The sequence below is a fragment of the Novosphingobium flavum genome (genome assembly GCF_014230315.1).
GTDB classification, from domain to species: Bacteria; Pseudomonadota; Alphaproteobacteria; order Sphingomonadales; family Sphingomonadaceae; genus Novosphingobium; species Novosphingobium flavum.
This window is the reverse complement of sequence record NZ_JACLAW010000004.1, coordinates 1-53,959: the sequence shown is the minus strand read 5'-3', so window position 1 is coordinate 53,959 and position 53,959 is coordinate 1. Positions and strand designations below refer to the sequence as shown.

The following is a 53,959-nucleotide window of genomic DNA, read 5'->3' as shown; positions in this document are numbered from 1 at the left end:
CAATCGCCCGCGATCATCATCCCGTCGATCCTCAGCGTCGGCACGTTGACCGCGCGGTGCCACTCCAGGTCGTTGGCCGCGCTCAGCGCCCGGAACATGTCGATCAGGTTGCCCGCCACGGTGAATTCGGCCACCGGCCCGGCGATCTTGCCGTTCACGATCCGGTAGCCCGAGGCGCCCCTGCTGTAATCGCCGGTCACCCCGTTCACCCCCTGCCCGATCAGCTCGGTCACATAGACCCCGTCGGCAATGTCGGCCATCAGCTGGGCCGGGCTCACGCTGCCCGGGGCGATGTGCGTATTGCTCGCCGAGATCCCCGGCGCCCCGCCGCCGCCGCGCGCGGCATGGCCGGTCGGTCGCCCACCCAGCTGGCGCGCCGCGGCGCTGTTCATCAGCCAGCCGGTCAGCCGCCCCTGCTCGACCAGTGCGCGCGGCGCCGTCGCCAGCCCTTCGCCGTCGAACGGCTTGGAGCGCAACCCGCGCCGCCGATGCGGATCGTCCAGAATGGTGATCGCGCTGTCGAACAATTGCTCCCCGTCGCGCCCCACCAGGAAGCTCGCCTTGCGCGCGATCGCAGAGCCCGCCATCGCGCCCAGCAGGTGGCCGACCAGCGAGCCGCCAACGCGCGGATCGAACACCACCGGCATCTGCCCGCTGGCCAGCTTGCCCGGGTTCAGCCGCCGCACCGCCCGCTCGGCCGCGCTCAGCCCGATCTCTTCCGCGCTGGCGAGGTCGGCAAGGTGCCGGGCCGAGCGCCCGTCCCAGTCCCGCTGCATCCCCGCGCCCTCGCCCGCCACCACGCTGACCGAGAGCGAATGGCTGCTGGTCTCGTAGCCGCCGACGAAACCGTGGCTGGTGGCGAGGGCAAAGACCCCGCGCCCGGCCGCGGCCCCGCCGCCCTCGCTGTTGGTCACCCCGGCCACGGCGCGCGCCGCGTCTTCTACGGCGGCGGCCCGTTCGCGCAGGGCCGCGGGGCCCGGCTCGGCCGGATCGATCAGGTCAAGCGCGGGCAGGGGCCCTCGCGCCAGCAGGTCCTCGGGCGCGAGGCCCGCATAGTCGTCGTCCGGCGCCAGCCGCGCCATGGCCACGGCCCGCGCCGCCAGTTCGTCGAGCGCCTCGTCCGACAGGTCGCTCGAACCTATGCTCGCGCTCGCCTTGCCGACGAACACGCGCAGCGAGACATTCTCGCTTTCCGATCGTTCCACGTCTTCCAGCTGCCCCAGGCGCACCTGGATGCTTTCCGATGCCTCGCCGTGATAGGCGGCATCGGCGGCATCGGCCCCGGCGCGGCGGGCTCTGTCGACAAGGGCGGCGGCGCGTTCCTGCGCGCGGGTGGGATCGAGCATGGCGCCGATCTAGCGGCGGCGGGCGCCCAGTTAAAGCCCGCAGTTAGAGGCCGGTCAGGCGGAAGGCCCCGGCAATCGCGAAAGGCAGTCCCAGCGCGGCCGCCCAGACGGCCAACCGCTCGCGCCGGAACCGCGCCTCCAGCCCGTCGCCCTCCATCCGCGCCCAGCGTATTTCCATTGCACGGCAGGCCGGGATCACCCCGATCACCAGCAGGGCCAGCGCGGCATAGGGCAGGGCCGAGCGGGTGCGGCCGGGCATCAGCGCCACGGCCAGCACGATCTGCAGGGCGGCATAGGTCACCAGCGCGAACGACACCGCCCCGCTCATCCGCCGGGCAAAGTCCGGCCTGCCTGTTGATCGATCCGTATCTTGCACCTTTCCCATAAACACCGGGCACCGTGGCATTTCAAGAACAGCCATGCATGAAACCTGCCAATTTCCCCGTCTTGAACGCATCCCGGCTTGAAGTGGTCCCGTCGCCACCCTAAACCGGAACCAATGACCGACAGCGCCACTCAAGCCGCCCCCAACACCAGCGCCATGCAGCCGATCCCCCAGGGCGGGCTCGAAGTCATTTCCATCGCCAAGAGCTATGACAAGCGCGCCGTGCTGACCGACATCTCGCTGTCGGTCGGCAAGGGAGAGGTACTGGGCCTGCTCGGCCCCAACGGCGCGGGCAAGACCACCTGCTTCTATTCGATCATGGGCCTCGTCCGCCCCGATTCGGGCCGCATCCTGATGGATGGGGTCGATGTCACCCGCCTGCCGATGTACCGCCGCGCCATCCTCGGCCTCGGCTATCTCCCGCAGGAAACCTCGATCTTCCGGGGCATGACGGTCGAACAAAACATTTCCTGCGTGCTCGAACTCAACGAGCCGGACCGGGATGTGCGGGCCGAGGAACTGGAACGCCTGCTCGAGGAATTCGGCCTGACCCGGCTGCGCTCCAGCGCGGCCATGGCCCTCTCGGGCGGTGAACGGCGCCGCTGCGAAATCGCCCGCGCGCTGGCCGCCAAGCCCTCGATCATGCTGCTCGACGAACCCTTCGCCGGGATCGACCCGCTCTCGATCAGCGACATCCGCCACCTCGTGAAGGACCTCAAGCAGCGCGGCATCGGCGTGCTGATCACCGATCACAACGTCCGCGAAACGCTCGACATCGTCGACCGCGCCTGCATCATCTACGGCGGGCAGGTCCTCTTCGCCGGCAGCCCGGAAGCCTTGGTGGCCGACGAAAACGTCCGCCGCCTCTACCTCGGCGAAGGCTTCACCTTGTGATCAAGGTGCGGCCGCACTCTTCCCCGGCAGCAATACAACATCCGCTCAGGCTGAGCTTGTCGAAGCCCGCGCACCGCCGGTCGAACTAGATACCCATGGCGCTAGGCCCGAGGCTCGATCTCCGCCAGTCCCAGTCGCTGGTAATGACCCCGCAGCTCCAGCAGGCGATCAAGCTGCTGGCGCTGTCGAACCTCGAGATCGAGGCCTTCATCGGCGAGGCGCTCGAAGCCAATCCCCTGCTCGAAATCGGCACCGCCGCCGCCGACACCCCGGCCGAAAGCGCCGATGACCTGCGCCGCACCACGCTCGAATCTTCCCCGGTCGACCAGCTGATCGGCGAAGGCCGGGCCTCTGACGACCGCCCGCTCGACATCGACCCCACCGCGCTCGACACCGACCGCGACACCGGCGACGCCGCCTTCCAGGCCGAAGCGCAAACCCCCATGGCGGGGACCGGCGGCGGAGAGGGCCCCGGGATCGACGAACGCGGCGCGGGCGAACCGAGCCTGGCCGAACATCTCCACGCCCAGGTCGGCCCGGCATCGCCCGATCCTGCCACGGCTTTCGCCGCCCATGCCCTGGTCGACCAGCTCGACGAGGCCGGCTACCTGCCCATCCCGCTGGGCGAAGCCGCCGCCGACCTCGGCATCACCCTGGCCGAGGCCCAGGCCGCGCTCGACGTGATCCACACGCTCGATCCCACCGGGGTCGGCGCGCGCGACCTCTCGGAATGCCTCGTCCTCCAGGCGCGCGAGGCGGATCGCTACGATCCCTGCATGGCCCGCCTGCTCGACAATCTCGATCTCCTCGCCCGCGGCGAACTGGCCCGGCTCAAGCGCCTGTGCGGGGTGGACGACGAGGACTTCGCCGACATGCTGGCTGAATTGCGCGGCTACGATCCCAAGCCCGGCCTGCGCTTTTCCAGCGGCGGCGGCGATCCGGTCACCCCCGACATCCTGATCCGCGCCCGCGCCGACGCAAAAGGCAACCATCTCGGCTGGGACATCGCGCTCAACCAGGCCACCCTGCCGCGCCTGATCATCAACCGCACCTACTATGTCGAACTGCGCGGCGCCTGCGATGATCGTTCCTCGAAATCGTGGCTCTCGGAAAAGCTGGCCGACGCCAACTGGCTGGTGAAAGCGCTCGACCAGCGCCAGAAAACCATCCTCAAGGTGGCGACCGAACTGGTCCGCCAGCAGGACGGCTTCTTCCGCCACGGCGTCTCGCAGCTCAAACCGCTGACCCTGCGCATGGTGGCCGAAGCGATCGGCATGCACGAATCGACCGTCAGCCGCGTCACCGCCAACAAGTATCTCAACTGCGAGCGCGGCACTTTCGAGCTGAAATACTTCTTCACCTCCGGCGTCGCCTCGTCGGACGGCGAAGGCGCCGTCTCGGCCGAGGCGGTCAAGGCCGCGATCCGCCAGCTGATCGAGGCAGAGGACCCCAAGGCGATCCTGTCCGACGATGCCCTGGTCGACCTGCTCAACGCCAAGGGCTTCGACCTCGCCCGCCGCACCGTCGCCAAGTACCGCGAGGCAATCGGCCTCGGCTCCTCGGTCCAGCGCCGCCGTCAGAAGGCCTTGGCCGGAATCCGCTAAGTAGGGTCTCACCGGTCCGCCCCTGCCCGCTATCGGCGCGTGGGTTCCCAATGTTCAATGGCGCGAAGGTTCGGGGGAGCGGACGCGAAGGGCACCTCTCTATCTCGTCCAGATCGCATTCCACATCTGTCTGGTACCATATGCAGAAATTGCCGCGAACCAGATCGTGGAGAGCCAAAAGTAGCCTTCCGTCCAGTTCGAAGCCCTTGGATATAGGTCGAGCAGAAGCAGCGGGACGTATGGCGCGAGAGCGATCAACATAACTCGATTGCTGTAGCCGAGAGGGCCGGTCTCGTTCGATCTGTATCGAAGGACGGACAGTACGCGCATGGATGACTCCGGATTTACGCCATAATATCGGCACAATGGACGTCCGCAATGTCGGCGCGCCCGGAATAGCCGCATTCAGACCGAAAATCCCCAAAGACGCCCCCAACCCGGCGCAATCCATTTTCCTACATCGCCTATCCCTGTCATCCTCCGCCCGTTCTTTGAAAACCGGCCGCGCGGACGATCCCCGTAGGACAAGTGTCACCCATGCACTCTTCCGCTGCGCCCTTGAATAACAGCGGCTTAGCCCATGAAACATGACCGGACAGGGTGACACTCGTGTCACCCTCCCGCCCTCAGTTCCCGTCGATCAGGTTGCCGATCCCGCCGAGGATCGAGCCCTCGCCCCGGTTCTGCCCGCCCACCGGCATGGCGGTCGCCACGACCCGCCCGGCCAGCCGCGCAAAGGGCATCGACTGGATCCAGACCTTGCCCGGCCCGCGCAGCCGCGCGAAAAACACACCTTCCCCGCCGAAGATCATCGACTTGACCGATCCGGCGCTGATCAGGTCGAACTCCACCCCGGCGGTGAAGGCCGCGATGCAGCCGGTATCGACATGCAGTTCCTCGCCCGGCGACAGCGTCCGCTCGACCACGGTGCCGCCCATCTGGGTGAAGACCCAGCCGTCGCCGTCGAGCCGCTGCATGATGAAGCCCTCGCCGCCGAACAGCCCGGTCATGATCCGCTTCTGGAAATAGATCCCCATCTGCACGCCGCGCGCGGCGCAGAGGAAGGCGTCCTTCTGGCAGATCAGCGTGCCGCCCACGCTGTCGAGCTTGAGCGGCACGATCGCGCCCGGCACCGGCGCGGAAAAGGCCACCCGCGCCTTGCCGTGGGGGCCGTTGTGGGTGAACACTGTGGTGAACAGGCTCTCCCCCGTCACCAGCCGCTTGCCCGCGCCCAGCAGCTTGCCCATGAAGCCGCCCTCGGCCCCGCGCCCGTCACCGAACACGGTGGTCATGCCGATCACGGCGTCCTTCCACACCATGGCCCCCGCCTCGGCCACGGCGCTCTCGCCCGGATCAAGCTCGATCTCGACGAATTGCAGTTCCTGCCCCTTGATCTCGAAATCGATGTCGTCGGCAAGGCTCGGGTTGCGCGCGTGCGACCACGGGGTTTGGGCCATGTCGGGTATCCTCCGCAAAGACTGGAAATCTGGAACGGCCCTAAATAGCGCGCACCAAGGTTGTGTCGATATTCAGCTCAGGGCGAGCCGAAAATTGTGTTTTCTCATGAACTGGAGCGCAGCGTACTCAAAGTACGTGAGCACCGGAAGCGTGAGAAAGCGCGATTTGCAGGCCGCCATGGGCTGAATAGCGGCACAACCTAGGCTTCGAGTTCCACATCCCAGTAGAGCCAGTCGCGCCAGGTTTCGTGCAGGTAATTGGGCGGGAAACCACGCCCGCGCTCCTGCAATTGCCAGTTGGTCGGCCGGATCGGCTCGATCAGGAGCGGCATGTGCGCCTGCTTCGGCGTGCGCCCGCCCTTCCTGAGGTTGCACGGCGCACAGGCCGTGGCGACGTTTTCCCACGAGGTCCTGCCGCCCAGCCGCCGCGGCACCACGTGGTCGAAGGTCAGGTTGTGCGGGCTGCCGCAATACTGGCAGGCAAACCGGTCGCGCAGGAACAGGTTGAAGCGGGTGAAGGCCGGAAACTCGCTCGGCTTCACGAACTGGCGCAGCGCGATCACCGAGGGGATCTTCATCGCCCAGGTCGGCGAATGGACCTCGCGCTCGTAGCTCGCCACGATATCGACCCGCTCGAGGAACACCGCCTTGATCGCGGTCTGCCACGGCCAGAGGCTCAGCGGGTAGTAGGAAAGCGGGGTATAGTCCGCATTGAGGACCAGTGCCGGACAATTCGCCAGGTGCCGGGAGGGGTCTTCCTCCACGCTGCGGAACCGGGCCGCGCGTTCGATCAGCTCGCTCTTGAGCATGACCTCCAGTCGCAGGCTGGCATGACGATTTCGCGACAGCACATGAGGAGAAATCAGCATGAGCCGGGCGATCGGTCAAGCCATCCCGCGATGCACTATCCACAAGTGGCGACGAATGACGCTATGGCGGCTGCGTGATCCGCACCCGCTTCGCCCCCAGCCCGAATGGCCCGCTTCACCTCGGCCACGCCTATGCGGCGATTGTCGCCCACGGCTTGGCGCGGGCAAGGGGCGGTGAATTCCTCCTGCGGATCGAAGACATCGACGGCGAGCGCAGCCGCGCCGACCTCGCGCGGGAATTCCTCGAAGACCTCGCCTGGCTCGGCCTTGCGTGGAACGGCCCGGTCGTCGCCCAGTCCGCCCGCCTCGCCGCCTATGCCGATGCAGGCGAGCACCTGAAGGCCATGGGCCTGCTTTACCCCTGCACCTGCACCCGCGCCGAAATCGCCAAGGCCGCCACGACGATCGGCCCAGACGGCCCGGTCTATCCCGGCACCTGCCGGCACGGCCATGCCTCACCGGAAGGCGCGGCATGGCGGCTCGACGTCGCCGCCGCCCTCGCCCTTGCCGGGCCGCTCGAATGGGTGGACGAACTGGCCGGGCCGCAGCAGGCCCGCCCCGACCTCTTCGGCGACGTCGTCCTGCTGCGCAAGGACGCCCCGGCGAGCTACCACCTCGCCGCCACGCTGGATGATGCGGCAGACGGGATCACCCTCGTCACCCGCGGCGCCGACCTCTTCGCCGCCAGCCACGTCCACCGCCTGCTCCAGGCCCTGCTCGACCTGCCGGTCCCGGTCTGGCACCACCACGGCCTGCTGGTCGAAGCCGGCGGCCGCAAGCTCGCCAAGCGCCGGGGCGCCCCCTCGCTGGCCGACCGCCGCCGCGCCGGAGAGGATGGCCGGGCGCTGGCCGAAGCCCTGCGCGCACAGCACTTCCCCGCTGGCATTTCGCTGTCGGCGATCCTACATGAGGAACCATGAGCTACATCCTCGTCCCCGTGATCGTCGTGCTGATGGGCATGGTCGTCTACAGCCTGGTGAGAGGCATCATCGCCTTCCTGAAAAGCACCCGGGACGACCTCGATCGCGGCGACGCGCCGGGCGCGAGCGAGATGCAGCTCCTCCAGAACAAGATGATGTTCAACCGCATCAAGTATCAGGCCGCGGCCGTGCTGGTCGTGGTCCTGCTGCTGGCCATCGCCAAGTCCTGATTTGGTCAAGCTCAACCACATCTACACCCGTACCGGCGACAACGGCACGACCGGCCTCGTCGACGGCTCGCGCGCGGCCAAGCACGCCCTGCGGATCGAGGCGATCGGCGCGGTGGACGAGGCCAATTCCGCCCTCGGCCTTGCCGCCTGCGCCCTGCCCGAAGGCGAACGCCGCGCAGCGCTGACCCGCTTGCAGAACGACCTGTTCGACCTCGGCGCCGATCTCGCCACCCCGGGCGAGGACTTCACCCCCGGCCCGATGACCCTGCGCCTCACCCCGGCGCAGACCGCGCGGCTCGAAGGGCAGATCGACGCGCTCAACGAGCATCTCGCCCCGCTCACCAGCTTCATCCTCCCCGGCGGCAGCGAACAGGCCGCCCGCGTCCACGTCGCCCGCGCCGCCGCGCGCCTTGCCGAGCGGCGGATGACCGCGCTGGCCGCGGCCGAGCCGGTCAACCCTGCCGCGCTCAGCTACATCAACCGCCTGTCGGACTATCTCTTCGTCCTCGCCCGCACGCTCAACGCCAATGGCGCAGGCGACGTGCTCTGGGTCCCCGGCGCAAACCGCTAGCCAGCCGCCCCCCGCCGCGCTAGTCAGCCCATGCTGCAAACGCGAAGGACGAGGGAAATCATGGCAACCATCGGCATCATCGGCGCGGGCCAGATGGGCTCCGGAATAGCGCAGACCGCCGCTGCCTTCGGCCACCAGGTCCTCCTCACCGACGTCAGCCTCGACCTTGCCGCCAAGGCGAAGGACAAGATCGCCAAGGGCCTCGCCCGCCTCGTCGACAAGGACAAGATCACCGCCGCCGATGCCGAAGGCACCCTTGCCCGCATCACCCCCGCCGCCGACTATGCACCCATGGCCGAGGCCGCCTTCATCATCGAGGCCGCGACCGAGCGCGAAGACATCAAGCTGCGTATCTTCGAGAGCGCCGCGAAAGTCCTCGCCCCGGCAGCCATCCTGGCCTCCAACACCAGTTCGATCCCGATCACCCGGATGGGCGCCAGTGTGCCCGATCCGGCGCGCTTCATCGGCCTGCACTTCTTCAACCCCGTGCCGCTGATGAAACTGATCGAGATCATCCCCGGTCTCGCCACCTCGGCCGAAACCCTCGCCGCCACCCGCGAGTTCGCCACCAGCCTCGGCAAGGAGATCGTCGAGAGCCAGGACGAGCCCGGCTTCGTCGTCAACCGCATCCTCCTGCCGATGATCAACGAGGCGATTATCGTCCTCGGCGCGGGCACGGCCTCGGTCGCCGATATCGACAAGGGCATCCAGCTCGGTCTCAACCACCCGATGGGGCCCCTCACGCTGGCCGATTTCATCGGGCTCGACACCTGCCTCGAGATCGTCCGCGTCCTCTTCACCAGCACGGGTGACCCGCGCTACCGCCCCGCCCCGCTGCTCATGAAATATGTCGAGGCCGGCTGGCTCGGCCGCAAGACCGGCAAGGGCTTCTACGACTATTCGGGCGAAACCCCCGTCCCGACGCGTTAGAGCGGATCGGGACGGGAACCACAGGCGCGCGCATCCGCTTTTCCGGCAAGACCGGAAAGGAACCGCCATGCCCGACAGCGCCAACGAACCCGACATTGAGCCCGACAATCCCGAACAGGACGACGAGCCCAGCCAGGCCCAGACGCTCGCCAGCGAGGCGCTGCGCCGCGCCTCCAGCGGCATCGGCGATCTCGAAAGCGAAAAGGTCCGCACCGGACCTGATGACGACGGCACCCAGGACCTCGTCGACCGGATGAAACAGATGGAATCGAGCGGCCGGATCGACATGAGCGCCTATGCCGGCGAGCGCAACGACGACGACGAGGATGAGACCTACGGCTCGGCCACCGAAGACGAATAGCGCGGTGCGCCCGGCCTTGGCGGCCCCAGTCCCGCCGGAAAGTCCGCCCCCCTCGGCTCGGGCCGGTGCACCGCATCGGCCGCGGCCGCGCCCTGCGGGGCCGGCGGCCCGGCGCGGCTGACCGGGGCGGCCTCGGGCTCGGCGCTCTGCGGCGCGGTATACCACGATGCGCCGGTGCCGGCCCTTCCCCCCGCCGGTTCCGCCGCGCGGGCCCCGGCTTCCTTGTCCACCGCCTTGCCCCCCATCCCGCTGGGGTCGGCGAACAGCACCGCGAGGACCAGCATCCCCCCCGCGGCCAGCGCCGTATTGCGCATGTCGGCCAGGAGCCAGGCCATCAGCGCTCACCTGCCGGAGTGGGAGCGGGCGTCGCCAGTGCCCAGGGATTGCCCGCCGCGACGGGCTGTGCCTGCGCGCTGGCCGCGCCGCGCAGCGGATCGCCGCCGGCGTCGTCCTCGTCCGGCACCAGTTGCCAGGCGAGCAGCAGAATCGAGGCCGCCCACCACAGGGCGGACCACCGACTGGCAAAGACACGGGTAAGGCGTGGCCCGAACATGACCCCCGGGCCATAGCCCCCGCCGGGTTAAGGAAGCGCCAAAACCGCGCCTCCCGTCGCGGCGCTCAGGAAGAGGCCTCGCGCTTCAGCTCATAGAGCAGGTCGAGCGCGGCGCGCGGGGTCAGGGCATCGAGATCGAGCCCGGCCAGCCTCTCGCGCAGGGCATCGCCCTCGGCTTCCTCGGCCTGCAGCGCGGCGGCGAACAGCGGCAGCTCGCCCAGCCCGGCAGCCAGCCCACCCGTTTCCGCCCGGCCCTTCTCCAGCTTGCCCAGCACCGCCTTGGCCCGCGCCAGCACCGGCGCCGGCACCCCGGCCAGCCGCGCCACGGCAAGGCCGTAGGAGCGGTCGGCCGGCCCCTCGGCCAGTTCGTGCAGCAGGACGAGGTCGCCCTTCCACTCCCGCGCGCGGACATGGTGCAGCGACAGCGCCTCGCAGGTCTCGGCCAGCCGCGACAGCTCGTGATAGTGCGTCGCGAACAGGCAGCGGCAGCGGTTGAGCGAATGGACCGCCTCGGCCACGGCCCAGGCCAGAGCCAAGCCGTCATAGGTCGAGGTCCCGCGCCCCACCTCGTCGAGGATCACGAACGAACGGTCGGTCGCCTGGCTGAGGATCGCCGCCGTCTCGACCATCTCGACCATGAAGGTCGAGCGCCCGCGCGCCAGGTTGTCCGAGGCGCCGACCCGGCTGAACAGCCGGTCGACCAGCCCGACCGTGGCCCGCTCGGCCGGCACGAAACTGCCCGCCTGGGCCAGCAGCACGATCAGCGCGTTCTGCCGCAGGAAGGTCGACTTGCCGCCCATGTTCGGCCCGCCGATCAGCCACAGCCGGTCCTCCGGCGCCAGCGCGCAGTCATTGGCCACGAAGCGCTCGCCCTTGGCGGAAAGCGCCGCCTCGACCACCGGATGCCGCCCGCCGGTCACGGCGATGCGGGCCTCGTCCACCACCTCGGGGCGGCACCACAGCCCTTCGGCCGCCCGCTCGGCCAGCCCCGCCGCCACGTCGATCCGCGCTAGCGCCGCCGCCGTCCCGGCGATTGCCCCGGCCGAGGCCACGGCCTCTGCCACCAGCTGCTCGAAATGAGCCTCCTCGGCGGCAAGGGCATGGCCGCCCGCCTCGCCGATCCGGCTCGCCTCCTCGTGCAGGGCAAGGGCATTGAACCGCACCGCCCCGGCCATGGTCTGGCGGTGCGTAAAGCCGCTGTCGGGCGCCATCAGCCGGTCGCCATGTTTCGCCGGCACCTCGATGAAATAGCCCAGCACGCCGTTGTGGCGGATCTTGAGCGCGGCGACCCCGGTCTCGTCACGATACTTCGCCTCGAGCGCGGCGATCGCCCGGCGCGCATTGCCCGCCGTCTCGCGCAGCGCGTCGAGCCCGTGGTCGTAGCCTGCCGCGATGTACCCGCCCTGCGCCCGCTCGGTCGGCGGGCTCGGCACCAGCGCGCGCGAGAAATGGTCGACCAGCGCCCCATGCCCGCCCAGATGCGGCAGGAGCGCGTCGAGCAGGCCCGGCCGGTCTTCACGCCGCAGCAAATAGTCGCGCATCCGCCGAGCTTCGCTCAGGCCGTCGCGCAGCTGGCCCAGGTCGCGCGGGCTCCCGCGCCCGGCCACGATCCGCCCCAGCGCCCGGCCCACGTCGGGCAGCGCGCGCAGCACGGCGCGCAGGTCGCCGCGCAGCATCACCTCGTCGTGCAGCCACTGCACGAGGTCGAGCCGGGCCGAGATCATCGCAACATCGGTCAGCGGCGCGGAAAGGTCCTCGGCCAGCTGCCGCGCCCCCGCCCCGGTGACGCAGCGGTCGACCGCCTCGCACAGGCTGCCGCGCCGCCCGCCGCCGCTCGCTTCCAGGATCTCGAGGCTGGTCCGCGTCGCCTCATCCATGGCTAGGTGCGCGCCCGTGCTGCGCGCGACCGGCGGCAGCAACAGCGGCAGCCGCCCGCGCCCGACATGGTCGAGATAGGCGATCAGGCCCGAGGCCGCCGCCAGCATGGCGCGCGAAAAGGCGCCGAACCCGTCGAGCGTCGCCACCCCGTGAATCAGGCAGAGGCGTTCCTGCCCGCCGTCGCTCTGGAACTCGCGCAAGGGCCGCGCGATGCCGTCGAGCGGCGCCGCCTCCCACCCGTCGGGGCAGACCAGCTCGCTCGCTCCCAGCCGCGCCAGAGCCGCGCCCATCCGCTCGGGCGTACATTCCTCCAGCTCCATCCGCCCGGTCGAAATGTCGCAGGCCGCGATGCCCACCTGGCCGCGCACCTCGCAGACCGCCGCCAGCACATTGGCCCGGCGCGGCTCGAGCAGAGCCTCCTCGGTGAGGGTGCCCGCCGTGACGAATCGCACGATGTCGCGCGCCACCAGCGCCTTCGATCCACCGCGTTTCTTCGCTTCCTCGGGCGTCTCGACCTGCTCGGCGATGGCCACGCGGCAGCCCGCCTTAATCAGCCGGGCCAGATAGGACTCGGCCGAATGAACCGGCACCCCGCACATCGGGATCGGCGCCCCGGCATGTTCGCCGCGGCTGGTCAGCGCAATATCGAGCACCTGCGCGGCAGTGCGGGCATCGTCGAAAAACAGCTCGAAGAAATCGCCCATCCGGTAGAACAGCAGGCAGTCTTCGGCCTCGGCCTTGAGCGCAAGATATTGCGCCATCATCGGGGTGGTTCCGGGCGGGGTCGGGGCGTGCATGGCCCCGCTTAACCCGACCTTTCGATTCGACAAACGGCTAGCGGCGCTGTTTCCCCTATCGTATCGCGCGCAACCGCGTTATCGGCCGGTTTGAGAGCAAACAGGGAGCCCCGCGAGTGTCAGAGGAAAGCAACGTCCGTTTCACCGAGCGCGAGGCGCTGTTTTACCACAACACGATTCGCCCCGGTAAGATCGAGATCATCGCATCCAAGCCGATGGCGACCCAGCGCGACCTCAGCCTGGCCTATTCCCCCGGCGTCGCCGTTCCCGTGCTCGCCATCGCCGAAGATCCCGGCACGGCCTACGATTACACGACCAAGGGCAACCTCGTCGCGGTGATCTCCAACGGCACGGCGATTCTCGGCCTCGGCAATCTCGGCGCGCTCGCCTCCAAGCCGGTGATGGAAGGCAAGGCCGTTCTGTTCAAGCGCTTCGCCGACGTCGACTCGATCGACATCGAGGTCGATACCGAGGATGCCGACGCCTTCATCCAGGCCGTCGCCCTGCTCGAACCCAGCTTCGGCGGCATCAACCTTGAAGACATCAAGGCCCCCGAATGCTTCATCATCGAACAGGCGCTGCGCGACCGGATGAAGATCCCGGTCATGCACGATGACCAGCACGGCACCGCGATCATCTCCGCCGCCGGCCTGCTCAACGCCTGCTACCTCACCGGCCGCAAGCTCGAGGACGTCAAGGTCGTCGTCAACGGCGCCGGCGCCGCGGCCATTGCCTGCACCGCGCTGATCAAGGCGATGGGCGTGCGCCATGAGAACGTCCTGATGTGCGACCGTTCGGGCGTAATCTTCCGCGGCCGCGAAGTCTCGATGGACCAGTGGAAAAGCGCGCACGCGGTCGATACCGAGGCGCGCAGCCTGGAAGAGGCGCTGGTCGGCGCCGACATCTTCCTCGGCCTCTCCGCCGCCGGTGCGCTCAAGCCCGATTGGGTGAAGACCATGGCGGCCCAGCCGATCATCTTCGCCATGGCCAATCCCGATCCCGAGATCACGCCGCCCGCGGCCAAGGCCGTGCGGCCGGACTGCATCGTCGCCACCGGCCGGTCGGACTATCCGAACCAGGTCAACAACGTCCTCGGCTTCCCCTTCATCTTCCGCGGCGCGCTCGACGTGCGGGCGACCACGATCAACGAAGAGATGAAGATCGCCGCGGCCGAGGCCATCGCCAAGCTGGCGCGCGAACAGGTGCCCGAGGAAGTGGCGGCCGCCTACGGCAAGAACCACCAGTTCGGGCTGGACTACATCATCCCCGCCCCGTTCGATCCGCGCCTGATGGAGGTCGTCTCCTCGGCCGTGGCCAAGGCGGCAATGGATACCGGCGTGGCGCAGAAGCCGATCGAGGATTTCGACGCCTACCGCACCAGCCTCAAGGCGCGCCTCAACCCGACCACCTCGGTCCTCACCAACGTCTACCAGCAGGTGAAGCAGGACCCCAAGCGCGTCATCTTCGCCGAGGCGGAGAACGAGGTCGTGCTGCGCGCCGCGATCCAGTTCCGCGATTTCGGCTATGGCACCCCGGTCCTCGTCGGCCGCACCCAGCCGGTGCTCGACAAGCTGGCCGAGCTCGGCGTCGGCGATCCGACGAGCTACGAGATCCACAACTCGGCCAGTTCTCCGCTGGTCGGCGAGATGGTGGACTATCTCTACAACCGCCTGCAGCGCCGCGGCTTCCTCGAGCGCGACGTGAAGCGGATGGTCAACCAGGATCGCAACACCTTCTCCTCGCTGCTGCTCGCGCTCGGTCACGGCGATGCGATGATCACCGGCATGACCCGCACTTTCGCGCAGTCGATCAAGGAAGTGCGCCGGGTCCTCGATCCCAAGCCCGGCCACACCCCGTTCGGCGTGCACATGATGGTGGCCAAGAACTACACCGTGTTCCTGGCCGACACGACCATCAACGAACGCCCGAGCGCCGAGCAGCTGGCCGACATCGCGGTGGAAACCGCCGCCGTCGCCCGCCGCATGGGCCATGAACCGCGCGTCGCCTTCCTTTCGTTCTCGACCTTCGGCAACCCGATGGGCAAGTGGGTCGAGCCGATCCGCGGCGCGGTCTCGATCCTCGACGCGATGAACCCGGGCTTCGAGTATGAGGGCGAAATGGCGCCCGACGTGGCGCTCAACCCGAAGATCATGGCGAACTATCCGTTCAGCCGCCTCTCGGGCCCGGCCAACGTGCTGATCATGCCCGGCCTGCAGTCGGCCAACATCTCGGCCAAGCTGCTGCGCGAGCTGGCCGGCAACGCGGTGATCGGGCCGATGCTGCTCGGCATGGAAAAGCCGGTCCAGATCGCCCCGATGACCGCGCTCGCGCCCGACCTGCTGACCCTGGCCGTGCTCGCCGCGGCCGGCGTCGTCGGCTGACCGATCAGGGGCTGACCGATCAGGAGGCGAGCCGCAGCGCCGGCTCGCCTCCTTCGCGCGAGGCCCGGCTGGCCTGTTCGATTTCGCCGGCGGCAAGGCCCGCCGCCCTGCCGTTTACCTCTGCCCACGGCCGCGAATCGCCAGCCCGCCCTTGCCACGCCCCGCCCATGCCGCTAGGGCCGCCAGCGTCATCTGGGGAGTAGCCACCCGCCAGCATTGGTGGGCCGCGCGTCAACATACTCGGTCGAGAGGCCGTGGCGCACGGGGAGCGGGTCGAGTCTGACAGACTTGTCCAGTTCAGGCGAGACCAATGGCATCGCGCTTCCGTCCGGCCGGGCGGGGGGCACGATGTCGTTGCGTTTCGTTTGTCGCCCGGCCCCGGAGTACCCATGCTGGAAGCCCTCTTCACCTCCACCACCGTGGTCGCCCTCGCCGAGATCGGCGACAAGACCCAGCTCCTCGCGATCGTCCTCGCCACACGCTTCCGCCGTCCCTGGCCGATCGTTGGCGGCATCCTCGTCGCCACCCTCGCCAACCACTTCCTTGCCGCCCTGCTCGGCCAGGAAGTGGGCGCCTGGCTCGAAGGGCAGGCCTTCCGCTATGCCATCGCCGCCTCGTTCATCGCCATGGCCGCCTGGACCCTGGTGCCCGACAAGCTGGACGACGACGATACCCCGCCGCCCGCCCGCGCCGGCGTCTTCCTCACCACCCTCGTCGCCTTCTTCCTGGTCGAGATGGGCGACAAGACCCAGGTCGCCACAATCGCGCTCGGCGCGCGCTACATGAACGCGCCGCTGGTCACCCTGGGCACCACGCTCGGCATGATGATCGCCAATGTCCCCGCCGTCTTCCTCGGCGAAGGGCTGGTCAAGAAAGTCCCGCTGCAGCTGGTGCGGACCATCGCCGCCCTGCTGTTCCTCGCCATCGGCCTCTGGGTCCTCGCCCAGACCGCCGGCTACGTCTGAGCGGTCAGCGCCCTTCCCCCCAGGGGGAGGGGCGCCGCCCCGCCCTACTTGCGCCGATAGCGGAAATACCAGACCTCGTGCCCGTAGACATTGCGGGCCTTGGCCTCATAGCGCGTCGCCGGCCAGCCGCCGGGACGCTTCTGGAAGTCCTGCGGCTTGTCGCACAGCCACTCGAACTGGTCGGTGTGCCGCCGCATCACCATCAGCGCATGGCGCAGGTAGATCGCGTGGTCGGTGCCGAAGCGGAACTCCCCGCCCGGCCGAAGCTTGGCCGCGAAGAGATCGACCGGCCCATCGTTCATCATCCGCCGCTTGGCATGGCGCGCCTTGGGCCAGGGATCGGGATGGAGGAGATAGAGGAACGAGAGCGACCCGTCCGGGATTCGCCGCAGCACTTCCAGCGCGTCGCCGTGATGGATCCGCACATTGGCGAGCGTCCCGTCGCGCACGTGGACCAGCGCCTGGGCCACGCCGTTGATGAACGGCTCGGCCCCGATGAAGCCGTGGTCGGGCAGCAAGTCGGCGCGAAAGGCCATGTGCTCGCCTCCGCCGAAGCCGATCTCGAAATGCAGCGGGCGATCTTCCCCGAACAGGGCAGCCGCCGTCACCTCGCCCTCGGCCGGCACGGCGATCTGCGGCAGCAGCCGGTCGACCAGGTCCTGCTGGCCCGCGCGCAGGGGCTTGCCCTTGGCGCGGCCATAGAGCCGGTTGATCGTGGTCGGATCGCCTTCCTTGTGCGCGGTCATGGCTTGAACCTCATGGCCGCGCGGCTAGGCGCTCGGTGCGAACTTGGCAACCGTTCACGGCCATGCGCCCCGCCCGGAGACGCATTCGGCCGCGCGACCGGCCGGCCTCACGGCTCGCCGCATCGCTGCGAAAACGATTTCGGCGAAGGATTGACCGCGTTGGCGCGTTATGTAGACCGTTCCACGGGTCAATAGGCGGGCGGAGTGCTTTTTCGATGATGAACGGCAAGAAGGTGGCTGTCGTGCTGCCTGCCTACAATGCGGCGCAAACCTTGCTGCGCACCTATCAGGAAATTCCGCTCGATATCGTCGACGACGTGATCCTGACCGACGACGCCAGCCGCGACAATACCAGCGAACTGGCCCGCTCGCTCGGGATCCACACCCTCGTCCACCCGAAGAACCGCGGCTACGGCGGCAACCAGAAGACCTGCTATGCCGCCGCCCTCGAACGCGGGGCCGACATCGTGGTCATGCTGCACCCCGATTACCAGTATTCGCCGCGCCTCGTGGCCGCGATGGTCTCGATGATCGCCTCGGGCCACTACGACGTGGTCCTCGCATCGCGCATCCTCGGCAAGGGCGCGCTGGCCGGCGGCATGCCGCTCTACAAGTACATCGCCAACCGCGCCCTCACCTTCGCCGAAAACGTCCTGCTCGGCCAGAAGCTGTCGGAATACCACACCGGCTACCGCGCGTGGAGCCGCACGGTGCTCGAAACCCTGCCGCTCGATGCCTGCTCGGACGATTTCGTGTTCGACAACCAGATGCTCGCGCAGACCACGTGGTACGGCTTCTCCACCGGCGAGATTTCCTGCCCCACTCGCTATTTCGAGGAAGCCTCGAGCATCAATTTCCGCCGCTCCTGCACCTATGGCCTCGGTGTACTCAAGACCGCGCTGGAATTCCGCCTCGCCAAGTGGGGCCTGATCCGCTCGCCCCTGTTCGCCGGCAAGGCGCGCCCGCCGGTGCACGCCCTCGCATGAAGCTCCTGCTCAGACTGGCCGGCCTCATCGCCGTCGCCGTGCTCGCGGGCGGCGCCATGCTCGCCCGCCTGCCCCGCTCGAGCGGCCTCTCCGCCAGCTTCGTCACCCTGACCGAGCAGCTCCAGGCCGCGATGACCGCGAATTGGCTGGCCTTCGCCCTCGGGCAGGTGCTGATCGCCGCCAGCGGCGTCCTCCCGGCGTCGATGCTCGCCATGGTCGCCGGTGCCTCGTTCGGCTTCGGCTGGGGCCTCGCGATCTCGATCGCCTGCACCATGTTCGGCGGCTGGGTCGCCTTCGCGCTCAGCCGCACGGTCCTGCGCGGCTGGGTCCAGAACTGGATTCGCCGCTCACCTCTGGCTGACCGGTTCGACAATGCGATCAGCGAGGAATCGTGGCGCTTCGTCCTGCTCCTGCGGATCTCGCCGGTCATGCCCTTCGCCCTCACCAGCTATGGCCTCGGCCTTACCCGGATCGGCCAGCGCGATTTCCTGCTCGGCACCCTCGCCTCGCTGCCCGCCCTCGTCGGCTATGTCGCGATGGGCGCGCTGGGCCGCATGGGCATGGCCATGATCGGCTCGCCCACCTCCCCGCTGGGCTTCCTGATGATCGCCCTCGGCCTCGGCGCCGTCGCCTATGCCCTGCTGCGCGTGAAGGCGGTCCTCCAGCGCGTCGCCGAAGCCTGAACCGGGCCGGCCTTCAGGCCCAGATCCGATAGATCCCGAAGGCGCTGGTCGCGGTCAGCACCACGCCGACAAGGATCAGCATGTGCTTCGGGTTGAACCGCTTGGCCGCCCAGGCGCCGATCGGGGCACCGGCGATCCCGCCGATCAGCAGGCCTAGCGTGGCCCCGGCCACGTCGGCCACGCCAAGGTGCCAGATGAACGTGGCCGAGACCACGATGGTCAGGAAGAACTCGACCGTGTTGACCGTGCCGACCACCTTGCGCGGATCGGCGCCCTGGATCAGCAGGTTGGAGGTCACCACCGGCCCCCAGCCTCCGCCGCCTACCGCGTCCAGAAAGCCGCCCACCACGCCCAGCGGAGCGATGTGCCTGGCTTCCTTGATCTGGGGCGGATAGGCCAGCCCGCGCCAGAAGATGTAGAGCCCGATCCCCGTCAGGTAGATCAGCACGAAAGGCTTGACCACCGAGGCATCGAGCGAGGTCAGGACATAAGCGCCCAGCACCCCGCCGCAGATTCCCGGCAGCAGCAGCCGGAAGAACAGCTTCTTGTCGACATTGCGGTGCAGGAGGTGAGACAGCCCCGAAGTCGCCGTGGTGAAGCACTCGACCACGTGAACCCGCTGCGAGGCCAGCGCCGGCGGCACGCCGAGCACGGCCACGAGCAGGGTATTGGAGATCACGCCAAAGGCCATGCCCAGCGCCCCGTCGACCAGCTGCGCGGCAAAGCCGACCGCAATGAACGGGATCAGGTCCACGAATTCGAGTCCGCCCAGCCCCATCGGAATGCCTCCAACCCAAGTCGAGCAATTCGATAGAGTTAATTCCGTTCCGGCGCGAGCGGGATTTTCACGACGCTCGGCCCGCTCGGCACGGTGACCGGAGGGCAGGGATGCAGGTGAAGCGGGAGAAAGCAGCCGCTCCCCCAATCGTCATGCCAGCGAAGGCTGGCATCGCCGTGATCCCGATTGTCAGACGGTCCGGAACGCCAAGTTATGAGCCCGAAGGAGCGTCCACAGATGCCATTCCGACAGTTCGGCGTAGGCGTCAGCTGGCGACCCTTCCCGAACGCTCAGCGGACAATTTTTGTCCCTCAAGTGCAGACAGTCCGATTCCGGCAGTTCGCGACCAGATTGAGACGTTCGCCTCTGACCCTCAAACGTCCTGCCACGACACTAGCGGTCGTTCAGATTGAGTGAAGCTGCCTACAGTTAGGGAAACAGCGAGAGGTCGATGCCATTGCCCATCGCCGTATAGCCTTGATCGCTGGGGTGAAGATGATCGCCGGAGTCGAATTCGGCCTTGAACATATCGGGGTGTGACGGGTCCCGGACCATCGCCTCGAAATCGATCACGGCATCCGGCTCGCCAGATTGCCTGATCCAGTCATTGACGGCCTTTCGCAGCGCCACCTTGTCTGCGGTGGTCAACTCGCTCCCGGGGTTGGGAGTCAGCGTACCGATGTACACTTTCACGCCTCTGGCATGAGCGCGGGCAATCACCTGTCGGTATCCCGCAATCAGATCGTCAGCGGACACGGTGGGGCTAATGCCGAACGGGCTGCGACCCGACATATTGATGTCGTTGATTCCTTCGAGGAGGACAAGGTGCGAGATGCCCTCGATGCGTAAGGCGTCGCGGTCCAGTCTTGCCAATCCCGCCGCACCCCAGCCCGCTGCCAGCAAACGGTTTCCTGCAATTCCGGCATTCGTCACGGAGTACGCCCTGCGACCTTTGCGCATCGCAAGCCGGCGTGCGAGTTGTTCGGACCAGCCATGCAGCGCTCGCGGCGCGGTGCGGTTGCCGTCAGTGATCGAATCTCCGAACGTCACGATGACTCGGGGCGCTGCCTGACTGAGGACGCTCACCCCGGTCACTAGCGGTCGACCTCTCATCGGTGCGGCCTGTTCAAGCGACGCGTTGAGAGTCTGATCTCCCGCGGCCAGCAGAAATCCTGCACCGCCGCGGCCTTCGTTGATGGCGGGCTCGGCCAGTGCGGCGCTGACGACCAGTTCGGTTCCCGCCGTCACCGGCATGGCGATCGGATCGCTGATCATGGGTGCACCGGCAGGAACGCTGACGCTCGAGAAGCCCCCGAATGTGACGGGATGCAACGTACCGGGCTTCGCAACGAAGTCGCCGCCCGCCACGCCCACGGAGACGGCCTTGAGCTTTAGCGAAGCCTTCCCTTCCTCATTCGATAGCCTGATCCGGATTTGCGATCCCTCCGCCTGGATGGTCACTTGATACCGGACAGTTCCAGCAATCGGCTGCGGGGTCAGATCGGCCATGAGCTGTTCGATGGGAACATGCCAATGTTCTTTGGCGAACTTGATGAATGACTCGGAAGGGGCTTCATACGTCGCAGGACTGGACTGATAGGCCTCGCGCCATGCCGGCTGCGCAGTGGCAGTGGTGCCAGCGCACCATAGCACCATTCCTGCCGCTGCTACGCGCCCGAATAACTCTGCCCGCATGGTCTCTCCACATTGGCAACGGCCCCTGTTGTGCCGGAGCGGCACGTGCATTGCGTTGCTGGTTGTGGAAAGAAACCGCATTTGGTGCCACATTGCAAGAAATTAGAACAAATATTCCTATTTATCGGGTTTGGGGAGTGCCCCAGATAAACGTGGCATTGGCGGACATCCGCTTTTGGCGAACTTTGCCGTTCGCCGCCCAACGTGCGAACGACTGCAAAGTCCCAAACCCTGTCGATCCGAGAGCGCCCCATCGATATGAATGTACGGCGGCTTTCGATCCGCCGATTTGGTGGCGGGAATGGCAGCAACCATGGCGAATCCTGACCATCCGCTTTCAAAGCGGCGCCCCCAATTGCGGCCGTCGATTCTGCACCCCGGCTTTGCCCACCTATGCCAGCCCGCACATAAGCGAACGGCCCGCGTCCAGATCGGACACGGGCCGTTGTCGTCAATTCCGGCCGCAGGCAGGCGGCCGGACCTATCCCGAACGAATCAGGCCGCTTCCATCTCGGCGCCCGGATCGCGCAGCACGTAGCCACGGCCCCAGACGGTCTCAATGTAGTTTTCGCCGCCACAGGCGTGGGCGAGCTTCTTGCGCAGCTTGCAGATGAAGACGTCGATGATCTTCAGTTCCGGCTCGTCCATCCCGCCATAGAGGTGGTTGAGGAACATTTCCTTGGTCAGCGTCGTGCCCTTGCGCAGCGAGAGCAGTTCGAGCATCGCATATTCCTTGCCGGTCAGGTGAACCCGCGCGGCGTCGACTTCCACGGTCTTGGCATCGAGGTTGACCGCCAGCTTGCCGGTGCGGATGACCGACTGCGAGTGGCCCTTCGAGCGGCGCACGACCGCATGGATGCGGGCGATCAACTCTTCGCGGTGGAACGGCTTGGTCACGTAGTCGTCGGCGCCGAAGCCGAACGAGCGGACCTTGGAATCCATCTCGGAAATGCCGGAAAGGATCAGGACCGGGGTCTGGACCTTGGCGACGCGCAGCTTCTTGAGCACGTCATACCCGTGCATGTCGGGCAGGTTCAGGTCGAGCAGGATGATGTCGTAATCGTAGAGTTTGCCGAGATCGAGGCCTTCTTCGCCCAGATCGGTCGAATAGACGTTGAACCCCTCAGCCGTGAGCATCAATTCGATAGCACGGGCCGTAGTCGGCTCGTCCTCGATCAACAGCACTCGCATGGGTGTACCCCCCTTAAGCCCCGCACAGTATCGCCCTCCTGGTCGAGGACGTTCCCGGCAATTAACCATAGGAGCTATGAAAGGAAAAGGTTAATATTGCGTAAAGCGCGGGAATCCCTTCGAATCTCCGCCGATTGCGGCAAACGGTGCGGCAAATCAGGCTTCGATGATTCGGGTTTCGGGGTGGTGCCGGTCAAGATGGCGGCGCAGAATCGCCAGATTCATGCTGTTGGAACGAAAGGCGAAATCGAACAGGTCGCCCGCCACCGGCACCGCGCCAACGGCCGTGTCGATGGCCACGTTGGCCAGCATCCGGGCAATCTTCCATTTCGGCAGGCCAAGCAGCCGCGCTTCCCACACGATGTACAGGCCCAGCAGCGCGCCGAGCGCATCGCCCGCCACCGGGATCAGCCCGACCAGCGCGTCGAGCCCGACCTTGCGCCCGATTCCCGGCACGGTAATGCTGCGTTCGAGCAGGCCCTCCAGCGCCTCGACCCGGCGCCGGATCGCCTCGGGTGAGGAACCCAGCGGCAGCCCCTGGTTCAGCGAACGTGCGGAGGGGTTATTCATGCCTTTCCGGTCCCTTGCAGTTGCGTTGCAGTGCGCTTGCAGAGGTGGGGTCACTCGCCCCGCTCGGCAAGGGGCGGGAGCGGGTGGAACCCGGCCGAATTGGACGCGAAGCCCGGAATCGTGCCGCGCACCAGGGTCCAGCGCACCGGCTCGCCAAGCGGGATGAAGACATTGGCCGAAGTCAACTCCGCCTCGGCCTCGGCCAGCAGCGCGGCCCGCTTGTCCACCGCCGTTTCGGCCAGGGCCTCGCCCAGCCGGGCATCGGCGGCGGCCGAACAGATGCCCCGCCGCGCGGCGCAGGAAAGCTGCGCGAGATACCATTCCGGGTGCGCATAACGCGCAACTATATCAAGCAGTTGCAGGTCACCCGCACTGCCGGCAGCAGCCCGTTCCAGCGGCACGCCGATCGCCGCGAAGTCGGCCGCCAGCCGGGCGAACAGGACGTCGCCCCCCGGCCCCTCGGGCAGGACCAGCCGCAGCTTCGGAAACTTCTGGTGCCCCGCCTCCCACCGCTTGATTCGCGCCGCCGCCTCGGTCCGCCGCCGGTCCAGCGCAAGGTCCGTCCAGCGCTCGCCGATCGTCCCGAGATCGCCCGGCGCCCCGGTCGCCACGATCCGCGTCGTCGCCGCCCAGCCGCCGACGCCGATCTCGCTCGCCAGGGCATCGCGGTCGACCGTCATGGCCAGCGCCTCGCGCACCGCCGCCTCGCCGAGCGGACCGTTTGCGCTCACCGCGACCAGGCCGAACAGGCCCTGCACCGGGTCGAGCCGCAGATCGCGCCGCGACAGGCTAGCAACCGACTGGGCCAGCGCGAAAGTCTCGAACCGGCCGCCGAGGACAAGGTCGGTCCCGCCCTCGGCATAGCGGCGCACTGCATCGGCCCCGGGCAGGGAAAAGAGCCTGATCCGGCGCACCCCGGCGGCCCAGTCCTGCGGCTGGGGCAGGCCAAGCCGCTCCGGCGCGATCGGGCTGAGCAAGGCGATGTTGCCCTCGCGCGATAGCGCCATCGGTCCGGCCCCCTCGCGCCCGCGCAGCAGGCCGAGTTCCGGCTGGGCGAGCAACTGCAGTAGGTCCGGCGCAGGGCGGATGAGACGGATCTCGACCACCCGCCCGGCCATGGCCCGCACCTCGTCGATCGCGGCGAATTCCTGGGCCAGGGCCGTGCCCTGCAAGGCGGCGAGAGACTGACGCAACGCAGCGCGGGCGGAATCCCCGGTGATCGCGCCGCCATCGCGCCACAGCCCGTCACGCAGGCGAAAAATGTAGCTCAGGCCGTCGTCCGTCACGATCCAGCGATCGGCCAGGGCGGGAATGACCCGGCCCTGCGCATCAAGCGCGACCAGCCCTTCGGCCGTGGCCCCGCGCACCAGTTGCGCGGCCGGCGGCAAGCGCACGCCATCCTCGAAGGCCGCGGTCGGCGCGCCGATCACCACCACGTCGAGACTGGGTGCCGAATGGTCGGAGCAGCCGCCGAGGACACCAAGCATGGCGCCCAGAACGCACCCGCCAAAGCTGCGAAATGCCGATCGCATGGCCAAGGGGTAATCCAAGGCGGCGGCAATGGGAAGCGCGGGCAAGCGGCGGCGGGCGGCCTGCTGGCGGATCAGGTCAGAGGATCTTGCGGGTCGCGGTGGCGGGGGGCGGCGCGGCGGCCCAGCGGCGGTTGACGATCATCGCATCCGGCAGCGGCGTGGCCGCCGCATTGGCGCGGACCGCCTTGGGATCGATATCCTCGGCGAAGGCGACGCCGAACCGGTTTTCCTGGACCCAGGCGACCGAGCCCTCGACCCAGCCGGCATTGCGCAGGTTCACCGCGACCTTCTCGCCCCGCACCACCCGCAGGTTGGCTTCGGCCATCATGCCGCCGGGGGAAAGGTTGCGCACCTTCACGCGGTGAGTCTCGTTCTGCCCGTCGACCCGCAGTTCGGCGAGGATGAACAGGCTGTCGCGCGAAATCTGGCGGTTGTCGAAGTCGGTCATGGTCCCACTGCACAAGTGCCGGGGCGCGCCCGTCGCGAACGGGTGCGCGGCGGCTACCACGGAATACTAGCAGTCTAGTGCAAACAAGCCGTTAACACTCCCGCTCAGGGAGTGCCGGAACGATCAGTCGTCGCGCGAAATCTTCTCGCGGCGCTCATGCGCTTCCTGGGCCTCGACCGTCATGGTCGCGATCGGGCGGGCGATCAGGCGGCCAAGGCCGATCGGTTCGCCGGTCACTTCGCAGTAGCCATATTCGCCTTCCTCGATCCGGCGCAGTGCGGAATCGATCTTGGCGATCAGCTTGCGCTGACGGTCACGGGTGCGCAGTTCGATCCCCCAGTCGGTCTCGCTCGAGGCGCGGTCGTTGAGATCGGGCTCGCGGATCGGACCGTCCTGCAACTGCTGCAGCGTACCTGCGGCAGCATCGAGAATGGCCTTTTTCCAGGCCTGCAGCAGCCGGCGGAAGTAATCAGCCTGAGCTTCGGACATATAGGGCTCATCATCCTGCGGGACATAGTCCCCCGTGATCGAGCGCTTGGCCTTAACGAGAATATCGATGTCGTCTGCGAGCGACGTAACCATGGAATTCTTGCGCCTCCGGAACGAGTGCCACTACATCCACCACATGCCCGGTTTCCGGCTGGTTAAGCCCTCCCGCCGAGATTTCGCGCCTATAGTTGCGCCATATCTCCCGCACAAGCGCATTGATCGACTTTGCGGTGGATGGAAATGCCCGCGCGCAAGGCATTTTGCGCGGAAGTCCTGATGCGCGCCGCGTCATTAACCAATTATTGACCACACTCATTCAGCTTCGTCCTCATCGGACCGGCAAACAGGGGATCGGTTCACGCAGGGGGTAGTGAGATGAGCGCAAGCTGGATCAAACCGGTCGAATTCACTCCGACCGACGAAACGGCCACCGACATGCTGGTGGCGAGTTGCCTGGCCGCCGCCGCGAGCGGAGACCTTTCCGCCTATTTCGACCTTGGCGTCGCCTATTCCACCGGCAGCCACGGTGCACCGTGCGACCTGATCGAGGCGCACAAGTGGTTCAACCTCGCCGCGGTTGGCGGCTACGAGGATGCGGCGCAGTGCCGCAGCGACGTGGCCGATGAAATGTCCGCCCGCGAGATCGCCGAAGCCCAGCGTCGCGCCCGCGAATGGCTGGCCGCCGGGGCCAGGCGCGCGGCCTGAGCCGCGCCCGCTCAGCCTTTACGAAACGGGGTGCGATCGCCGAGCGAGACCTGCTCGGCGGCAACCCCTGCCCGCTCCTGCTCAAGGAACTGGGCCACGGCCGCGCGGAAGCCCGGATCGACCATGAAATGGGCTGACCAGGTCCGCACCGGTTCATAGCCGCGCGCCAGCTTGTGCTGGCCTTGGGCCCCGGCCTCGACCCGCGCGAGGCCGCGCGCGATCGCCGCGTCGATCGCCTGATAGTAACACAGTTCGAAATGCAGGAAGGGCTTGTCGATCACCGAGCCCCAGTAGCGGCCATAGAGCGCGTCTTGGCCCATCAGGTTGAGCGCGCCGGCGACCGGCTCCCCATCGAGGTAGGCCAAGACCAGCAGCACCCGGTCAGCCAACCGCTCCCCGATCAGGGTGAAGGCGTCGCGCGTCAGGTAGGGCCGGCCCCACTTGCGCGAGCCGGTGTCCTGATAGAAGCGCCAGAAAGCGTCCCAGTGCTCTTCCTTGAGGTCGGCACCCGAGACATGGCGGATCTCCACCCCGGCCTGGGCTGCGGCCCGTTCCTTGCGCAGGTTCTTGCGCCGGGCCGAAGACAGGGTGGCGAGGAACTCGTCGAACTCCGCATAACCACGGTTTTCCCAGTGGAACTGGATGTCGCTGCGCAGCAGCCAGCCGGCCTCCTCAAACAGCGGCACCTGCTCCGGCGCGATGAAGGTGGCATGAGCGGACGACAGGCCATGCTGCCGGCACAGCGTTTCCGCCGCCGCGAGCAGGGGCGCAGCCATGTTGGGATCGCGGCTCAGCACGCGGGGTCCGGTCGCCGGGGTGAAAGGCACCGCGATCTGGAGCTTGGGATAGTAGTTCCCGCCCGCGCGGTGCCAGGCGTCGGCCCAGCCGTGGTCGAACACGTATTCGCCCTGACTGTGGGTCTTGACGTAGGCCGGGAGAGCGGCGGCAAGCGCGCCAGCCTCGGCCCTGATCAGCAGGGGGACCGGTTCCCAGCCGCTGCGCCCGCCGACAGAGCCCGAATCTTCCAGCGCCGAGAGGAAGGCATGACTGACGAAGGGATTGCCGCCATCGGTCAGCCCGTCCCATTCGGCCGCCGGCAGGCCCGCCACGCCGGGAGCCATGTGTACTGCGATCTGCCTGCCCCCGCTCATCGGGCTTTCCTCATGGCACGCCGGCACCCTCCACCGTGGGCGCATCGGCATGATCGAGCGCGCGGGCGAGCAGGTCGGGGCTGCGGACGGTCCAGGTCGCCAGCGGCAGGCCGCGGCGGCGCTGGGCGGCCGGGAAACGCCCGGGCAAGTCTCGAATGTCGTAGGCAAGGAAGTCCGGGCGGGCCAGCCACAGGCTGAAATGGCGCTTGATCCGGCCGAAGATCGTCTTCTCGTTTTCTTCCGACATGACGAGGCCGCGCACGGTGAAAGGCGAATGGCGCCAGAACCAGCGCGAGACGCGCGGATCGAAGCTCATCACCGCGTGGGGGCCGCGATACCCTTCGAGCACGCGGCGAACGGCAAGGCACAGCGCCTCGACCCGCTGGCCGCGATCGGACTTGACCTCGATCAGCAGCGGCACCTGCCCGGCGACGAGATCGAGCAGGCGGCGCAGGGTGGGGATCGTGTCCTCGCTGCCCGACAGCCGGACCCGGCCAAGCTGCTCGGCGGTGCGTTCGGCCAGCGGGCCGGTTTCCCCGGTCAGCCGGTCTAGCGCGGCATCGTGGAACACGACCGCCTGCCCGTCGCACGACTTGCGGACGTCGCATTCGATGCCAAGCCCCCGCGCGATCGCGGCGGCTGCGGCACCGAGCCCGTTTTCAGGCAGGCCCGGGCCGTGCAGGCCGCGGTGAGCGATGATCGCCCTCCGCAGCCAGCCGACCCGCGCCGGCGCCGGGGCCGGGGCCAACCAGCGATCAAGCAGGGCGAACAGCGACAATCGCATCGACCTCCACCGCCGCGCCGAGCGGCAGGACCGGCACGCCGACCGCGCTGCGCGCGTGCTTGCCGGCATCGCCGAACACGGCCGCCATCAACTCCGAGGCGCCGTTGGCGATCTTGGGCTGGTCGGTAAAATCGCCAGTGGAATTGATGAAGGCGCCGAGCTTGACCACGCGTTCGACCCGCGAGAGCGAGCCGAGCGCGGCCTTGAGCTGGGCGAGGATCATCAGGCCGCAGGCCTGGGCGGCGGCGGCACCGTCCTCGATCGAGACGTCTTCGCCGAGGCGCCCGGTGACCAGCTTGCCGCCGATGAAGGGCAGCTGACCCGAGACGTGGGCCAGGCCGCCCGCTTCGACCACCGGGACATAGGCGGCGACCGGGGCTGCCGGGGCGGGCAGGGTCAGCCCGAGTTCGGCGAGCTTGGCTTCGATTTCGGCGTCAGTCATTTTCGTCTCCGTTGAGCCGGGCCAGCAGCCACGGCAGGGCGCTGTCCCACCGGTCAATCCGGGCATGGGCATGTCCGGCCCGGTGGGCGCAGCGGATATGGGGGGCCATCTGCGGTTCGCCGCACAGATGGAGGCGATGGACCGCGGGCGCAAGTTCGGCGACCGAACCGTGGTGTAGCGCGATATCGTCGATGAAGACCGCGCGCGATGGGGCATATTCGGCGTGAATGCGCTGCAGCGCCGGGCCCTTGGGCCCCTGGTTGGTATAGACCTTGAGATCAAGGCCGTGCCCGAGGAGCTGGGCCGCCCGGCCGGCGCGGTGATCGTCGGTGAGGTTGGTCAGCACGACCACATCGGCATGATGGGACAGCTCCTGCATCGCGGCGACGGCGCCGGCGATCGGGTACTGCCGCTCCATCTCGTGCCGGAAGAACAGGTCGAGCAGGTGCCAGACGTCTTGCGGCGTGACCGGCGCGCCATCGGCCCGGCGCATCGACCGGACGAAATCGTTGCCGTTCAGGCTGAAGGCGATGCCGTGCTGCTCACGCAGCCATTCGCTCCACGGCACGACCATGTGGAGCAGGACCTCGTCGCAATCGGTGACGACCAGCGGACGGCTCATCGCAACAATCCCTGCCCGGCGGCGGCGAGAACCGCCGGCTCTACCCCCAGCGCCTCGGCCGCGCCGACGAGGTCAGGCTCATGCGCGGCGAGGAAATCGAGCACGGCGCCCAGCATGGCGGGAAGTGCGGCCGGATCACCAAGACCGGCGCGCAGTTCGTCGGGCGTGAGCCCGGTCAGGGCGAGGAAGCGCTCGGCGCGGGCATCGCTTTCGAGCAGCCAGCCGAGGGCGCCAAGCGCGAGGGCCTGCGGATCAGCGGGGGATGACGGGTCGCGGAGAATTGTCAGCCTCTCGTCCAGAGCATAGGAGTGAATGCGAAGCGCATTCGCATCGGCAGGAGCCAAGTGGCAAAGAGAATCCTGGTTGTCGAGGACAACGATCTCAACCGGAAGTTGTTCTGCGACGTGCTCAAGAGCCAGGGCTTTGCCGTGGAAGGCGTGGCCGATGGCCACGAGGTGATGGCCAAGGCGCGCGAATTCGTGCCCAACCTGATCATCATGGACATCCAGCTGGCCGGCGTTTCCGGCCTCGACCTGATCGAGCAGGCCAAGGCGGACGTGGCCTTGCGCAATATCCCGGTGCTGGCCGTGACCGCCTATGCCGGCAAGGGCGACGAGGAGCGAATCCGCGACGCCGGGGCCGAGGGCTACCTTGCCAAGCCGGTTTCGATCGGGCCGTTCCTGGCCGCCGTGCGCGCCCTGCTTGAAAAGGCTGTGGCTTGACTTTTGTGCCTGCGCGCCGCTTTTGCGCCCCAATTCCCGGCGATTACCGCCGCCCCTATCCTGGAGCCTGACATGGACCGCGCCGCCACTGCCGACCGGATCGCCGCGCTGATCGCGCCCTTCAACAAGAAGGGGGTCGACGTAACCGACGCCACGACCTTTGCTGGGGACCTGGAATTCGACAGCCTGACGGTGATGGACTTCGTCGCGGCGATCGAGGACGAGTTCGACATTATCATCAGCATGAACCAGCAGGCAGAGATCGAGACCTATGGCCAGCTGGTCGATGCCGTGGTCAAGCTGCAGGGTTGAACCGGAAAATGACCGATCTTTTCAGCAAGTTCGACCCCCTGATCAAGCAGCGCGAGGACCTGCTTTCGACCGGGGTGACCGATCCGTTCAGCCTGGTGATGGAGCGCGTGATCTCGCCCACTGTGGCCGTCTGCAACGGGCGTGAGACGATCCTGCTCGGCACCTACAACTACATGGGCATGACCTTCGACGCCGACGTGATCGCATCGGGCAAGCAGGCGCTCGACGATTTCGGTTCGGGCACGACCGGGAGCCGGGTGCTCAACGGGACCTATGCCGGTCACCGGGCGGTCGAGGACGCGCTCAAGGACTTTTACGGAATGGACCATGCAATGGTCTTTTCCACCGGCTACCAGGCGAACCTGGGCATCATCAGCACGATCGCCGGCAAGGGTGACTACATCGTGCTCGACATCGACAGCCATGCGTCCATCTGGGACGGCTGCAAGATGGGCGACGCCGAAGTGGTGCCCTTCAAGCACAACGACATCGTGGCCATGGAAAAGCGCCTGAAGCGCATTCCCGAGGGCGCGGGCAAGCTGGTGGTGCTGGAAGGCGTCTATTCGATGCTGGGCGACATCGCCCCGCTCAAGGAGATGATCAAGGTCGCCAAGGACAATGGCGCCATGGTGCTGGTCGACGAGGCCCATTCGATGGGCTTCATCGGGCCGAACGGGCGCGGCGTGGCCGAGGACCAGGGCTGCCTCGAGGACGTCGACTTCGTGATCGGGACCTTTTCCAAGTCGGTCGGCACGGTGGGCGGCTTCTGCGTTTCCAACCACCCCAAGTTCGAGATCATGCGGCTGGTCTGCCGCCCTTACGTGTTTACCGCCAGCCTGCCGCCGAGCGTGGTGGCGACGGCCGCGACCTCGATCCGCAAGCTGATGCATGCGGGCGCCAAGCGGGCGCACCTCTGGGAAAACAGCGGGACGCTGCACAAGGGTCTCAAGGACCTTGGCTTCCAGCTTGGCACGGAAGAGCCGCAGAGCGCGATCATCGCGGTGATCATGCCCGACCTCGAACGCGGCGCCGCGATGTGGGAGGCCCTGCTGCACGAAGGGCTCTATGTGAACCTCGCGCGGCCGCCGGCAACCCCGGCGGGCATGACCCTGCTGCGCTGCTCGCTTTGCGCGGAGCATTCGGCCGAGCAGGTGCAGACCATCATCGGCCGGTTCGAGCGGGCCGGGAAGATCGCCGGGATCATCTGAGGCCATGGCAGGGCGGATCATGGGCAGGCTGCTGTGGGGCCTGCTCGTGGCCCTGTTCCTGCTCGGCGCTCTGCAGCTTGCGGCAAACCGCCTGGCCCCGGCCAATGATGGACTGACCGACGCCCCCTGCCCCGCGCCCGAGCCGCGCTTGCGGCACATGGCGCGGATAGCGGTGCTGACGCTGGCCGGACGGCGGATCGAAACCAGCGACTGGGACGATCTGTGCATCTACCAGGCGGAAAACGCCGCGATCGCCGCCAGGGGTGCCTGGCCACGCGCGGTGTTCATGGGCGATTCGATCACCCAGTACTGGGGCTTTGACGACCCAGCGCTGTTCGGCGCCAACGCGCTGGGCGGGGATGTGCTCAATCGCGGCGTATCGGGGCAGAACAGCGCGCAGGTGCTGGTGCGGCTGATGCCCGACGCCCTCGCGCTCAGGCCGAAGATCTTGCACCTGATGGTCGGCGTGAACGACGTGATCGGCAAGCGCGGGCCATCGCGGCCGGAAGACTATCGCAACAACATCCGCGCCATGGTCACGCTCGCGCAGGCCCAGGGCATCGTGGTGATCATCGGCCTGATCCCGCCGGCCAACGGCGACGGCAGCGACGACCGGGCGCGGACCGTTCCGCGGATCCGCGCGCTGAATGGCTGGTTGGCCGCTTTCGCCGCGGAGCGGGGGCTGGTGGTGGCCGATTACTACACGCCTCTGGCCGCGCGCGACGGCTCGCTGCGCGCCGCGTTCAGCGACGACGGGCTGCACCCCAATCATGCCGGGTTTGCCCGGATGGCGCCGGTGGCGCGGGCGGCGCTGGCCGAGGCGGACAAGCGGTTGGCTGCTGAGGCGGGTGCGGTGCGTTAGGCCCTGGATTGCTTCGCTGCGCTCGCAATGACGAAGGGGCGGGGACGAAGCGAGTCCCTCCCGGCCGCTTTTACAGCGGAGATGTGGCCGCCCACCCCCAACCTATCCCGCTGGCGGGAGAGGAGAACGGCCGCACTCATACCGTGGTGGCAGCCTCGCACTTGGAGGCGACGGCCTTGTTGCCGCCTTCGAGCAGGGTGACGGCAGCGAAACCGGCGATGACGAGGACGATGAAGACCGCGACGACCGTGCCGAGATAGCGGTCTATGAAAGCCTTGATCGGGGCGCCGAACAGGCGGAACAGCACGCCGACGATCATGAAGCTGATCGCGCGGCTGACCACGCTGGCGACGATGAAGGTAGGCAGCGGCATGGCGATGAAGCCGGCGGTGATGGTCAACAGCTTGAACGGGATCGGCGTGGCGCCCTTGGCCACGAACAGCCAGAAGCCGACCTCGCGCAGATAGCAGGCGGCGACGGGGAAGGACTTCTCGAGCCCGAGCGCGTGGAGCAGCTGGGCGCCGACCGCATCGTAGAGGAAATGACCGATGGCATAGCCGAGCAGGCCGCCCGCGACCGAAGCGAGGGTGGCGATGGCAGCGAAGCGCACGGCCTTTTTCGGCTCGGCCAGGCACATCAGGCCGAGCAGCGGGTGCGGCGGGATCGGGAAGAAGCTGGCCTCAACGAAGCAGAACAGGGCGAGCCAGAGCTGGGCGTGGCGGTGCGCGGCCTTGTCCATCGTCCACTGGTAGAGGCGGCGCAGCATCCGAAATCCTTTGGGTTATTGCCTGTGACGCGGGGATAGAGGCGGGGCGGCGAACCGGCAAGCGGCGAGATATGTAACCACATTGGTTATTTGTTCTTGACATCGTCACGCTGTTTCGGTACATAAAGGGAACATCGAGATGAAGCGAGTCGCCGCCACCCTGCGGCGAACGGCCTGATTTCGCTCAAGACTTCCCTACCCCGGAGCGGACACGAGCATGACAGCTGAACCTGACGGCGCGCCTGCGCGCCGGCGCCGATTTGGCGCGCCCAAGAACTGGCGCGAGAAATTTCTCGCCTGCCTTGCCGAGACTTCGAACGTCACCGCCTCTGCCGAGTGCGCCGACATCAGCCTGAGCTGGGTCTACAAGACCAAGCGCGAGGATGGCCTGTTTGCCGAAGCCTGGCTGGAGGCGCTGGTCGAGGGTTACGACCACCTCGAGATGGAATTGCTGTGCCGGCTGCGCACCGGGGAATCGCGCGACATTCCCGCGATCAAATATGACAATGCGACAGCCCTGCGGCTGCTGCTGGCCCACAGGGACACCCGCGCGAAATACATGGCGGAAAAGGCCAATGTGAACGCCGAGGAGGTGCGGGCCTCGCTCGATGCCAAGCTGGCCATGCTGCGCGAGCAGGTGCAGGCGCGGCGGCTGGAGGAGGAAGCGGCGGCGGACGACGGAGCAGGCAATGCCGCCGGGGGCTGAGCCCCATGGCGGCGAGGCGGAGGACACGCTGGCGGTTCTGCTCAAGGCCAGTGCGGCCGAGCGGGCTGCCCTGCTGGGGGGACTGAACCACGAGGAGCGCCGCGAATGGCGCTGGCACTGGCCGCTCTGGGCGCGCCGGGCGCAGCTGGCCCCGGCGGGCGACTGGCGGACCTGGCTGATCCTTGCCGGGCGCGGCTTCGGCAAGACCCGGGCGGGCTCGGAATGGGTCCGCGCCGTGGCAGAGCGGGACGGCGCGGCGCGGATCGCGCTGGTCGCGGCGAACCTCGCCGAAGCCCGGGCGATCATGGTCGACGGCGACAGCGGCCTGATGCGCATTGCGCCGGAGCACCGGCGCCCGAAGTTCGAGTCCAGCCTGCGCCGGCTGACCTGGCCCAATGGCGCGCAGGCGACGCTCTATTCGGCGCAGGAACCGGAAAGCCTGCGCGGGCCGCAGCATAGCCATGGCTGGTGCGACGAACTGGCCAAGTGGGACAATGCCGGCGGCCGCGCCATGGCCGCCTGGGACAACCTGCTGATGGGCCTACGGCTGGGCGACGATCCGCGCGTGGTGGCGACGACCACCCCGCGCGACATGCCCCTGCTGCGGCGCCTGCTGGCGGAGAAGGACGGCCTTGCGGTGACGCGCGGCAGCACCTTCGACAATGCCGCCAACCTGCCCGCGCGGTTCCTCAATGCGATGCGCCGCACATTTGGGCAAAGCCTGCTGGGCCGACAGGAACTGGAGGGCGAGCTGATCCTCGACCGGCCGGGCGCGCTGTGGACCCGCGCCTTGCTGGAGCAGTGCCGCGAGCCGCGCGGTGCTGCTGCGGCGGTGCGGACCGTGATCGGGGTGGACCCGCCCGCTTCGGCGGATGGCGATGCCTGCGGGATCGTGGTCTGCGCGCTGGGCGAGGACGGTGTGGCCCGCGTGCTGGCCGATGCCTCGGTCGAGAAGCCGAGCCCCGAGCGCTGGGCGCGCGCGACCGCCGAGGCGGCGCGGCTGTGGCAGGCCGACCGCGTGGTCGCCGAGGCCAACCAGGGCGGGCAGATGGTGGCGAGCGTGCTGCGCGCCGCCGAGATCAGCCTGCCGCTCAAGCTGGTTCACGCCAGCCGCGGCAAGGCGGCGCGGGCCGAGCCGGTCGCCGCGCTCTACGAGGCCGGGCGGGTGCGCCATGCCGGGCTGTTCGCGCGGCTCGAGGACGAGCTGTGCGGGCTGATGGCCGGCGGGACCTATGAAGGGCCGGGCCGTTCGCCCGACCGCGCCGATGCGCTGGTCTGGGCGCTGAGCGAGCTGTGCCTGCAGCGCGCGGCGGAACCGAAGATCTGGGTGCGCTGAGCCGGACCCGAGCTGACATTACAGAAAGGCCCCAAGCCGATGTCGTTTTTGCAGAGCCTGGCCGCTGCCTTCAAGGGCACGGCCGCGCGTGTGCCGCTGGCGCGCGCTTACAATTCGCCGTGGATCATGGCCGATGGCGGCATGGCCCGCGCGCCGTTTGAATATGGCCGGGCAGTGCGCCGGGCCTATCTCGACAACCCCGTGGCGCAGCGCGCCGTGCGGCTGGTGGCCGAGGGAATCGGGCAGGCCGCGCTGGTGCCGACCGAGCCGGATCTGGCCGTGCTGGTCACAGCGACGAGCGCCGGGCAAGCGCTGCTGGAGACGCTGGCGAGCCACCTGCTGCTGCATGGCAATGGCTATGTGCAGATCATCAAGGACGCTCGCGGGCGGCCGGTGGAACTGTTCGCGCTGCGACCCGAGCGGGTGAGCGCGATCGTCGGCCCCGATGGCTGGCCCGAGGCCTATGCCTACCGCGTGGGCGAGCAGGCGATCTCCATCCCGGTGGAGGACGAGGACGCCTCGCCCAATATCATTCACATCAAGGCCTATCATCCCGCCGACGACCATTACGGCGCGGGCTGCCTTTCCGCCGCCGACCAGGCCGTGGCGATCCACAATGCCGCGAGCTGCTGGAACCGCTCGCTGCTCGACAATGCGGCGCGGCCTTCGGGGGCGCTGGTCTATGACGGGGGCGACGGTGCCGGGCTGACCCCGGACCAGTTCGACCGGCTCAAGGATGAGCTGGCCCAGGCCTTTTCGGGCGAGGGCAATGCCGGGCGGCCGTTGGTGCTGGAGGGCGGGCTGAAGTGGCAATCGCTTTCCATGAGCCCGGCGGACATGGATTTCGCCGCGCTCAAGGCCGCGGCGGCGCGGGACATCGCGCTGGCCTTCGGGGTGCCGCCGATGCTGCTCGGCCTGCCGGGGGACGCGACCTATGCCAATTACCGCGAGGCCAACCGCGCGCTGTGGCGGCTGACCTTGCTGCCGCTGGCGGCCAAGCTGCTCTCGGCCCTGTCGGAGGGGCTGACGACATGGTTCCCGGACAGTCCGCTGACGGTCGACCTCGACCGGGTTCCGGCGCTGGCCGAGGACCGCGAGCTGCTGTGGAGCCAGGTGAGCAAGGCCGACTTCCTGAGCCTGGACGAGAAGCGGGCGATGCTGGGTCTTGCGCCGATGCCAAAGAATTTGGAGAACAAATAATGAACAGACAGGACATGCTGGCCGGGCTGATCGCCCAGGCCACCAGCGCGGGCGCTGATCTGGTGACCCTGCGCGCGATCGTCGAGGAAGCGAGCGAAGTGGGCGCCGAGCGGGTTCTCAGCCGGATGGGCCTGGCCGATGCCGAGGCGCACGAGGACCTTTCCGAGCTGCGCCAGCTGCTCGCGGCCTGGCGCGATGCCAAGCGCGATGCCTGGCGGGCCATGGTCGGCTGGGTGGTGACCGGCGCGGCGGCGCTGCTGCTGGTGGGCATCGCGGTGCGGCTCGGCCAGATCGGGCTGCTGCGGTGAGCGATGGGCCGCTGCGTTTTGCGGGCTATGCCGCCCTGTTCGACAAGCGCGACAGCGGGCGCGACGTGATCCGGCCCGGGGCCTTTGCCCGGACGCTGGCCGAGCGGCGCCAGCCGCTGCCGCTCTACTGGCAGCACCGGCCCGACCAGCGGATCGGCTGGGTCGAGACCGTGGGCGAGGATGCGCGCGGGCTGCGCGTCGTGGCTGCGATCGACAACCCCGAGGGCGGGGCCGCGGCGGCGCTGAGGCGCGGCACGGTGACCGGGCTCTCATTCGGATACACCGCACGCCAGTTTCGCCGCGACCAGACCGGGCGCGAGCTGACCGACATCGACCTCTTCGAGGTGAGTCTGGTGACCCATCCGATGCAGGACGCGGCGCGGGTCCACCTCGTTTCCTGAATTTTCCTTCTTCCCCTTCGAAGACCGGTCGCCCGCGGGGCGGCCCCAATGTGTGTGAAAGGTGAACTGCCTCATGGATATCGAAAACTCCGCTGAAGCGCTCGACGCCTCGTTCGACATCGTTGCCCGCCAGGATGCGGCCGAGGGCGCGCTGGAGGCGCTGCGTTCGGATATCGCGGAAGTGAAGTCGCGGCTCGAGAGGACCCCGCGCGGCGGGCGTCCGGCGCTGGGCGGCGCGGCAGGCGGCATCGAGGTCAAAAGCTTCGTCGACGGCTTTCTGCGCCAGGGCCGCGAGGCCGAGCTGAAGTCCCTCTCGGGCGCGGTGGCGGCCGACGGCGGCTATGCCGTGCCGCGCGAGATCGACGAGAAGATCGCCGCCGTGCTGCGCAAGATCAGCCCGATCCGCCAGATCGCGCAGGTCGTCCAGGTCGGCACCGCCGGCTATCGCAAGCTGATCATGACCTCGGGCAGCGCCTCGGGCTGGGTCAGCGAAACCTCGGCGCGCCCGGAAACCACCGCGCCCAAGTTCGCCGAGATCGCCCCGCCCTCGGGCGAGCTCTATGCCAATCCCTCGGCCAGCCAGGCCATGCTCGACGATGCCATGTTCGACGTCGAGACCTGGCTCGCCTCGGAAATCGGCGCGGAGTTCGCGCGGGCCGAGGCCGCGGCCTTCGTGGGCGGCAGCGGCACCAACCAGCCCAAGGGCTTCCTTGTGGCCCCGACCAGCAATGCCGCCGACGCCGCCCGCGCCTTCGGTACGCTGCAGTTCGTCGCCTCGGGCAATGCCACCGGTTTCGACACCTCGCCGGAACTCAAGCTGATCGACCTCGTCCACTCGCTCAAGTCGGCGCACCGGCAGGGCGCGGTCTTCGTGATGAACACCGCGACGCTGGCCGCCGTGCGCAAGCTCAAGGCCGCCGACGGCTCGTTCCTGTGGCAGCCGGGCCTGATGGAAGGCGCGCCGGCCCGCCTGCTGGGCTATCCGGTGATCGAGGCCGAGGACATGCCCGACGTGGCCGCCGGCAACTTTCCGATCGCCTTCGGCAACTTCAGGAACGGCTACCTGATCGCCGAGCGCTCGGCGACCAAGATCCTGCGCGATCCCTACACCAACAAGCCGTTCGTGAACTTCTACGCGACCAAGCGCGTGGGCGGGCAGGTGCTGGATAGCGAGGCGATCAAGCTGCTCAAGATCTCGACCTGACGGCTCCCCTGAGGGCCCCGCGCATTTCCCTCCCCTGAGGGCGCGGGTCACCTGCGCCCGCGCCGGGCGGATTTTCCCCCTTTCCCGTCCGGCGCGGGCGCCTTCGTTCTTTTTCGTGACAGACATGGAGACCGCCATGAAGCGGGCAATCGTCGCAGCCGCGCCCCTCTCGCCGGCCGCGCTGGCCGAGCTCAAGGACTGGCTCGGCATCAATACCAGTGGCGAGGACGCCACCCTTACCGCCCAGCTGAGAGCCGCGCTGGAAACCTGCGAAGCCTTCACCGGGCAGATGCCGCTCGTGGCGGAATGCGAGGACGTGATCGCGGTCAGCAGCGAATGGCAGAAGCTGGACGTGCGCCCGGTGCTTTCGATCACTTCGGTGGAAGGGCTGGCGAATGACGGCACCCGGCTGGCGCTGACACCGGCGGCCTATGCGCTGGATTTCCGCGCCGACGGCACCGGCTGGCTGCGCATGCTCGACCCTGGCCTTGCCAGCCGGATCGCGGTGCGTTTCAGCGCTGGCCTCGCGACCGACTGGAGCGGCCTGCCCGACGGGCTGCGCCACGGCATCGTGCGGCTTGCCGCCCATCAGTATCGCCAGCGCGAGGCGGGCGACAAGGGCCCGGTTCCGCCGGCCGCCGTGGCTGCCCTGTGGCGGCCATGGCGCGGGCCGCGCCTGCTGTGAGCGCGCTGGCCGCAACCACCGATTTCACCGCCCTTGCCGCCAGCCTGCAGCGCCGGGCCGAGACTGTCTCCGTGGCCCAAGCCGAGACGCGGGCCTTGGCCAGGGCGACGCCCGACCGGGTCTGGCGCCGCGCCGACCTGCTCTGGCCCGCATTCACGAAAGGATAGGTTCCGATGGAAATTGCCTTGCGCACGGCCCTGATCGGCTGGCTGGCTGCGGACCCTGTGCTCGCCGCCGCGATCAATTCGGTGACCGAAGAAGCCCCGGCCAGCGCCGCGATCCCGTGGCTGGCCATCGCCACCAGCGCGAGCGCTGACTGGAGCGTGAAGGATTGCCCGGGCCGCGAGGTGCGGATCGCGCTGGAACTGCATTGCCGGGGAGACCGGCCCGACACCGCCGCCGAGCTGGTCCGCGGACTCGAGGCGCGGATTGCCGCCTTGCCGCGCGATCAGCCGGGCTTTGCCGTGGTCAATGCCCAGTTCCTGCGCGCCCGTTCCGAGCAGCGGGCCGGCAATGTCCGCTCGGTCCTGCTCGAATACCGTTTCCGGCTGCTGGCCGCCTGACCGGCCAGTGCCCCGACACCCCTTACAGACGGAGAAGCCCCATGGCCGCACAGAAAGGTGCCGCATTCCTGCTCAAGATTTCCGACGGGGCCGCGACCCCGGCCTACCAGACCGTGGCCGGGCTGCGGACCACCCAGATGTCGATCACCGGTGACACGGTGGTCGTAACCAGCAAGGACAGCGGCGGCTGGCGCGAGCTGCTTTCGGGCGCGGGCGTTCGCCAGGTTTCGGTCAGCGCGGCGGGGATCTTCCTCGGCAGCGCGGCCGAGAACCAGATCCGCGACGTGGCCCTGTCGGGCTCGCTGGCCGACTATGAGCTGAGCTTCGAGGACGGCGCGCGGATGCGCGGCAAGTTCCTCGTCCAGAAGCTGGAATATGCCGGCGATTTCAACGGTGAGCGCAATTACACGCTGGCGCTGGAAAGCTCCGGCGCAGTGGTGCCGGCGTGAGCGCAGCGGGGATCGCCAATCCCGAGCGGGGCGAGGCCGTGCTGGTGGTGAGCGGGATTCCGCGCCTGCTGCGCCCGACCTTTTCCGCGCTAGTTGGCGCGGAAGAGGAAATGGGGCCGCTGTTCGCCCTCGTCGAGCGGGCGGGCGCGGGCCAGCTCAGGCTGTCCGAGCTGGCCGCGCTGTTCTGGCATTGCCTTGCCGACCGCGCGAGCATCGGGCGCGAGGCAGTGGGCGAGGCGGTGATCGCCGCCGGGCTTGCCGGGGCGGCGAGGCCGCTGCGCGTGCTGCTCGCGCAGATCCTGCAGGGCACCGAATGAGCGAGCGGTTCGCGCCCGGCGCCGGGCGTCTGGCGGGCCTTGCCGGGCGCGCACTGGGCTGGCGGCCGCACGAATTCTGGGCGGCAACCCCGGCGGAACTGGCGGCGATCCTTTCCCCCCTCGCGCAGGCCGAAGCAGGCACGGGCGTGAGCCGCGCCGAGATTGCCCGGCTGATGGAGCAAGACAATGACTGATACGGTCGACACCCTGATGGTCGATGTCCGGGCCAGCACACAGGGCTTTGCGCAGGACATCGCGGCCATGCGCAGCACCTTCGACGGCACGCTGGTCGACGGATTTTCCCGCGCCGGCACCGTCCTGGAACGCGGGCTGGTGAGCGCAGTGCGCAAGGGCAGCCTGAGTTTCGAGGACCTTGGCAAGACGGCGCTCAATGTGATCGATTCGATCGCGGCGCAGGCACTCAAGGGCGCGCTGGGCGGAACCTCCTCTAGCGGAGGCGGCGGGCTGCTGAGCCTCGGCACCAGCCTGCTCGGGGCCGTGCTCGGCCTGCCGGGACGGGCCACGGGCGGGCCGGTTTCCCCGGGCCGGGGCTATGTCGTGGGCGAGCGCGGACCGGAGCTGTTCGTGCCGACCAGTGCCGGGCGAATCGAGACCGGAACGCCCGGAGGGACGAGCCGCGACGTGCGCGTGGCGATCACGGTGAACGGCAGCGGGAGCGCGAGCGGCCCGCAGGCCCTGCAACGCTCGAGCCGGCAGGTGGCGAGCGCGGTGAAGCGCGCCTTGCGCGACTATTGAGGACAAGCGAACCATGGCCTTCTGGCTGACCCATGCCCGCGACGGGCAGCATAGCGACTGGATCCAGCGGTTCGACCCGCGTTACTGGACGGTCAACTTTCCCCGGCCGATGATGGCATCGGTCGTCTCGACCGGCCCGGCGGCGCTGCGCGTCGACGTGCGGTTCATGCAGACCGGCGACCTGGCCGGGCTGATCTGGGACAGCGTCGACCGGTTCGACCATCCGCTGCTCGCCTATTGCACCGACCGGGACTATTCGCGCACGGCGCTGTCGTTTCGCTGGCGATCGGGCGGGCTGATCGCGCTCGACGAGGTGAATGGCCCGACCCTGACCATCGAGGGGCGCGATGCCAGCGGGGCGGCGCGGACCTGGTACGTGCGGCTGTGGAACTATGCCGTGTCCGGCTCGCCCACGGATGCCGAGATCGTGATCCCGTTCTCGGCGCTGGACGGGGGTTTCGTGCTGCCGGACGATGCCGACCCGGTTCACCCGGCCGACATCGACCGGATGTTCATCTCGCTGGTGGCGCCGGGCTTCGTGCCCGGGGGAACGAACCCCTTTGCCGTACCGCCCGAAGGCTGGGCCGAGCTGAGCGCGATCCGTTGCGACGGGGAGCGGGCCATGCTGGAGATCGGCGACGTGATCGTGCCGCCGCATGGAATCGCCTGCGCGACGGCCTATGACGATTGCTGCAACCAGGCCCCGGCGCGGCTCCTGCGCAATGTCGACCAGCTCGGCTATCGCGGCAGCCTGTTGCACTATGTGGGGATGAGCCACTTCTTCCGGCTGGTGCCGGCGGATGGCACCTTTCTGGTGGAGGAAGGCTCGGCCCCGATCTGCGCCCCGGCGCGGGCCTGGCACGAGAATTTCCTGGCCGAAGCGAAGGCGCGGGACTTTTCGCCGATCTTCTCGCTCTCCTACGAGGTGCTGGCCCAGCACTGTCCGGACGACTGGCAGCAGCGCGCGAGCGATGGCACGGCGGCACGGACCGGATGGTCGCCGCCGTCGGCCCTACTCTCGCCCGCTCATGACGAGGCAATGGCATGGCTGCGGGGCGCCGCGACGGACTTTGCCGCGATGATGGCCGAGGCGGATGTGGCGGTGCGCTTCCAGGTGGGCGAGCCGTGGTGGTGGATGGATGCCGGACGCAGGATCCACCTTTATGACGATGCGGCGCGGGCAGCCTTCGGCGGCGATCCGCCGGTGATCGCGGACATGGGCGCGCAGCTGGGCGCGGCGGAGAAGACCCTGCTGGATTCGGCGGGCGCGTTGCTGGCGGCATCGACCGCCGGCGTGGTGGATGCGGTGCGCGAGGCGGCGGCGCCGGCTTCGGCCGAGGTGCTCCTGCTGACCTTCCTGCCGACCGTGCTCGACCCGGCCATGCCCGAGGCGCGCCGCGCCAACCTGCCGACCGGCTGGGCCGCGCCCGCTTTCGACCGGCTGCAGGTGGAAGACTATGACTGGCTGACCGGCGGGCAGGATGCGGCCCGGCGCGCGGCTTACGGCGTGGTGGATGCGCGGCTGGGCTATCCTGCCGAGGCGCAGGACTACCTCGCCGGGTTCACCCTGAATGCCGACGACGGCCCGCTGTGGCGCCGGATCGATACGGGGATCGACGAGGCCCGGGCCCGCGCGGCCCACGAGGTTTTCGTCTGGGCCCTGCCTCAGATCTGCCGCGACGGCTTCGTTCGCCTGCCCTCCCCTTCTGCCGAGGATGACCAGATGCAGTCCTTCGACGATATTCCCTATCCCCTGGCGCTGGGCAGCGATGCCGCCGTCGCGCCGGAGTTCTCGACCTCGATCGCCGTCACCGCCTCTGGCTTCGAGCGGCGCAACAGCCTGTGGTCCGACGCGCGGCTGAAGTTCGACGTGGGGCCGGGGGTCCGCTCGGAAAGCGAGCTGGGTACTTTGCTCTCCTTCTTCCGGGCACGGCGCGGGCCGGCGCGGGGCTTTCGCCTGCGCGATCCGCTCGACCACAGTTCCAACGCGATGACCGGGACGCCCACCGCACTTGACCAAGTGCTGGGCACTGGCGATGGCCATGCCGCCCACTTTCCCCTCGTCAAGCGGTACGGCGAGGACGAGGGGGCGCAGGTGCGACGGATCACGCGCCCCGAGGCTGCGTCGGTGCGGATCAGCGTGGACGGGGCGGTGATGACCTCGGGATGGTCGCTTGATCCGCTGGGCGTGGTGGCCTTTGCCGCCGCGCCGGCGGCAGGCGCGATCGTGCGGGCGGGCTTCCGGTTCGACGTACCGGTGCGCTTTGCCGAGGACCAGCTCCAGCTTTCCGGCACCACCTTTGCCGCGGGCGAGGCGCCGAGCGTGCCCGTGGTCGAAATCCGCGAGGCGGCATGAGCAGGGTCTGGTTTTCGCAGGAGCTGGAAACGGTCGCCACGTTCTGGCGGGTCATCCGGCGCGACGGCGTGACGCTGGGCTTCACCACTCACGACGGGGACCTCTGGTTCGATGGGGTGCTGCACCGCGCCGCGCCGGGCATGGTTCCTTCGGCAATCCGCCGCTCGGCCGATTTCGACGCCGACAGCGCCGAAGTGGAAGGGGCGCTGGCGCACGATTCGATCGATGCGCGCGATCTGGCCGCAGGCCGGTTCGACGGGGCGCGGGTGGTGATCGGGCTGGTCGACTGGAATGATCCGGCCGACCGTTTCGTGCTGTACCGCGGCACGATCGGCACCGTGAGCGAAGACAGCGGAACATTCTCGGCAGCGCTGGAATCGCGCAAGACCGAATTGCGGCGCGATCCGGTGCCGCGCACATCACCGACCTGCCGGGCGGAGTTCTGCGGACCGCGCTGCAACCTTTCGGCGGCGGCCCATGACCATCCGGGCCGGATCGTCTCGGCCGACATCGACGGCAACTGGGTCGAGATCGCGGCCGCCGTCGACATCGCCTTGCTGGCCGGGGGCGATCTGCGCTGGCTGGACGGCAGCAATTGCGGGCAGAGGTCGGCCATCGCCGGGATCGAGGATGGCCGGCTCCTGCTCTCGGCGCCGCTTGACAGTGCGGGGATCGGCAGCCGGGTGATCCTGCGCGAAGGGTGCGACCGCACCATCACCACCTGCGCAGCGCGCTTCGGGAACGCGGTCAATTTCCAGGGCGAGCCCTATCTACCCGGAAATGACATGATCGCGCGCTATCCGGCGGCATCGTGATGGAGGCCGCGGCTCTGGCGGCAGCGGCCGAGGCGCTGGTCGGCTGCCGGTTCCGGCTGCATGGCCGCGCCCCGGAAACCGGGCTCGACTGCATTGGCCTCCTGTCGGCCGCACTGGCCGGGATGGGGCGTCCGGCGGCGTTTCCTACCGGCTACCGACTGCGCACCGGGTCATATGCGGCGCTCCCCCTGCTGGCCCGAGATCATGGCTTCGCAGCTGCATCCGGCCCGGACGAGCCCGGCGATGTCCTTTTCGTCCGTCCCGGGCCCGGCCAGTTGCATCTGGTGATCGCGGCGCGGCGCGCGGGATGGTTCGTCGAGGCCCATGCCGGGCTTGGCCGCGTTGCAGTCCGGCCCGGGCCGCTCGGCGATATTCTGGTTCAACGCTGGCGAATGACAGCACAGGCTTGAAAGCAGGCACATGGCGACTCTGATTTTTTCCGCGATCGGCACGGCGATCGGCGGCCCGCTGGGCGGCGCCATCGGTGCGCTGATCGGTCGGCAGGTCGATACGGCGATCATCGGTTCCGGATCACGCGAAGGCGCCCGGCTCAAGGAACTGTCGGTGACCACCTCGAGCTACGGCTCGGCGCTGGCGCGGCATTTCGGCCAGATGCGGGTCGCCGGATCGATCATTTGGGCAACCGACCTGGTCGAACACAGCGACACCCAGGGTGGCGGCAAGGGACGCCCTTCCACGACCAGCTACAGCTACAGCGCTTCGTTCGCGGTGGCGCTCGCCTCGCGCCCGATCGCCGGGATCGGTCGGATCTGGGCCGACGGCAACCTGCTGCGCGGTGCATCAGGCGACCTCAAGACCAGCGGCACCCTGCGGATATATACCGGCGGGGGCGACCAGGCGGCCGATCCTCTGCTCGTCGCGGCGGAGGGAGAAGGCCTGTGCCCAGCCTATCGCGGCACGGCCTATGCAGTCTTCGAAAACCTGCAACTCGGCGATTTCGGCAACCGCCTGCCCGCGCTCACCTTCGAGGTGCTGGGCGGCGAGACGGCGCTCAATCTGGCGCAGATTACCGAAGGGGTGATCGAGGGGATTACGGCCGACGTTCCGTTGGACGACATGCTCGGCCTGTCGTGCGAGGGCCCCTTGGCGGACATCCTCGCCCAGATCAACGCGGTCGTCCCGGTCGATTGCGACGTCAGCGGCGACATCCTGACCATCCGCTCGGGCGAGGCCTCTTCCCCTGCCTTGCTCCGCGCGGCCACCACTTCGGCACCCGACGATGGCTTCGCGCCGCAAAGCGGCGTGGCGCGCAAGCGGCTTCCGGCACAGGAAAATCCGCCGGAGCTGCTGCGCTATTACGATGTCGATCGCGATTATCAGCCCGGCCTGCAGCGGGTGCTGGGACGGCCCGCACCGGGCCAACCGGACACGATCGAGCTGCCGGTTGCCGCCACCGCCGCCTCGGCGCGGGCGATGATCGAGGCGGCGACCCGGCGCGGACGATGGGCCCAGCAGACCCTGTCGTGGCGTACGGCGGAAATCGACCCTGCGATCCGTCCGGGAGCGCTGGTCCAGGTTCCCGGGCAACCGGGCCTGTGGCGGGTGAACGAATGGGAATGGCGCTCCAGCGGCATCGAGTTGACGCTGTGGCGCTCGCCGCCCGGCGGTTCGGCCACCGTTGTCTCGTCCGACGCCGGACGGATCCTCCCGCCTGTGGACGCGGCGCTGGGAGCGACCGAACTTGTCGCCTTCGAGGTGCCGTGGGACGGGACCGGTTCAAGCGATGCCCCGCTAGTCCTGGCGGCGGCCGGTTCGGTCGCGCCGGGCTGGTCGGGCGCCGCACTTTTTCTCGACGGCGGCGACGGACAGTTGCAACCGGTCGGTTCGACCGGGCGAAGCCGCAACGTGATAGGGCATGCACTTTCGGCTCTCGGCGCAGGAAGCCCGCATCTGCTCGACCGCGCGAACAGGGTCGAGATCGCACTCACCGCGGCCGACCAGTCTCTCGTCAATGTCACCGGCAACCAACTGGCGATGGGCGCCAATCGCGCCCTGCTCGGCGAGGAAATCATCCAGTTCGCCAGGGCAACCCCGCTTGGCGAGGGCCGGTGGCGGCTGGAAGGCCTGCTACGCGGCAGGGGCGGGACCGAGCAGTCCATCGACTCCCACCTGTCGGGCGAACCGTTCGTCCTGCTCGACGGCGGCCCGACGCTGGTCGATGGAGCGTTGGTCGGCCAGAACCCGTTGGCAACCGTGGCCGCCGTGGGGGCCGGCGACGCCGAACCGGCCAGTGTGCCGATCCGTTGCCGGGGCCTGACGCAGCGTCCGCTGTTTCCGGTGCGGCCAAGGGTGGAACCCCTGGCGGACGGGAGCCTCCAGCTGGGCTGGACGCGCCGGGCCCGCGGCGCATGGGCATGGCTGGATGCGGTGGAAACCCCGCTCCACGAGGAAAGCGAGCAATATGACGTGTTCGTTGGCCCGCCCGAGACCCCGGTCGCGATGTGGACCCTTTCTACCAACGCCTTGACGATCCCGGCCGCGACCGCCGCGAGCCTTGCCGCCGCGCATCCCGGGGCGCCGGTCATGGTGCGGCAGCGCGGCAGCTATTCCGTATCCCAGCCCCTCCTGCTCACACATCTCGATTGAGTTCCTGAAAGGTAAGCCATGAGCGATCCCATTACGTTTGACAGCGTCAGCCCGCGCCTTGGTCTGCCCCTGCTTTTCGCGGGACAGGCCCAGAAAGAGGCCTTCGTCAACGAGGCCCTGTCCATTCTCGACGGGTTGAGCCACGCCGCGATCGAGGCCGAGCAAGCCGCTCCTCCGGCTGCCCCACTGGATGGACAAGCATGGTTGATAGCATCCGGTGCCAGCGACGATTGGTCGGGCCGCGCGGGGCAGGTGGCCCTGCGTCAGGGCGGACAGTGGCTCTATGTCGCGCCGCGTGACGGCATGCGACTGCTCAACGCCGCAACCGGCCAGGATCTGCGCCGCGTCGGCGGCGCTTGGCGCAAAGCCACGGCTCTGGCGCCGCCGAGCGGCGGAACGGTTGTGGATGCCGAGGCCCGGAACGCGATTGCCGCCATTTTTTCCGCGATGCAGCAGGCCGGCATTTTCCCTTTGTAAACGGGAACTTTGGCAAGTGGGCCGCGTTAGACGGCAGAATGAGGGATTTTCCGGAGTCGAATCGTAATGGGGACCGCATTTTGTGCGGCTTTTCGGCAACAGTTGGCGGCTCGGCCGCTTGCAGGGTTAATTTTAAGCCGATACACAAGTGAACACTCGGTGGTGTGTAAAAACGCAAAAGGGGAAATCTAACATGCGGAAACTCGTCCTAGGGTTGGCGGTTGCCACTACGGCACTCGCCTCGCCTGCGCTTGCGCGCGACAAGTCGTGGTATGTTCAGGTCGAAGGCGGTCCGATGATCGTCGAAGACATGAACTTCAGCATTGCCGGCGTCACCACGCCCAGCAAGCTCGACACCAAGACTGGCTACGACTTCGGTGGCGTTATCGGTTACGACTTCGGTCCGTTCCGTCTCGAAACCGAAGCCAGCTATCGCCGTGCCAATGCCGATAACTACACCGTGAACGGTGTCAGCCTCGGCAAAAGCTCGGTCGGCAAGGTCGACGCACTGAGCTTCATGGTCAATGGTCTGCTCGACTTCGGGCCGGACGACGGCCTGCAGGGCTTCGTGGGCGGCGGCGTCGGGGTGGCTCGCGTCAAGGCGAACCTCAACTCGACCAGCAGCCTTGGCGCGCTGAACGATTCCGACACCGGTTTCGCCTGGCAGGCTCTGGCGGGCGTTCGCGCCCCGATCAGCAGCCACTGGGATGCTGGCCTGGAATACCGCTTCTTCAACGAGAGCAACGTCAACCTCGTCGACGCTACCGGCCGCGCGGTAACCTCGCGGTTCCGCTCGCACAGCCTGCTCGGTACGCTGACCTACAACTTCGGCGAACCGCCGGCTCCGCCGCCGCCCCCGCCCCCGCCGCCGCCGCCTCCCCCGCCGCCTCCGCCCCCGCCGCCTCCGCCGCCGCCTCCGCCGCCGCCGGTGTGCAACAAGGGGCCCTACATCGTGTTCTTCGACTGGGATAAGTCGGACATCACGCCCGAGGCTGCCACCATCCTCGACAGCGCCGTCGCCGCCTATGGCAACTGCGCAAACGTGCCCATCATGCTCGCCGGCTATGCCGACCGCTCGGGTACGCCCAAGTACAACGTCGCCCTCTCGGGCCGCCGCAATGACTCGGTCCAGGGCTACCTGACCAGCCATGGCGTCCCCGGTTCGGCGATCACCGCTCAGGCCTTCGGTGAAACGAACCCCCGCGTTCCCACCGCCGACGGCGTCCGCGAACTCCAGAACCGCCGCGTGGAAATCACCTACGGGCCGGGTTCGGGCAACTAAGCTTCGCCAGAAGCCTGCAAAATTCGAAGGGGCCGGAGAAATCCGGCCCCTTTTTGCTATAATTAGAAGACATTCATCCGAGGGGACCTGCCGTGCGAAACCGTTTCTGCGCCATCGCCATGATCGTGACCCTCTCGGCCTGTGCGACCACGCCGGTCACGCCGCCCCCGGTGGCGACTTTCAGCATGATTTCAACGACGGGTCAGCCGGCCGGCTCCATAGCCCTCGTGACCTCCGGAGCCGGATACCGGCTGCTCGGCAACGTGTCCGGCCTCCCGGCGGGATCGCACGGCATTCATATTCACGCGGTGGGGCGCTGCGATGGCCCCGCCTTCACCACCGCAGGCGGGCATCTCAATCCCGCCATGCACGAACATGGTGTGCTCAACCCCAAGGGCGCGCACATGGGCGATCTGCAGAACATCGCCGTGATCGCTGACGGGACGGGGCAGATCGACCTGCCGCTTCAGGGAACCAGGGCCCAACTCGATGCCGGTCTGTTCGATGCCGACGGGACGGCGCTGGTTATCCACGCCGCCGCGGATGACTATCGCACCGACCCCACCGGCAACAGCGGCGCGAGGATCGCCTGCGGTATTCTCGTCAGGACCTGACCGCAGCCCGATTCAGGCGTCGGCTGCGTAAGCGGTCGTGTCAACCAGTCCCGCGCGGGCGAACCCGTCGCGGCGCAAGCGGCAACTATCGCACAGCCCGCAGGCGCGGCCGTCTTCCTGGGGATCGTAGCATGACCAGCTCATCGCCGGATCAAGGGACAGCCGCGCCGTTTCCCGCGCAATGTCGTCCTTGCCCATGAACTGCAGCGGCGCGTGAATGGTGAAGGGCACCCCTTCCGAGCCCGCTCTTGTCGCCAGCGTCGCCACGTTCTCGAAGGCGGCGATGAATTCCGGCCGGCAATCGGGATAGCCCGAATAGTCCAGCGCATTCACGCCGATGAAGATGTCGCTCGCCCCGATTGCCTCGGCCCAAGCCAGCGTCAACGACAGGAATACCAGGTTGCGCGCCGGGACATAGGTGACCGGAACCCCTTCCTCCAGCCCCCCCTTCGGCACGGCGATATCATCGGTCAGCGCCGAACCGCCGAACTGCCGCAGGTCGAGCGGCAATATGACGTGGCGGCTGGCGCCGAGATGCGCCGCAATGGTCCGCGCAGCCTCGATCTCGCGGCGATGGCGCTGATTGTAGTCGATCGTCAGCGCATTTACCCGGTAGCCCGCCTCACGGGCCAAGGCGGCGACGACCATCGAATCCAGACCGCCGGACAGGAGGACGACCGCATCCTTCGGTTTGGCGTGCAGGGCTTGGCTCATGCCACCGCGCTAACCAGCGCAGCCCCCGCTGGCAACCGCCTTAGGGCGTACAATCGCCGATCCGGCGCCCTTCGGCGACAAATTCGAACGGCAAGCCTTCCGCAATCCCCTGGCTCTCAATCTGAACCAGTTGCCCGGTTTCGAGCCGGATGTGCGTGCGCCCGTAGCCCTTGCCGCGGCAGGTATACTGGACCGTGACCGAACTCGGCCCATCCTCGAGCACGAGCCGGTTGCACGGACTCTCCGGATGGCGCAGCTGGATCAACCGCTTCCCGCTATCGATGCAGATCCGCTGGACCGAGCCATCGCGGCGGCGCAGCTCCCAGCGTCCCTCGCTGATCCGGCCGAGCATCTGCAGGACCGGCTTTTCCGCGGCGACCTCGTTGCTGCCGGCAGCCGACAGCCCGGCCAAAAATGCCCCGCCCAACAGCACTGATCGCCAAGTGAACATCAAGGTCCGGTCCGCGCCGACCGGTGAATCCGGCGGCCCGCCGCAAATATAGTCACGCCTTTCGGCGCGGCCAAGTGTGCCTTGCGCAAGCCGAAGCGATCAGGTCTCGATCCGGAACAGCTTCGAGCAGAAGGCGCAGTCGACCACGACCATGCCATCGTCGTCCCGCATTTCGGCGCGCTCGGATTCCGGAAAACGCGAGAGGACCGCACGGTAGTGCTCGATCGAGCACCGACACCCACGGGTCAGCGCCGTCCCGGATGCAACGCGAATCTCCCCTTCCTCATGGAATATCCGCCAGACCAGATCTTCCATCGACACGGCCTGGTCGATCAGTTCGTGATGTCGCACCGAGCCGGCCATGACCGCGACGTGCTCCCAGTCGGGATGGTCCATCCGGGCATGAAGGCGCTCGCGTCCTTCCTCTCCCTCGGGCAGGTGCTGGACCAACAGTCCCCCGGCGATGCAGCCGTCCTTGCCGCTGCGGGTGCCGATGCGGATCAGGGTCGGAACCTGCTCGGACTGGGCGAAATAGCGCTCGCACGCATTGGCCAGCGAATCCCCCTCGAGCGGCACGATGCCCTGGTAACGCTGTCCTTCGGCGGCAAGGTCGAAGGTCACCGCGAGATAGCCCTGCCCGAACAGCGCAAACAGCGAGGGATTGGCCCCCAAGGCCGCCAGCCGGTCCGCGTCGTGGCGGACATAGCCGCGCAGTTCCCCGCCGCGATAGTCGCAGGCCAAAAGATCCACCACGCCGCCGCCGGTCTGCGCCTGTACCGTCAGCTGCCCCTCGTCGTCCTTGAGCAGCGCGCCCATCAGCGCGGTCAGGGTCAGGGCCTCGGCCAGCAGGTGCTTGATCGCCGAGGGATAATCGTGGGCCGAGAGGATCGTATCGAGCACCGGCCCGAGCCGCACCGCGCGCCCGCGCACGTTGCGGCCCGGCACGGTGAAGCCGAGCACGCAGTCGGATCCCGTCTCGCCCGGCGCGGCGCCGCCTGCCTCTTCGCTCACAGCTGGCCCAGCGCCCAGCGCAGCACGCTCTTCTGGGCGTGAATCCGGTTCTCCGCCTCATCCCAGACCAGCGAGCGCGGCCCATCGATCACGGCATCGGTCACTTCCTCGCCGCGGTGGGCGGGCAGGCAGTGCAGGAACACCGCATCGGCCTTGGCCGCGCCCATCAGCGCCTCGTCCACCTGATAGGGCGCCATCGCCGCCAGCTTTTCCTCGGCATGGGCCTGGCCCATCGAGATCCAGGTGTCGGTCACGACCACGTCGGCCCCGACCACGGCCGCGCGCGGATCGCGGTGCAGGCTGATCCGTCCCCCGGCTGCATTGGCCCGGTCGATGAAGCCCTGATCCGATTCGTAGCCCTCCGGCACGCCGATGCGGACGTTGAACTTCATCAGCCCCGCCGCCTCGACGATCGAGTTGAGCACGTTGTTGCCGTCGCCCAGCCAGGCCAGCTCCAGCCCGGGCAGGGCCTTGCCGTTCTCGATCACCGTCAGCAGGTCAGCCATGATCTGGCAGGGGTGCGACAGGTCGGTCAGCCCGTTGATCACCGGCACGGTCGAATAGTGCGCCAGTTCCTCGATCTTGGCGTGATCGTTGGTGCGGATCATCACCGCGTCGACCATCCGGCTGAGCACCCGCGCCGTATCGGCGATGGTCTCGCCCCGGCCGAGCTGCATCCCGCCCGCCTCCATCACGATCGCGCTGCCGCCGAGCTGGCGCATGGCCATGTCGAACGACACGCGGGTGCGGGTCGAGTTCTTCTCGAAGATCATCGCCAGCACCCGCCCGGCCAGCGGCGCATCGGCGTCTGGCTGGCCCTTGGCCCAGGTCCGCCGCGCCGCCTTGCGGTCGAGCGCATCGCCCAGCATCGCGGCGACGGCATCGCCGCCGGCGTCGGCCAGGTTGAGGAAGTGCCGCGTCATCAGGCGACCTCCACCACCGAATAGCTCGCCGCACCGGCCGAGAGCTTGTCCATGAACTCGTCGATATGGCTCTCGTCGATCACCAGCGGCGGCACCAGCCGCAGCGTGTGATCACCGGCCGAGACGGTCAGCAACTGGTGATTGTCGCGCAGGTGCGCCACGAACGGCCGCGGCTCGACCTTCATCTTGACCCCCAGCATCAGCCCCCGGCCGCGCACCAGCTCGAACATGTCGGGATAGTTGCCGATGAACTGCTCCAGCCGCGAGCGCAGCCGCTCACCGGTCTCGCGCACCTGGGCGAAGAACGAGGCATGGCCGACCACGTCGAGCACGGCCTCGCCCGCCGCCATGGCGAGCGGATTGCCGCCATAGGTCGATCCGTGAGTGGCGAAGCCCATGCCGCGCGCCGCCTTCTCGGTGGCCATGCAGGCGCCGAGCGGGAAGCCGCCGCCGATGCCCTTGGCCGTGGCCAGCACGTCCGGCTCGATCCCGTACTGCTCATAGGCATAGAAGGTGCCGCAACGGCCATAGCCGCACTGGACCTCGTCCAGCACCAGCATCAGGTCATTGTCGTCGGCCAGCTGGCGCAGGCCCTTCATGAATTCGTCGCTCGCCGGCTTGATCCCGCCCTCGCCCTGGATCGGCTCGACGAGGAAACCGGCAGTGTTCGGCCCCATCGCCGCCTTCACGCCCTCGAGATCGTCGAAATCGACGTACTTGAAGCCCGGCAGCAGCGGCAGGAAGCCCTTGTGCATCTTGTCCTGGTCCGAGGCGCTGACCGTCGCCATGGTCCGCCCGTGGAAAGCGTTGCGGAAGGTGATCAGCTCGAACTTGTCGAGGTTGCCGACATGCTGGTGATAGGCCCGCGCGGTCTTGATCGCGCATTCCACCGCCTCCGCGCCGGAATTGGTGAAGAACACCGTGTCGGCGAAGGTCAGGTCGACCAGCCGCTGCGCCAGCTGCTCCTGGTGCGGGCTGCCATAGAGGTTGGACACGTGCATCAGCGTCGCCGCCTGCTGCTGGATCGCGCCGATCAGGCCCTCGTGCGAATGGCCCAGGATGTTAACCGCGATTCCCGCCGCAAAGTCGAGATAACGCTTCCCGTCCTCACCGATCAGGTGGCAGTGGTCGCCGCGCACCGGCCGGAAGGCGGTCCGGGGATAGACGGGCATGAGCGGAGAGATCGACATGACTGGTTCCTTGAAGTCCGATGTGCCCCGCGCAAAACTCAACGGCAGGGGCAGGTAAACACAAACGACAAATGGCGGCCCTGACGGACCGCCACTTGCGCGCATCATGCTTGTGCCGACCTTCGGTTACATGCCCGAGAGGCCGGCCGGCCGGATCAACCCTGAAGCGGCGAGAGGTTGACCGCCGAGTACTTGCCTCGTCGATCGACCTCGATATCGAATTCGAGCCGGTCGCCCTCGTTCAGGGCCCGCATGCCCGACCGTTCGACCGCGCTGATGTGGACGAAAGCGTCCGGCTGGCCGTCGTCACGCGTGATGAAGCCGAAGCCCTTCATCGCGTTGAAGAACTTGACCGTGCCGGTAGCCTTTTCGCCGGTCAGCTGACGCTGCGGCGCGACTTCGCGCTTCTCGACCGGGATGACATCACCGACGATGACTAGGTCGCTCGCCGAGATCTTGCCGCCGCGATCGACCAGCTGGAATTCCAGGGTCTGCCCTTCGGCCAGGCCTTCGAGACCGGCGCGTTCGACCGAGCTGATGTGGACGAAAACGTCTTCGCCGCCATCTTCGCGCTGGATGAAGCCAAAGCCCTTCTGGGCGTTGAAGAACTTCACGACGCCCTTGCCCTGGCCTACGACCTGGGCCGGCATGCCGCCGCCGCGCGGGCCGCCGAAGCCGCCACGATCACCGCCGCCGCCGCCGCCGCCGAAGCCGCCACGCGAGCCGCCGCCGAAGCCGCCGCCACCGCCGCGCGAGCCGCC

At 68.1% G+C, this 53,959-nt stretch carries 62 protein-coding genes and 1 riboswitch (1 of these 63 cut by a window edge); of the genes, 35 read left to right on the top strand and 27 right to left on the bottom strand.

The genetic code is table 11. The features are described from left to right. Together H7F51_RS06160 and H7F51_RS06155 are read right to left on the bottom strand one after the other, a co-directional pair. A protein-coding gene (locus H7F51_RS06160; RefSeq protein WP_185663362.1) for a TldD/PmbA family protein crosses the window boundary here: on the bottom strand, positions 1-1,346 show its 5' portion. 1 nt of this gene lie to the left of the window's left edge; the window shows 1,346 of its 1,347 coding nt (coding positions 1-1,346); its start codon is at positions 1,344-1,346; the stop codon is cut by the window's left edge — 2 of its three bases fall inside, at positions 1-2. Positions 1,347-1,389: 43 nt separating this feature from the next. After that, the gene (locus H7F51_RS06155; protein ID WP_185663361.1) at positions 1,390-1,674 is read right to left on the bottom strand and encodes a hypothetical protein; all 285 of its coding nucleotides are present in this window, start codon (positions 1,672-1,674) and stop codon (positions 1,390-1,392) included. A gap of 171 nt (positions 1,675-1,845) precedes the next feature. Here H7F51_RS06155 and lptB point away from each other — a divergent pair, with 171 nt between their 5' ends. Further along, on the top strand, positions 1,846-2,625 hold the full coding sequence (gene lptB / locus H7F51_RS06150) for an LPS export ABC transporter ATP-binding protein (RefSeq protein WP_185663360.1): 780 nt from the start codon (positions 1,846-1,848) through the stop codon (positions 2,623-2,625). Between the two features lie 95 nt (positions 2,626-2,720). Then, positions 2,721-4,229, top strand: a complete 1,509-nt coding sequence (rpoN, locus tag H7F51_RS06145; RefSeq protein WP_185663359.1) for an RNA polymerase factor sigma-54 — start codon at positions 2,721-2,723, stop codon at positions 4,227-4,229. A 626-nt stretch (positions 4,230-4,855) separates the two neighbouring features. Here rpoN and H7F51_RS06140 read toward each other — a convergent pair. Further along, positions 4,856-5,686: an AIM24 family protein gene (locus H7F51_RS06140; RefSeq protein ID WP_185663358.1), complete on the bottom strand. Its 831-nt coding sequence runs from the start codon at positions 5,684-5,686 to the stop codon at positions 4,856-4,858. A gap of 200 nt (positions 5,687-5,886) precedes the next feature. Beyond that, entirely contained in the window at positions 5,887-6,495 is a 609-nt protein-coding gene (locus H7F51_RS06135; protein ID WP_185663570.1) for an HNH endonuclease, read from the bottom strand. A gap of 134 nt (positions 6,496-6,629) precedes the next feature. Between H7F51_RS06135 and gluQRS the strand changes: the two genes are divergently transcribed. The 5 genes from gluQRS to H7F51_RS06110 all read left to right on the top strand — a co-directional run bounded on the left by gluQRS (position 6,630) and on the right by H7F51_RS06110 (position 9,567). Then, entirely contained in the window at positions 6,630-7,475 is an 846-nt protein-coding gene (gene gluQRS / locus H7F51_RS06130; RefSeq protein ID WP_185663357.1) for a tRNA glutamyl-Q(34) synthetase GluQRS, read from the top strand. After that, entirely contained in the window at positions 7,472-7,705 is a 234-nt protein-coding gene (locus H7F51_RS06125; protein WP_185663356.1) for an HIG1 domain-containing protein, read from the top strand. Before gluQRS ends, H7F51_RS06125 begins: the two co-directional genes overlap by 4 nt. A 1-nt stretch (position 7,706) precedes the next feature. Then, complete coding sequence (locus H7F51_RS06120) at positions 7,707-8,276, top strand: cob(I)yrinic acid a,c-diamide adenosyltransferase (protein WP_185663355.1); 570 nt, start codon at positions 7,707-7,709, stop codon at positions 8,274-8,276. 60 nt (positions 8,277-8,336) lie between these two features. Beyond that, a complete protein-coding gene (locus H7F51_RS06115; RefSeq protein ID WP_185663354.1) occupies positions 8,337-9,206 on the top strand; it encodes a 3-hydroxyacyl-CoA dehydrogenase NAD-binding domain-containing protein in 870 nt (289 codons plus the stop codon). Positions 9,207-9,273: 67 nt separating this feature from the next. Next, a complete protein-coding gene (locus H7F51_RS06110) occupies positions 9,274-9,567 on the top strand; it encodes a hypothetical protein (protein ID WP_185663353.1) in 294 nt (97 codons plus the stop codon). On the opposite strand, the gene H7F51_RS06105 is transcribed toward H7F51_RS06110, so the two are convergent. The 3 genes from H7F51_RS06105 to mutS all read right to left on the bottom strand — a co-directional run bounded on the left by H7F51_RS06105 (position 9,540) and on the right by mutS (position 12,795). Next, entirely contained in the window at positions 9,540-9,902 is a 363-nt protein-coding gene (locus tag H7F51_RS06105; protein WP_185663352.1) for a hypothetical protein, read from the bottom strand. The genes H7F51_RS06110 and H7F51_RS06105 overlap by 28 nt on opposite strands. Further along, positions 9,902-10,120 carry a hypothetical protein gene (locus H7F51_RS06100; protein WP_185663351.1) on the bottom strand — a complete coding sequence of 73 codons (219 nt, stop codon included), beginning with the start codon at positions 10,118-10,120 and terminating at the stop codon, positions 9,902-9,904. The genes H7F51_RS06105 and H7F51_RS06100 overlap by 1 nt, the downstream gene beginning before the upstream one ends. Before the next feature lie 65 nt (positions 10,121-10,185). Beyond that, positions 10,186-12,795 (bottom strand): DNA mismatch repair protein MutS, encoded by a 2,610-nt coding sequence (mutS, locus tag H7F51_RS06095; protein ID WP_484549413.1) that lies wholly within the window; start codon positions 12,793-12,795, stop codon positions 10,186-10,188. 116 nt (positions 12,796-12,911) lie between these two features. Between mutS and H7F51_RS06090 the strand changes: the two genes are divergently transcribed. Beyond that, positions 12,912-15,176, top strand: a complete 2,265-nt coding sequence (locus H7F51_RS06090; protein ID WP_185663350.1) for a phosphate acyltransferase — start codon at positions 12,912-12,914, stop codon at positions 15,174-15,176. 179 nt (positions 15,177-15,355) lie between these two features. After that, positions 15,356-15,500, top strand: a riboswitch (yybP-ykoY riboswitch). 68 nt (positions 15,501-15,568) lie between these two features. After that, a complete protein-coding gene (locus tag H7F51_RS06085; protein WP_185663568.1) occupies positions 15,569-16,141 on the top strand; it encodes a TMEM165/GDT1 family protein in 573 nt (190 codons plus the stop codon). A 44-nt stretch (positions 16,142-16,185) separates the two neighbouring features. Here the strand turns inward: H7F51_RS06085 and trmB are convergent, their stop codons facing one another. Next, positions 16,186-16,887 carry a tRNA (guanine(46)-N(7))-methyltransferase TrmB gene (gene trmB / locus H7F51_RS06080; RefSeq protein WP_185663349.1) on the bottom strand — a complete coding sequence of 234 codons (702 nt, stop codon included), beginning with the start codon at positions 16,885-16,887 and terminating at the stop codon, positions 16,186-16,188. 215 nt (positions 16,888-17,102) lie between these two features. Here trmB and H7F51_RS06075 point away from each other — a divergent pair, with 215 nt between their 5' ends. Both H7F51_RS06075 and H7F51_RS06070 read left to right on the top strand, forming a co-directional pair. After that, on the top strand, positions 17,103-17,873 hold the full coding sequence (locus tag H7F51_RS06075) for a glycosyltransferase family 2 protein (RefSeq protein ID WP_185663348.1): 771 nt from the start codon (positions 17,103-17,105) through the stop codon (positions 17,871-17,873). Further along, on the top strand, positions 17,870-18,556 hold the full coding sequence (locus tag H7F51_RS06070) for a TVP38/TMEM64 family protein (protein WP_185663347.1): 687 nt from the start codon (positions 17,870-17,872) through the stop codon (positions 18,554-18,556). Before H7F51_RS06075 ends, H7F51_RS06070 begins: the two co-directional genes overlap by 4 nt. Positions 18,557-18,569: 13 nt before the next feature. Here H7F51_RS06070 and H7F51_RS06065 read toward each other — a convergent pair whose 3' ends face one another. From H7F51_RS06065 to dksA, 7 genes are all read right to left on the bottom strand, one after another. Then, positions 18,570-19,334 (bottom strand): sulfite exporter TauE/SafE family protein, encoded by a 765-nt coding sequence (locus tag H7F51_RS06065; RefSeq protein ID WP_185663346.1) that lies wholly within the window; start codon positions 19,332-19,334, stop codon positions 18,570-18,572. 429 nt (positions 19,335-19,763) lie between these two features. Beyond that, on the bottom strand, positions 19,764-20,843 hold the full coding sequence (locus H7F51_RS06060) for an SGNH/GDSL hydrolase family protein (protein WP_185663345.1): 1,080 nt from the start codon (positions 20,841-20,843) through the stop codon (positions 19,764-19,766). A 681-nt stretch (positions 20,844-21,524) separates the two neighbouring features. Continuing rightward, a complete protein-coding gene (gene ctrA / locus H7F51_RS06055; RefSeq protein WP_185663344.1) occupies positions 21,525-22,220 on the bottom strand; it encodes a response regulator transcription factor CtrA in 696 nt (231 codons plus the stop codon). Positions 22,221-22,376: 156 nt separating this feature from the next. After that, positions 22,377-22,790, bottom strand: coding sequence for a DUF4112 domain-containing protein (locus H7F51_RS06050; RefSeq protein WP_185663343.1), 414 nt, complete (start codon positions 22,788-22,790; stop codon positions 22,377-22,379). Between the two features lie 50 nt (positions 22,791-22,840). Next, positions 22,841-24,322: an ABC transporter substrate-binding protein gene (locus tag H7F51_RS06045; protein ID WP_185663342.1), complete on the bottom strand. Its 1,482-nt coding sequence runs from the start codon at positions 24,320-24,322 to the stop codon at positions 22,841-22,843. A 76-nt stretch (positions 24,323-24,398) separates the two neighbouring features. After that, the gene (locus H7F51_RS06040) at positions 24,399-24,770 is read right to left on the bottom strand and encodes a PilZ domain-containing protein (RefSeq protein WP_185663341.1); all 372 of its coding nucleotides are present in this window, start codon (positions 24,768-24,770) and stop codon (positions 24,399-24,401) included. A gap of 123 nt (positions 24,771-24,893) precedes the next feature. Then, positions 24,894-25,352 carry an RNA polymerase-binding protein DksA gene (gene dksA, locus H7F51_RS06035; protein ID WP_185663340.1) on the bottom strand — a complete coding sequence of 153 codons (459 nt, stop codon included), beginning with the start codon at positions 25,350-25,352 and terminating at the stop codon, positions 24,894-24,896. A gap of 282 nt (positions 25,353-25,634) precedes the next feature. Here dksA and H7F51_RS06030 point away from each other — a divergent pair, with 282 nt between their 5' ends. Continuing rightward, positions 25,635-25,964: an SEL1-like repeat protein gene (locus H7F51_RS06030; RefSeq protein ID WP_185663339.1), complete on the top strand. Its 330-nt coding sequence runs from the start codon at positions 25,635-25,637 to the stop codon at positions 25,962-25,964. 11 nt (positions 25,965-25,975) lie between these two features. Here the strand turns inward: H7F51_RS06030 and H7F51_RS06025 are convergent, their stop codons facing one another. From H7F51_RS06025 to H7F51_RS06005, 5 genes are read right to left on the bottom strand one after another with little or no spacing between them, the layout of a single operon-like run. After that, the gene (locus H7F51_RS06025; RefSeq protein ID WP_185663338.1) at positions 25,976-27,115 is read right to left on the bottom strand and encodes a GNAT family N-acetyltransferase; all 1,140 of its coding nucleotides are present in this window, start codon (positions 27,113-27,115) and stop codon (positions 25,976-25,978) included. 10 nt (positions 27,116-27,125) lie between these two features. Next, positions 27,126-27,899 carry a glycerophosphodiester phosphodiesterase family protein gene (locus H7F51_RS06020; protein WP_185663337.1) on the bottom strand — a complete coding sequence of 258 codons (774 nt, stop codon included), beginning with the start codon at positions 27,897-27,899 and terminating at the stop codon, positions 27,126-27,128. After that, positions 27,871-28,341: a RidA family protein gene (locus H7F51_RS06015; protein WP_185663336.1), complete on the bottom strand. Its 471-nt coding sequence runs from the start codon at positions 28,339-28,341 to the stop codon at positions 27,871-27,873. Before H7F51_RS06015 ends, H7F51_RS06020 begins: the two co-directional genes overlap by 29 nt. After that, the gene (locus H7F51_RS06010) at positions 28,334-28,963 is read right to left on the bottom strand and encodes an HAD family hydrolase (protein WP_185663335.1); all 630 of its coding nucleotides are present in this window, start codon (positions 28,961-28,963) and stop codon (positions 28,334-28,336) included. Before H7F51_RS06010 ends, H7F51_RS06015 begins: the two co-directional genes overlap by 8 nt. Continuing rightward, positions 28,960-29,307, bottom strand: a complete 348-nt coding sequence (locus H7F51_RS06005; protein WP_343061230.1) for a DUF3572 family protein — start codon at positions 29,305-29,307, stop codon at positions 28,960-28,962. Before H7F51_RS06005 ends, H7F51_RS06010 begins: the two co-directional genes overlap by 4 nt. On the opposite strand from H7F51_RS06005, the gene H7F51_RS06000 reads away from it, so the two are divergent. The 4 genes from H7F51_RS06000 to H7F51_RS05985 all read left to right on the top strand — a co-directional run bounded on the left by H7F51_RS06000 (position 29,308) and on the right by H7F51_RS05985 (position 32,067). Then, on the top strand, positions 29,308-29,685 hold the full coding sequence (locus tag H7F51_RS06000; protein ID WP_185663334.1) for a response regulator: 378 nt from the start codon (positions 29,308-29,310) through the stop codon (positions 29,683-29,685). Between the two features lie 72 nt (positions 29,686-29,757). After that, on the top strand, positions 29,758-29,997 hold the full coding sequence (locus H7F51_RS05995) for an acyl carrier protein (RefSeq protein WP_185663333.1): 240 nt from the start codon (positions 29,758-29,760) through the stop codon (positions 29,995-29,997). Positions 29,998-30,005: 8 nt separating this feature from the next. Continuing rightward, on the top strand, positions 30,006-31,205 hold the full coding sequence (gene spt, locus H7F51_RS05990; RefSeq protein ID WP_185663332.1) for a serine palmitoyltransferase: 1,200 nt from the start codon (positions 30,006-30,008) through the stop codon (positions 31,203-31,205). Between the two features lie 4 nt (positions 31,206-31,209). Further along, positions 31,210-32,067: a GDSL-type esterase/lipase family protein gene (locus tag H7F51_RS05985; protein ID WP_185663331.1), complete on the top strand. Its 858-nt coding sequence runs from the start codon at positions 31,210-31,212 to the stop codon at positions 32,065-32,067. A 136-nt stretch (positions 32,068-32,203) separates the two neighbouring features. Here the strand turns inward: H7F51_RS05985 and H7F51_RS05980 are convergent, their stop codons facing one another. Beyond that, a complete protein-coding gene (locus tag H7F51_RS05980) occupies positions 32,204-32,833 on the bottom strand; it encodes a YqaA family protein (RefSeq protein WP_185663330.1) in 630 nt (209 codons plus the stop codon). A 217-nt stretch (positions 32,834-33,050) separates the two neighbouring features. Between H7F51_RS05980 and H7F51_RS05975 the strand changes: the two genes are divergently transcribed. The 19 genes from H7F51_RS05975 to H7F51_RS05885 all read left to right on the top strand — a co-directional run bounded on the left by H7F51_RS05975 (position 33,051) and on the right by H7F51_RS05885 (position 48,909). Then, complete coding sequence (locus tag H7F51_RS05975; protein ID WP_185663329.1) at positions 33,051-33,539, top strand: hypothetical protein; 489 nt, start codon at positions 33,051-33,053, stop codon at positions 33,537-33,539. Then, a complete protein-coding gene (locus tag H7F51_RS05970) occupies positions 33,523-34,875 on the top strand; it encodes a DNA-packaging protein (protein WP_185663328.1) in 1,353 nt (450 codons plus the stop codon). The genes H7F51_RS05975 and H7F51_RS05970 overlap by 17 nt, the downstream gene beginning before the upstream one ends. A 39-nt stretch (positions 34,876-34,914) precedes the next feature. Then, complete coding sequence (locus tag H7F51_RS05965; protein ID WP_185663327.1) at positions 34,915-36,075, top strand: phage portal protein; 1,161 nt, start codon at positions 34,915-34,917, stop codon at positions 36,073-36,075. Beyond that, complete coding sequence (locus H7F51_RS05960) at positions 36,075-36,383, top strand: DUF6127 family protein (RefSeq protein WP_185663326.1); 309 nt, start codon at positions 36,075-36,077, stop codon at positions 36,381-36,383. The genes H7F51_RS05965 and H7F51_RS05960 overlap by 1 nt, the downstream gene beginning before the upstream one ends. Further along, entirely contained in the window at positions 36,380-36,784 is a 405-nt protein-coding gene (locus H7F51_RS05955) for an HK97 family phage prohead protease (protein WP_343061229.1), read from the top strand. The genes H7F51_RS05960 and H7F51_RS05955 overlap by 4 nt, the downstream gene beginning before the upstream one ends. A 73-nt stretch (positions 36,785-36,857) precedes the next feature. Further along, positions 36,858-37,988: a phage major capsid protein gene (locus H7F51_RS05950; RefSeq protein ID WP_185663325.1), complete on the top strand. Its 1,131-nt coding sequence runs from the start codon at positions 36,858-36,860 to the stop codon at positions 37,986-37,988. A 136-nt stretch (positions 37,989-38,124) separates the two neighbouring features. Further along, positions 38,125-38,673, top strand: coding sequence for a head-tail connector protein (locus tag H7F51_RS05945; protein ID WP_185663324.1), 549 nt, complete (start codon positions 38,125-38,127; stop codon positions 38,671-38,673). Positions 38,674-38,846: 173 nt separating this feature from the next. After that, on the top strand, positions 38,847-39,236 hold the full coding sequence (locus tag H7F51_RS05940) for a DUF3168 domain-containing protein (protein ID WP_185663323.1): 390 nt from the start codon (positions 38,847-38,849) through the stop codon (positions 39,234-39,236). Positions 39,237-39,277: 41 nt separating this feature from the next. Continuing rightward, positions 39,278-39,685 (top strand): phage major tail protein, TP901-1 family, encoded by a 408-nt coding sequence (locus H7F51_RS05935; protein ID WP_185663322.1) that lies wholly within the window; start codon positions 39,278-39,280, stop codon positions 39,683-39,685. Next, on the top strand, positions 39,682-40,002 hold the full coding sequence (locus H7F51_RS05930) for a GTA-gp10 family protein (RefSeq protein WP_185663321.1): 321 nt from the start codon (positions 39,682-39,684) through the stop codon (positions 40,000-40,002). Before H7F51_RS05935 ends, H7F51_RS05930 begins: the two co-directional genes overlap by 4 nt. Then, the gene (locus tag H7F51_RS05925) at positions 39,999-40,196 is read left to right on the top strand and encodes a phage tail assembly chaperone (RefSeq protein ID WP_185663320.1); all 198 of its coding nucleotides are present in this window, start codon (positions 39,999-40,001) and stop codon (positions 40,194-40,196) included. The genes H7F51_RS05930 and H7F51_RS05925 overlap by 4 nt, the downstream gene beginning before the upstream one ends. After that, positions 40,189-40,758, top strand: coding sequence for a tail tape measure protein (locus H7F51_RS05920; RefSeq protein WP_185663319.1), 570 nt, complete (start codon positions 40,189-40,191; stop codon positions 40,756-40,758). The genes H7F51_RS05925 and H7F51_RS05920 overlap by 8 nt, the downstream gene beginning before the upstream one ends. Before the next feature lie 13 nt (positions 40,759-40,771). Then, positions 40,772-43,114 (top strand): DUF2460 domain-containing protein, encoded by a 2,343-nt coding sequence (locus H7F51_RS05915; RefSeq protein WP_185663318.1) that lies wholly within the window; start codon positions 40,772-40,774, stop codon positions 43,112-43,114. Next, positions 43,111-43,929 carry a DUF2163 domain-containing protein gene (locus tag H7F51_RS05910; protein WP_185663317.1) on the top strand — a complete coding sequence of 273 codons (819 nt, stop codon included), beginning with the start codon at positions 43,111-43,113 and terminating at the stop codon, positions 43,927-43,929. Before H7F51_RS05915 ends, H7F51_RS05910 begins: the two co-directional genes overlap by 4 nt. Next, positions 43,929-44,339 carry a peptidoglycan endopeptidase gene (locus H7F51_RS05905; RefSeq protein ID WP_185663565.1) on the top strand — a complete coding sequence of 137 codons (411 nt, stop codon included), beginning with the start codon at positions 43,929-43,931 and terminating at the stop codon, positions 44,337-44,339. Before H7F51_RS05910 ends, H7F51_RS05905 begins: the two co-directional genes overlap by 1 nt. Before the next feature lie 10 nt (positions 44,340-44,349). Continuing rightward, positions 44,350-46,536: a GTA baseplate fiber-binding domain-containing protein gene (locus H7F51_RS05900; RefSeq protein ID WP_185663316.1), complete on the top strand. Its 2,187-nt coding sequence runs from the start codon at positions 44,350-44,352 to the stop codon at positions 46,534-46,536. Positions 46,537-46,554: 18 nt separating this feature from the next. Beyond that, entirely contained in the window at positions 46,555-47,013 is a 459-nt protein-coding gene (locus H7F51_RS05895; protein ID WP_185663315.1) for a DUF2793 domain-containing protein, read from the top strand. A 193-nt stretch (positions 47,014-47,206) separates the two neighbouring features. Further along, positions 47,207-48,295 carry an OmpA family protein gene (locus H7F51_RS05890; RefSeq protein ID WP_185663314.1) on the top strand — a complete coding sequence of 363 codons (1,089 nt, stop codon included), beginning with the start codon at positions 47,207-47,209 and terminating at the stop codon, positions 48,293-48,295. Positions 48,296-48,387: 92 nt separating this feature from the next. Then, the gene (locus tag H7F51_RS05885; RefSeq protein ID WP_343061228.1) at positions 48,388-48,909 is read left to right on the top strand and encodes a superoxide dismutase family protein; all 522 of its coding nucleotides are present in this window, start codon (positions 48,388-48,390) and stop codon (positions 48,907-48,909) included. Positions 48,910-48,921: 12 nt separating this feature from the next. Here the strand turns inward: H7F51_RS05885 and queC are convergent, their stop codons facing one another. The 6 genes from queC to H7F51_RS18800 form a co-directional block, all read right to left on the bottom strand. Then, complete coding sequence (gene queC / locus H7F51_RS05880) at positions 48,922-49,623, bottom strand: 7-cyano-7-deazaguanine synthase QueC (RefSeq protein ID WP_185663313.1); 702 nt, start codon at positions 49,621-49,623, stop codon at positions 48,922-48,924. Between the two features lie 40 nt (positions 49,624-49,663). After that, a complete protein-coding gene (locus tag H7F51_RS05875) occupies positions 49,664-50,035 on the bottom strand; it encodes a DUF3617 domain-containing protein (protein ID WP_246447899.1) in 372 nt (123 codons plus the stop codon). A gap of 138 nt (positions 50,036-50,173) precedes the next feature. Then, on the bottom strand, positions 50,174-51,085 hold the full coding sequence (hslO, locus tag H7F51_RS05870; protein ID WP_185663312.1) for an Hsp33 family molecular chaperone HslO: 912 nt from the start codon (positions 51,083-51,085) through the stop codon (positions 50,174-50,176). Next, a complete protein-coding gene (argF, locus tag H7F51_RS05865; protein WP_185663311.1) occupies positions 51,082-52,008 on the bottom strand; it encodes an ornithine carbamoyltransferase in 927 nt (308 codons plus the stop codon). The genes hslO and argF overlap by 4 nt, the downstream gene beginning before the upstream one ends. Continuing rightward, a complete protein-coding gene (locus H7F51_RS05860) occupies positions 52,008-53,198 on the bottom strand; it encodes an aspartate aminotransferase family protein (protein ID WP_185663310.1) in 1,191 nt (396 codons plus the stop codon). Before H7F51_RS05860 ends, argF begins: the two co-directional genes overlap by 1 nt. Before the next feature lie 155 nt (positions 53,199-53,353). Then, positions 53,354-53,959 (bottom strand): cold-shock protein (locus tag H7F51_RS18800; RefSeq protein WP_281384418.1); only part of this gene is annotated, 606 nt, incomplete at its 5' end.

Bases quoted from the DNA above. Each gene is read 5' to 3' on its own strand.
- queC (WP_185663313.1), bottom strand. From the start codon at position 49,623: ATGAGCCAAGCCCTGCACGCCAAACCGAAGGATGCGGTCGTCCTCCTG.
- H7F51_RS06050 (WP_185663343.1), bottom strand. From the start codon at position 22,790: ATGAATAACCCCTCCGCACGTTCGCTGAACCAGGGGCTGCCGCTGGGT.
- H7F51_RS05945 (WP_185663324.1), top strand. From the start codon at position 38,125: ATGAAGCGGGCAATCGTCGCAGCCGCGCCCCTCTCGCCGGCCGCGCTG.
- H7F51_RS05860 (WP_185663310.1), bottom strand. From the start codon at position 53,198: ATGTCGATCTCTCCGCTCATGCCCGTCTATCCCCGGACCGCCTTCCGG.
- H7F51_RS05920 (WP_185663319.1), top strand. From the start codon at position 40,189: ATGACTGATACGGTCGACACCCTGATGGTCGATGTCCGGGCCAGCACA.
- H7F51_RS06070 (WP_185663347.1), top strand. From the start codon at position 17,870: ATGAAGCTCCTGCTCAGACTGGCCGGCCTCATCGCCGTCGCCGTGCTC.
- H7F51_RS05905 (WP_185663565.1), top strand. From the start codon at position 43,929: ATGGAGGCCGCGGCTCTGGCGGCAGCGGCCGAGGCGCTGGTCGGCTGC.
- H7F51_RS05915 (WP_185663318.1), top strand. From the start codon at position 40,772: ATGGCCTTCTGGCTGACCCATGCCCGCGACGGGCAGCATAGCGACTGG.
- H7F51_RS06125 (WP_185663356.1), top strand. From the start codon at position 7,472: ATGAGCTACATCCTCGTCCCCGTGATCGTCGTGCTGATGGGCATGGTC.
- mutS (WP_484549413.1), bottom strand. From the start codon at position 12,795: ATGCACGCCCCGACCCCGCCCGGAACCACCCCGATGATGGCGCAATAT.
- H7F51_RS05970 (WP_185663328.1), top strand. From the start codon at position 33,523: ATGCCGCCGGGGGCTGAGCCCCATGGCGGCGAGGCGGAGGACACGCTG.
- H7F51_RS06140 (WP_185663358.1), bottom strand. From the start codon at position 5,686: ATGGCCCAAACCCCGTGGTCGCACGCGCGCAACCCGAGCCTTGCCGAC.
- H7F51_RS06060 (WP_185663345.1), bottom strand. From the start codon at position 20,843: ATGGCCGATCTGACCCCGCAGCCGATTGCTGGAACTGTCCGGTATCAA.
- H7F51_RS06135 (WP_185663570.1), bottom strand. From the start codon at position 6,495: ATGCTCAAGAGCGAGCTGATCGAACGCGCGGCCCGGTTCCGCAGCGTG.
- H7F51_RS06045 (WP_185663342.1), bottom strand. From the start codon at position 24,322: ATGCGATCGGCATTTCGCAGCTTTGGCGGGTGCGTTCTGGGCGCCATG.
- H7F51_RS05995 (WP_185663333.1), top strand. From the start codon at position 29,758: ATGGACCGCGCCGCCACTGCCGACCGGATCGCCGCGCTGATCGCGCCC.
- H7F51_RS05900 (WP_185663316.1), top strand. From the start codon at position 44,350: ATGGCGACTCTGATTTTTTCCGCGATCGGCACGGCGATCGGCGGCCCG.
- lptB (WP_185663360.1), top strand. From the start codon at position 1,846: ATGACCGACAGCGCCACTCAAGCCGCCCCCAACACCAGCGCCATGCAG.
- H7F51_RS05890 (WP_185663314.1), top strand. From the start codon at position 47,207: ATGCGGAAACTCGTCCTAGGGTTGGCGGTTGCCACTACGGCACTCGCC.
- H7F51_RS06110 (WP_185663353.1), top strand. From the start codon at position 9,274: ATGCCCGACAGCGCCAACGAACCCGACATTGAGCCCGACAATCCCGAA.
- H7F51_RS05940 (WP_185663323.1), top strand. From the start codon at position 38,847: ATGGAAATTGCCTTGCGCACGGCCCTGATCGGCTGGCTGGCTGCGGAC.
- H7F51_RS05985 (WP_185663331.1), top strand. From the start codon at position 31,210: ATGGCAGGGCGGATCATGGGCAGGCTGCTGTGGGGCCTGCTCGTGGCC.
- H7F51_RS06065 (WP_185663346.1), bottom strand. From the start codon at position 19,334: ATGGGGCTGGGCGGACTCGAATTCGTGGACCTGATCCCGTTCATTGCG.
- argF (WP_185663311.1), bottom strand. From the start codon at position 52,008: ATGACGCGGCACTTCCTCAACCTGGCCGACGCCGGCGGCGATGCCGTC.
- H7F51_RS05980 (WP_185663330.1), bottom strand. From the start codon at position 32,833: ATGCTGCGCCGCCTCTACCAGTGGACGATGGACAAGGCCGCGCACCGC.
- H7F51_RS05895 (WP_185663315.1), top strand. From the start codon at position 46,555: ATGAGCGATCCCATTACGTTTGACAGCGTCAGCCCGCGCCTTGGTCTG.
- H7F51_RS05910 (WP_185663317.1), top strand. From the start codon at position 43,111: ATGAGCAGGGTCTGGTTTTCGCAGGAGCTGGAAACGGTCGCCACGTTC.
- H7F51_RS05975 (WP_185663329.1), top strand. From the start codon at position 33,051: ATGACAGCTGAACCTGACGGCGCGCCTGCGCGCCGGCGCCGATTTGGC.
- H7F51_RS06155 (WP_185663361.1), bottom strand. From the start codon at position 1,674: ATGAGCGGGGCGGTGTCGTTCGCGCTGGTGACCTATGCCGCCCTGCAG.
- H7F51_RS06015 (WP_185663336.1), bottom strand. From the start codon at position 28,341: ATGACTGACGCCGAAATCGAAGCCAAGCTCGCCGAACTCGGGCTGACC.
- ctrA (WP_185663344.1), bottom strand. From the start codon at position 22,220: ATGCGAGTGCTGTTGATCGAGGACGAGCCGACTACGGCCCGTGCTATC.
- H7F51_RS05960 (WP_185663326.1), top strand. From the start codon at position 36,075: ATGAACAGACAGGACATGCTGGCCGGGCTGATCGCCCAGGCCACCAGC.
- H7F51_RS06025 (WP_185663338.1), bottom strand. From the start codon at position 27,115: ATGAGCGGGGGCAGGCAGATCGCAGTACACATGGCTCCCGGCGTGGCG.
- H7F51_RS06020 (WP_185663337.1), bottom strand. From the start codon at position 27,899: ATGCGATTGTCGCTGTTCGCCCTGCTTGATCGCTGGTTGGCCCCGGCC.
- H7F51_RS06040 (WP_185663341.1), bottom strand. From the start codon at position 24,770: ATGACCGACTTCGACAACCGCCAGATTTCGCGCGACAGCCTGTTCATC.
- H7F51_RS06075 (WP_185663348.1), top strand. From the start codon at position 17,103: ATGATGAACGGCAAGAAGGTGGCTGTCGTGCTGCCTGCCTACAATGCG.
- trmB (WP_185663349.1), bottom strand. From the start codon at position 16,887: ATGACCGCGCACAAGGAAGGCGATCCGACCACGATCAACCGGCTCTAT.
- H7F51_RS05965 (WP_185663327.1), top strand. From the start codon at position 34,915: ATGTCGTTTTTGCAGAGCCTGGCCGCTGCCTTCAAGGGCACGGCCGCG.
- spt (WP_185663332.1), top strand. From the start codon at position 30,006: ATGACCGATCTTTTCAGCAAGTTCGACCCCCTGATCAAGCAGCGCGAG.
- dksA (WP_185663340.1), bottom strand. From the start codon at position 25,352: ATGGTTACGTCGCTCGCAGACGACATCGATATTCTCGTTAAGGCCAAG.
- H7F51_RS05950 (WP_185663325.1), top strand. From the start codon at position 36,858: ATGGATATCGAAAACTCCGCTGAAGCGCTCGACGCCTCGTTCGACATC.
- H7F51_RS06100 (WP_185663351.1), bottom strand. From the start codon at position 10,120: ATGTTCGGGCCACGCCTTACCCGTGTCTTTGCCAGTCGGTGGTCCGCC.
- H7F51_RS06105 (WP_185663352.1), bottom strand. From the start codon at position 9,902: ATGGCCTGGCTCCTGGCCGACATGCGCAATACGGCGCTGGCCGCGGGG.
- H7F51_RS06010 (WP_185663335.1), bottom strand. From the start codon at position 28,963: ATGAGCCGTCCGCTGGTCGTCACCGATTGCGACGAGGTCCTGCTCCAC.
- H7F51_RS06115 (WP_185663354.1), top strand. From the start codon at position 8,337: ATGGCAACCATCGGCATCATCGGCGCGGGCCAGATGGGCTCCGGAATA.
- H7F51_RS06030 (WP_185663339.1), top strand. From the start codon at position 25,635: ATGAGCGCAAGCTGGATCAAACCGGTCGAATTCACTCCGACCGACGAA.
- H7F51_RS05935 (WP_185663322.1), top strand. From the start codon at position 39,278: ATGGCCGCACAGAAAGGTGCCGCATTCCTGCTCAAGATTTCCGACGGG.
- rpoN (WP_185663359.1), top strand. From the start codon at position 2,721: ATGGCGCTAGGCCCGAGGCTCGATCTCCGCCAGTCCCAGTCGCTGGTA.
- H7F51_RS05925 (WP_185663320.1), top strand. From the start codon at position 39,999: ATGAGCGAGCGGTTCGCGCCCGGCGCCGGGCGTCTGGCGGGCCTTGCC.